This is a genomic window from Pseudomonas sp. NPDC090233, from assembly GCF_044772285.1.
Lineage (GTDB): Bacteria > Pseudomonadota > Gammaproteobacteria > Pseudomonadales > Pseudomonadaceae > Aquipseudomonas.
Map to the genome: position 1 here is coordinate 115,123 of NZ_JBIVYQ010000008.1, position 55,012 is coordinate 170,134.

The following is a 55,012-nucleotide window of genomic DNA, read 5'->3' on the forward strand; positions in this document are numbered from 1 at the left end:
GCACGAGGCGATTCTCAATGCCATCCGCCGGCAAGACCCGGATGCGGCGCGCGCGGCGATCTGCATTCACCTCTCCAATAGCCGCGACCGGTTGTTGCCTGACTAGGCACAAGGCCCCTTGATTACCAGGTCAGGCAGATCTTGCCGAAATGCCGGTTGCTCTCCTGGTAGCGGAACGCTTCGACGATCTGCTCCAGCTCGAAATGTTTGTCCACCACCGGCCGCAGACCGTTGGCGTCAATCGCCCGCACCATTGCCTGTTGCTGCGCGCGGCTGCCCACCAGCACGCCTTGCAGGCGGATTTGCCGTACCAGCGCCTGAACCAGCGGCAGTTGCCCTGCAACACCGGTGAGGATGCCGATCAGCGATACATGCCCACCTATCCTGGCGGCGATCATCGACTGCTCCAGGGTCGCCGGGCCGCCCACTTCGATCACATGATCGACACCACGGTTGCCAGTAAGCTCACGCACCTTCTCACCCCAGGCGGGGGTGCGCTTGTAGTTGATCAGGTGGTCGGCGCCCAGGGCTTTGAGGCGTTCCAGCTTGGCATCGCTGGATGAGGTGGCGATCACGGTGGCGCCTGCCAGCTTGGCGAACTGCAGGGCGAAGATCGACACGCCACCGGTGCCTTGCACCAGCACGGTATCGCCGGGTTTGAGGTGGTCGTCGCTCATCAGCGCGCGCCAGGCGGTAAGGCCAGCGGTGGTCAGGGTTGCGGCTTCGGCATGGCTGTAGCCTTTGGGCGCCAGGGTGAAGGCGGTGGCGCGGGCAGTTACCTGTTCGCGGGCATAGCCGTCGATGCCGTCGCCGGGCACGCTGGCGAAGCCTTCGACCAGCGCCTGACCGTCGAGCCAGCTTGGGAAGAAGGTGCTGACGACGTGATCGCCGACCTTGAATTCACTGACGCCCGCGCCGATCGCAACCACTTCGCCGGCGCCATCGGCCATGGGTATACGCCGCTCACTCGGCCCCCACATGCCGCTGACCACGGCAAAGTCGTGGTAGTTGAGGGAGCTGGCGTGCAGGCGCACGGTGATCTCGCCGGCCTGGGGTGGTGCGGCCTCGCAGGTGCCGACTTCGACCTTGTCGTAGCCGCCACCGGGCTGCACATAGATGGCTTTGCTGGTCATGGCTGATGCTCCATTCGGGAGAAAGATTGGGGTTCAGCATAGACAGTTGCTGCCCTCACAACAGAACAATCAACCCAGCAACACCCGCAATGCCCGGCAATCCGCCGCATGCCAGTCCACCAATTCCGGCCACGGATTATCCGGCAAATTCACCAGCACTGTCCGCGCCCCCGCCGCTCGCCCGCAATCGAGATCGAACCGGTAGTCACCGACCATCACCAACTCACTCGGCGCCACACCCCAGGCGCTGGCGATCTTCAACAGGCCATCGGGGCTGGGCTTGGGCTCCGCCTCGTCACGCCCGAGGATATGCTCGACGGCAAAGCAGTCCGCCAGGCCTATCGCCTCCAGGGTGACATGCGCCAACTCCCGCGCATTGCGGGTCAGGATGCCCAGCCGGCAACCGCGCTCGGCCAGCTCGCGCACCAGCTCAACCGCACCGGTGGCTGCGGTCGAGGCCACTGCCAAATCGCGCTCGTGCTCCAGCAGCCAGGCATGCTTGGCGGCCGCCTGCGCCGCCGGCAGCGCTGCCAAGTGCGTGAGGATGTCGTGTTCCGGCGGAATCTCCAGCGCTTCGCGGATGGCGGCGAAATCATGCACCGCCACGGTCAGGGTGCCGTCCATGTCGAACACCCAGTTGCGAATATCGGCCAGGCTCATGCCCAGTCCTTGCGGTGGCGGATCAAACCTTCCTGAGTGGAGGACGCCACCAGCTGGCCAGCGCGGTTGTAGATGCTGCCGCGGCAGAAGCCACGGGCATTGCCGGCCCAGGGGCTGTCGGTGGCGTACAGCAGCCAGTCGTCGGCGCGCAGGTTGCCGTGGAACCATAGCGAATGGTCGAGGCTGGCAATCTGCATGTCGCGCTGCCACACCGACTTGCCATGGGGCTGCAGCGAAGTGGTCAGCAGGCCGAAGTCGGAGGCGTACGCCAGCAGGTATTTGTGCAGGGCCGGGATATCCGGCAGGTTGCCGTCGGCGCGGAACCAGGCGTACTTCACCGGGTCGCCGGGCTTGGGGTTGAACGGGTCGCGCTCGGTCACCGGGCGGATCTCGATCGGCTTGGCGCACAGCACCTTGTCACGGATACGCTCGGGCAACTGGTCGGCCATGGCGCGAGCCAGCTCGACCTCGGTGGGCAGGTTTTCCGGGCCGACCACGTCAGGCATCTGCGCCTGGTGCTCGAAACCTTCCTCGTCGTACTGGAACGACGCGCTGCAGGTGAAGATGGGCTGGCCCTTCTGGATGGCCGTCACGCGCCGGGTGCTGAAACTGCCGCCATCGCGCACCCGGTCGACGGAGTAGACCACCGGCAGGCTGGCATCGCCCGGGCGCAGGAAGTAGCCGTGCAGCGAATGCACATGCCGCGCGTCTTCGACCGTCTGGCTGGCGGCCGACAACGACTGGCCCAGCACCTGGCCACCGTACAGCTGGCGGAAGCCCAGGTCCTGGCTGCGCCCACGGAACAGGTTCTCCTCGATCGACTCGAGGCTCAACAGGTCGACCAGGTCGTCCAACACATGACTCATCGGGGGTTCTCCTAGCAAGGCATCACAGCTCTACGGCGCTTTCATGAAGGCGAATGATACAGGGTTTGTCATTGGCGCCGCGCATGGCCGCTCATTCAGCGCGCAAGGTCTGCTCCCAGTGGGCGCGGTCGATGCGGTACAGCACGTGGGGGCGCAGCGGGTGGCCGGGGGGTAGGCGCGGGTGTTCGAAGCTGCCTTGCAGGTCCTGGACCATGCCGATGGCCTGCATGACTTTCTGCGACGGCAGGTTACTTTCGCTAGTGAACGACACCACCTCTTCCAGGCGCAATTGGGCGAAAGCACAACGCAGGCAGGTCCACGCCGCCTCGCTGGCAAATCCCAGCCCCCAGTGGCGCCGGGCCAGGCGCCAGCCGATTTCCACGGCAGGGGCGAACGGCGCGTCGAAGTTGACGTTTAGCAGGCCGGTCATGCCGATGAAGGCACCGCTGTCCTTGCGCTCCAGGGCCCATAGGCCATAGCCGTATTCGTTGAAATGCCCGCGGACCCTGCCGATCAGCGCGGCCGCCTCCACGCGCGTCATCGGTGCCGGAAAGTAGCGCATGACATGCGGGTCAGCACACATGGCGGCGAATTCGCGCAAGTCGTCGTCGTGCCATTGGCGCAGCACCAGGCGGGCGCTTTCCAGTTCGCGGATAGGTGTCATGAGGTGTGCTCCGGTTTTACTGTGCTGCAGTTTTAAGCGTAGGCGCGGCGCAAACTTTTACCCACACGCCAACTGCTGGCAAGATCAGCGCTGGCCTTGAATGCGAACTCACCATGCCGTTGCCGCTGATCTACCACGATGACTACAGCCCGGATTTCCCACCCGAGCATCGCTTCCCGATGGACAAGTTCCGCCTGCTGCGCGACCACCTGATCGACATCGGGCTGACCACCGACCAGGCCCTGTTGCGGCCGGACATCTGCCCCAACGACATCCTCGCCCTCGCCCATGACCGGAGCTACATCGAGCGCTACATGAACGGCGACCTGTCACGCGAGGACCAGCGCCGCCTGGGCCTGCCGTGGAGCGAGGCACTGGCCCGGCGCACCGTGCGCGCGGTGGGCGGTTCGTTGCTGACCGCCGAAATGGCCCTGCAGCATGGCCTGGCCTGCCACTTGGCCGGCGGCACCCACCACGCCCACTACGACCACCCGGCCGGCTTCTGCATCTTCAACGATCTGGCAGTGATCAGCCGCTACCTGCTGGAAGCCGGCCGCGTGCACCGGGTGCTGATCTTCGACTGCGACGTGCACCAGGGCGACGGCACTGCGCGCATCCTGCAGGACACCCCGGACGCCATTACCGTGTCGTTGCACTGCGAGCAGAACTTCCCGGCCCGCAAGGCCCACAGTGACTGGGACATTCCCCTGCCGCGCGGCATGGGCGACGCGGCCTACCTGAAGGTGGTGGACGATGCGCTCAATTACCTGCTGCCGCTGTACCAGCCCGATCTCGTGCTGTACGACGCCGGTGTCGATGTGCACAAGGACGATGCCCTGGGCTACTTGCAACTGACCGATGCCGGCCTGGCTGCGCGCGACGAACTTGTCATGCGCCATTGCCTGGGCCGGGATATTCCGGTGGTCGGCGTGATCGGTGGCGGCTATAGCAAGGACCGCGAAGCCCTGGCCCGGCGCCACGGCATCCTCCACCACAGCGCGGCGAAGGTCATCAGTTGTTCACAATGACTGTGGAACCGCTTGTGGATAACCTGAGTGAAAGCTTCTGTAGCCCACAGCATTCGTGGCCTACAGAGTACTGATCATTTTTTGTTCAGTGCTTCAAGAGGCCGGGCTGCGCTAGAATGCGTAACTTTTCCACAGCCTGTCGCCCGCCATGTCCGATCTGCACCCCGCATGCCCTCCCCTCGCCGTCGTCATTGGCGGCGGCCCCGCTGGTTTGATGGCGGCCGAAGCACTGGCCCAGCGAGGCTTGGCCGTTCAAGTGTTCGACGCCATGCCTTCGGTGGGCCGCAAGTTCCTGCTGGCGGGTGTTGGCGGCATGAACATCACCCATTCGGAAGCTTATCCACAGTTCGTTGGACGCTATGCCGAGCGCCAAGGCGAAATCGACGAATTGCTGCGCGACTTCGACGCCGACGCCCTGCGCCAATGGATCCACGGCCTGGGTATCGAAACCTTCATAGGCACCTCAGGCCGTGTATTTCCAACCGACATGAAAGCCGCGCCCTTGCTGCGCGCCTGGCTCAAGCGCCTGCGCGACAACGGCGTAGTTATCCACACCCGGTACCGCTGGCTGGGATGGAATGCCGATAACACCTTGCGGATCGCTTATCCACAGGGTGAGATGCAAGTGAAGGCTGACGTTATCGTGCTTGCCCTGGGCGGTGGAAGCTGGGCAAGGCTCGGCTCCGACGGCGCCTGGCAGCCGCTGCTGGCCGAGCGGGCTGTGGATATCTCACCGCTGCAAGCGAGCAACTGTGGGTTTGAAGTGGCGGGCTGGAGTGCGCTGCTCAAGGACAAGTTCGCCGGTGCACCGCTGAAAAACATTGCCCTGAGCATGCCCGGCAAGGCGCCGCGTAAAGGTGAATTCATTCTCACCGCCCAGGGTGTCGAAGGCAGCCTGGTGTATGCCTGGTCGGCGCAGTTGCGCGAAGCGATAAACCGCGATGGCCAGGCCACGCTGTTGCTCGACCTGTTGCCGGACAAGCCTGTGGACAAGATTGCCCAGGCGCTGGCCAAACCGCGCGGTTCACGGTCGATGGCCAAGCATCTGCACAGCCAATTGGGTATCGATGGGGTGAAGGCGGCGTTGTTGCGTGAGCTGACGGATCAGGCGACCTTTGCCGACGTTGAATCACTGGCGAGGGCTATCAAGGCGTTGCCAATCACGCTGGTGCGCACCCGGCCGCTGGATGAGGCGATCAGCAGTGCGGGGGGCGTGCGATTCGAAGGGCTGGATGAGGGGTTGATGATCAAGGGCATGCCGGGGGTGTTCTGTGCCGGCGAGATGCTGGATTGGGAGGCGCCGACCGGCGGGTATCTGCTGACGGCGTGCTTTGCCAGCGGGCTTCGCGCTGGGCGGGCGGCGGCGGATTGGCTGGCGCGGTCTGCGTGACGGAACGCTGGGGCTGCTTCGCAGCCCCAACAATCTTACGGCTTACGCTTTTTCGGCCCAGTATTGAAACTCGGCACTTTGCGCACCGCCTTGACCGGCGCTTCGTCGCCACTGTCCATCCAGCGCCCCAGCCCTCGCTTGGCGCTGTTCTCTTTCGGCTTCTTGGGCTTTTTCGGCTTCTTGATCACCTGGCCACTGGCATCGGTCATCGGCACCCGGTGATCGGGAATGAAGTCCGGCTCTTCATGGCGCGGCAAGGTCTGGCGGATCAGCGTTTCGATTGCCGAAAGCATCTGCACCTCATCCGCACACACCAGCGAGATCGCCTCACCTTTGTTGCCGGCACGGCCGGTGCGACCGATACGGTGCACATAATCCTCGGCAACGATCGGCAGGTCGAGGTTGACCACCAACGGCAAGTCGTCGATATCCAGGCCGCGAGCGGCTACATCGGTGGCCACCAGCACCTGAATCTCACGGGCCTTGAAGCTGTCCAGCGCCCGCTGGCGCGTGGCCTGCGGACGATCGCCGTGAATGCCATCAGCGTTCACGCCCTCGCCCAGCAGCCGCTCCACCAACTGGTCGACGCCGTTGCGGGTCTTGGCGAACACCAGCACCTGCGACCAGCGTTGTTTGCGCAGCAGGTGGCAGAACAGGTCGGCCTTGCGCTTCTTGTCCACCGGCACCAGCCACTGCTTGACCGTGGTGGCGGCGGCATTGCGCGGGCTGACTTCGATGCTCAGCGGGTCGTTCAGCGCCAGCCCGGCGAGCATGCGGATCTGCTCGGAGAAGGTGGCCGAGAACAGCAGCGTCTGGCGTTTGCGCGGCAGCGCCGCGTACACCGATTGCAGCTCTTCGGCAAAGCCCAGGTCGAGCATGCGGTCGGCTTCGTCGAGCACCAGCGTTTGTACCTGGTTGAACTTCACCGCGTTCTGGCGGAACAGGTCGAGCAGGCGGCCCGGGGTGGCCACCAGCAGGTCGACACCCCGGCGCAGGCGCATCATCTGCGGGTTGATGCTGACGCCGCCGTACACCGCGTAAGTGCTCAGCGGCAAATTCTCAGCGTACTCGCGTACGTTGTTGTGCACCTGCTCGGCCAGTTCGCGGGTAGGCACCAGCACCAGCGCGCGGATCGAGTTGCTGGCCACCTTCTCCCCCTCCAGCGCCAGGCGCTGCAGCACCGGCAGGGCGAAGCCGGCGGTCTTGCCGGTGCCGGTCTGGGCGGCGGCCATCAGGTCGCGGCCGGCGAGCACCGCGGGAATGGCCTGGGCCTGGACCGGAGTCGGGGTGGTGTAATCCAGCTGCTGCAAGGTGCGCAGCAAGGGTTCGATCAGGCCGAGTTTGGCGAAATTCATGGCAATACCGTCAGGGGGTTCAGCGAAGGCGGCAAGTTTACCGCAACACCCCAGCCTACTTGCAGATTTCGCCCTCGAGCGGTTGCGCGGGCGCTGCCGGCCTGCGCCACTGCGGCAGGCCGATCAGCACCACGGCACCGATGATCACCGCCATCGCCAGGCATTCCTCCGCTCCGATCTGCTCACCGGCAAAGACGATGCCCAATAGAACCGCAACAGCCGGGTTGACGTAGGCATAGCTGGTAGCTGCGGCCGGGCGCACATTTTTCAACAGGTACATGTAGGCACTGAAGGCCAGGATCGAGCCGAACAACACCAGATAAGCCAGCGCGCCCCAGCCTGCGGCAGTCGGCATCTGCGTCATGCGCTCGCCCGACAGCGCGCTGCCCAGCAACAATACCGCACCGCCCACCAGCATTTCGGCGGCACTGGCCATGGGGCCTTGCGGTAATGGCAGGCTCTTGCTCCAGACCGAGCCAAAGGCCCAGGACGCAGCCGCAAACAAGATCAGCGCGGCGCCGATTGGGCTGGCTTGCAGGTTCGAGCCGAGGTTGAGCAGGCCGATGCCGACCAGGCCAAGCAGGATGCCCGCCCACTCCAGACGCGAATTGCGATGGCCGAACAACAAGCCAAAGACCAGGGTGAACAGCGGCACCGTGGCCACTGCCAACGCCGCCACCCCGGAGGCCACACCAGCATGCTCGGCCACTGTCACGCCGCCATTGCCGCAGCTGAGCAGCAGAAAGCCGATCGCCCCCGCCGCACGCCATTGCGGCCAGGTCGGCGCTGGCACGCCACGCCAGCGCAGGAATCCGTAGAGCAGCCCGCCGGCAATGACGAAGCGCACCCCGGCCATCAGCATGGGCGGCCAGGATTCGACGCCGATGCGAATGAACAGGTAGGTGGAACCCCAGACCAGGTACAGGGCCAGGAAGGCGCCAATCAGCAACAACGGGAAGCGACGGGGGGCAGGCATGGCAGAACACTCGACATCCATTTACGGTCAACGGATTTTAGAGAGGACGCCATGAAAACATCAGTTACAAAACAGGATTAATTGAGTGGCACAATTTCGGTGCGTCCCGTGCACGAGGTCAGTGCTTGAGCAACAACCGCCCCTCGATCGGCACATACCGGCTCGCCGCGCGGATCAGCGACATCGCCGTCAACCCAGGCACGCCATACACCACCGCCTCGGCGCCATGGCGCTGGATCACCCGCTCCAGCAACAGGTCGAAATCACCATCCCCGGAAGCCAGCACCACCTGGTCGACGCGGCTGGCCGCATCGATCACATCGAGCGTGATACCCACGTCCCAATCACCTTTGGCCGAACCATCGCTGCGCTGGATGAACGGCTTGAGACGCACCTCGAAACCCAGGTTTCGCAAGATCTGCTGAAACTGTTGCTGCTTGCTGTCACCACGGTCGATGGCATAGGCCACCGCCTCGACGATCTCGCCTTCGCGGCTGACCTCGTTCCACAGCGCGGTGTAGTTGAAGTGGCAGCCGTGGGCCTGGCGCACGGTGTAGTAGAGGTTCTGCACATCGGCGAACAGTGCGATTTTCTTCACCACATACCCTCGGCTGAAAAGGGGCGCATGGGCGCCCCTGTAAATGCCAGCAGTATGCCAGAGCGATCAGACGAAGGTGTCGTCGTCGGAGAAGAACCCGCCATCATCGTTGCCATAGTCAGTGTCGGCGAAACCGCCCTGGTTATCGCTCCAGCCACCGTTGTCAGCCACGTGCTCCTGCCCGCCCTGGTCGTTCCAGCCACCCGTATCGCTGGCCGGTGCCGGCTCTTCCTTGGCTACCTCGGCCACCTCTTCTGGCTGCGAATCATGGTTGAACAGGCTACTGATGCCTTGCGCCAGCAACACACCGCCGGCCACACCGGCAGCAGTCTGCATCGCGCCACCGAGGAAGCTGCTGGCGCCGCCACGGGCCGGCGCGGCGCCGAAACCAGGCTGTTGCTGCTGCATCTGCGGACGGGAGAAGCCCGGAGCGCTCGGTTCACGCCAGCCACCGGCAGAGGCCACCGGCGCGTTCGAGCGCTGCGGTTGCGCAGCCGGTTCCGGGTTGCGTGCACTCCCGCCAAAGATGCTCGACAAGAAGCCACCCCCACTGTTGCCACTGCTGGCCGGGGTCGCTTGCGCCTGGGCGCGGGCCTGCTTGAGTTCGGCTTCGAGCTGTTTGTTTTGCTCGTCCAATTGTTTGATCGCGGCTTCCTGCACCAGAATGGCCTGGGCCATGTAGTAAGGCGCGGCCGGCTGCTGGCGCAAATGTTCCTCGATGCGAGCCTGCGCCTGCGCATCGCGCGGCTGGCTTGGGTCTTCAGCTTGCTTGATGCGGCCGAACAGGCCATCGATCAAGGTTTGTTCATCGGTGTTCATTGGGCTACCTCATGGGCTAGCGGGACATCGGACGTGCCAAAGATGGGGCGCGCGGGCGGCAGATTCAATCACCGCCGTGGTGAAACTTTTTTCAGCAAGTTACCGCTCTGGGCTAAAGTTAGGCCCCTGCTTTTACTGCCATGCGATGTTGACTGATGAATCCGCTGAGCGTTCTGCGCGACTCCCTGTACTTCTTCCGCCGCCACCTGGCGAGCATCATCCCGCTGTGCCTGCCGTTGGTAGTGCTCGAAGCCTTGCTGACGCAACTGCTGTATCGGCAGATGGGCGAGCAGGCATCACCTGCCTACGGCATGCTGGTGAGCCTGCTGTTCTACCCGCTGTACAGCGCGGCACTGATTCTCTACCTCGATACCCGCAGCAAGGGCCAGGACATCCCCAGGCGCGACCTGTTCGCCCGCGCCCTGCAACTTTGGCCGCAGCTGGCCCTGCTGATTCTGATCAGCTCGTTGCTGATCATGTTCGGCCTGGCGCTGTTCGTGTTCCCCGGCGTGTGGATCATGATCAACCTGGTGTTCGCCGAGTATCTGCTGGTGCTGCGCGGCTTGCCGGTGGTGCAGTCGATGCGTGAAAGCGCGCGCATGACTACCGGGCATTTCATGCGCATCATGCTCTGCGTGCTCGCGGTGCTGGCCCCCCTCTGGCTGATCGACGGTTTGCTGCTGATGGCCTTCCCCGAGCCCGCGCCCGCCGTGGAGCTGGCCATGGACAGCCTGAGCGGGTTCCTGCAGCTATTCAGCACGGTGGTGCTGTATCGCCTGTTCATGCTGCTGGAAGGCGAAGCTGGCAACGCCACGCAGGCTGATTGAAATTTCAGGTGCCGCGCGGCTTGGCCCGTGCGGTAGCTTCGGCGACGAGCGGGTCTTCTGGCCAGTAGTGTTTCGGATAGCGCCCCTTCAAGTCTTTCTTCACTTCGGCATAGGTCGTGCGCCAGAAGTTGGCCAGGTCCTGGGTCACTTGCACCGGCCGGCGCGCCGGTGACAACAGGTGCAACTTGACCTGCTGACGGCCCTGGGCGATACGCGGCGTGTCGGCCAGGCCGAACAGTTCCTGCAAACGCACGGCAAGAATCGGCGGTGTTTCGCTGTAGTCCAGGCGGATATTCGAGCCGGACGGTACGGCCAGGTGCGCAGGCGCCCATTCGTCCAGGCGCTGGGGCAGCGGCCAGGGCAGCAGGTTGCGCAGGATCGAGGACAGGTCCAGGGCGGCGAAATGGCTCAGGCGCGAGACCTTGCCAAGGTACGGTTGCAACCAGTCTTCGAGGCTGGCCAACAGGGCCTCGTCCCCCAGATCAGGCCATTCGCTCTGGCCATCTTTAACCAGATCCAAGTGACGCAACAGCGCCACCCTCGCCTGCCATTGCCGCAGTTCCGGCGTCCAGGTCAGCAGGTTCAGGCCTTTGCGCCGCACCAGGCCGATCAGCGCCTTGGCGCGAGCCTCATCATCCAGGCCCGGCAGCGGTTCGCGGCTGAGCACCAGTTCGCCGACCTTGATCTGCCGCTCGGCCCGCAACACCTGCTCACGCTCGTCCCAATCGAGAATGTCGACCCGCTCGACTTGCTCGGCCAGTACATCGTCTAGCAACGCTGGATCAAACTCGGCCGCCAGGTAGATACGCTCTTCGCGCTGGCCCTGGCGGCTGCCCAGGTCGGCGATGACCAACCATGGGCATTTCATCAGCGCATCGACCTCGGCGAACAAGGCGGCGCGCCCATTGGCCAGGCGGTACTCGGCGCCGCCCTCGCGACGCTGCTGGGCAACCCGGTCGGGGTAGGCCAGCGCCAGCAATGCACCGAGCCAGCGCGGGTGATCGGGGTCGGCCACCGCTGCCTTCGCCTTACCACGCAACAGGCCACGGTATTGGCGGGCCAATTGCCGGGCGCGCTGCACACCGCCCTGTCCGCCACGGCTGGCTTTGCTCTCGCCACTGAGCAACGCCAGCCGGCTGTGCAGGTCGGCGCCGCCACCGCGCTGAATATCACGCTCGCCGAGCAAGGCGGCGAGATCACAGGCCATCGCGGCCAGGCCCAGGTCCTGGCCGCGCAGCAGCAGATGGGCGATGCGAGGATGTGCGGGCAGCTCTGCCATCGCGTGGCCGTGCTCGCTGAGGTTGTCGCGGCTGGCCGGTTTGAAGGCACCGAGCCGCGCCAGCAGGTCCTGGGCCTGGGAAAACGCGGCGGCGGGCGGCTGGTCCAGCCAGCGCAGCTGATCCGGCGTCACGCCCCAACGGCCCAGCTGCAGGGCCAGGCCGGCCAGGTCGGCTTGAAGGATTTCGGCGCTGCCATGTGCGGCCAGCTGGTCGTGCTGGGCCTCGGACCATAGGCGGTAGCACACGCCAGGTTCCAGGCGGCCGGCACGGCCTGCACGCTGGGTGGCGCTGGCGCGGGAGATACGCTGGGTGTCCAGGCGCGTCATGCCACTGCCGGGGTCGAAGCGCGGCACCCGGGCAAGGCCGGCATCGATCACCACGCGCACGCCGTCGATGGTCAGGCTGGTTTCGGCGATGTTGGTGGCCAGCACCACTTTGCGCAGGCCCTTGGGCGCCGGGTCGATGGCGGCGCGCTGGGCATTCAGGTCGAGTTCGCCATGCAGTGGGCACAGCAGGATGTCGGGGCGGTCACCCAGCGCCTCTTGCAAGCTCTGGTTGACCCTGCGGATCTCGGCCTGGCCTGGCAGAAACACCAATACGCTGCCGGGCTGATCGGCCAAGGCCTGGAGTACGCTGTCCACGACCCGCGGCTCGATGAACTCGCCGGGCTGGAATGGCCGGCCCCACTGGATATCCACCGGATGCATGCGGCCTTCACTGCTGACCACCGGGGCGTCGTCGAGCAGGCGTGACAGACGCTCGCCTTCAAGGGTGGCGGACATCAACAGAATCTTCAGAGGCGGGTCGTCGCGCAGCAGTTCACGGCCATTCAGGCTCAGCGCCAGGGCCAGGTCGGCGTCGAGGCTGCGCTCGTGATACTCATCGAAGATCAGCAAGCCCACGCCTTCGAGCGCGGGGTCAGCTTGCAGGCGGCGAGTGAGAATGCCTTCGGTGACCACCTCAATGCGGGTCTTGGGCCCCACCTTGCTTTCCAGGCGAATGCGATAGCCCACCGTTTCGCCGACCTTTTCACCCAGTTCGCTGGCCAACCGTTCAGCTGCCGCCCGCGCCGCCAGCCGGCGCGGTTCGAGCATCAGGATGGTCTGCCCGGCGAGCCACGGTTCATTCAGCAGCGCCAGCGGCACGCGGGTGGTCTTGCCGGCGCCGGGCGGTGCTTCGAGCACGGCCTCGTCACGGTTTTCCAGGGCCTGGCGCAAGGCCGGCAAAACGGCATCGATTGGTAAAGAAATCATGGTGGTCCTCGAACAGTGAGGCGAGTATAACGGCGAACCCAGCCTGCTCTATCATGGTCTTAGCATCAGGTGCTGGCGTTTCGCCCACCCTGCGGTACACCTTTTTCGGAGATTCACATGCGCATCCCCTCCCGCGTCATTGGTGGCGCCCTCATCGCTACCCTGCTGACCCAGCTGACGGCCTGTGGCACGCTGTTCTACCCTGACCGCCGTGGGCAGATCGAAGGCAAGGTCGACCCGGTCATCGTCGCCCTGGATGCCATCGGTATTCTGTTCTACGTGATCCCCGGCCTGATCGCCTTTGGCGTCGACTTTGCCACCGGTGCCATCTACTACCCAGGCGGCACCACCGCGCAGGTAGCGCCGGAAAAACTGCGCGAAGCCGTCACGCCCGATGGCAAGGTCGACAACCTCAAGCTGCAGGCTATCCTCGAAAGCGAACTGGGCCAACGCCTGCCGCTGGACGATCCGCGCCTGATTCAGCATCGCGGCAGCGTCGAGCAGTTGGCTTCGTTCGGTAGGGTGCCGGCGGCCTGATCGTCTTAAGGAAGCCTGTACAGGGATGACCACCTCAGCTGAGCACCAACGCCTATTACGGCTGGCCACTCGCGCGTCATTGGCGGTCGCCAGTATTCTGGTGCTCAGCAAAGCCGTGGGCTGGTGGCTCAGCGGCTCGGTCAGCCTGCTGGCCGGGCTCACCGACTCGGCACTGGATGCGGTCGCCTCGTTCCTCAACCTGCTCGCCGTGCACTATGCGCTGCGCCCCGCCGATGACGACCATCGCTTCGGCCACGGCAAGGCCGAGGCATTGGCGGGCATGGCGCAGGCGCTGTTCATCGGGGTGAGCGCTGTACTGATCGGCGTGCAGGCAGCCGAGCGTCTGCAATCGCCACAGCCGCTGGGTGATACCGCCATCGGCATCGGCGTGATGCTACTGTCGCTGGTGCTGACCCTCGCCCTGCTGGCGCTGCAACGCAAGGTCATTCGTGCGACCGGCTCAACCGCAGTACGCGCCGACTCGCTGCACTACCGCTCCGACCTGCTGCTCAATGCCAGTATCTTGCTGGCCCTGCTGCTGGCCCGTTTCGGCTGGCCGCAGCTGGATGCGTTGTTCGGCCTGGGCATTGCCCTGTACATCCTCTGGAGCGCATTGCAGATCGCCCGGGAAAGCACGGCCATCTTGATGGACAAGGAACTGCCTGGCGAGATTGGCGAGAGCATGGCCGAGCTGGTGCTCGGCATTCCCGGGGTCAAGGGCGTGCATGACTTACGCACGCGGGTGTCGGGCAACCAATGGTTCGTTCAGCTGCACCTGGAACTGCCTGGGCAGTTGCCACTGCATGATGCACACGCCTTGTGCGTACAGGCTTCCCAGGTGATCCGCCAGCGGTATCCGCAGGCGGATGTAATGGTGCATGCCGATCCGGTGTGAGGCTCAGTTGATGCTGTAACCGCGGCCACTGAAACAGGCCCCCAGGGCTCGTCGGTAAGTATCTGCCACGTTGCCAGGCGGGGCATAGGGCGCGGTTGCCGGGTCGAATCCAGATTGGCTGACCGCCCAGCGGTGGCACTGATACCTGTCTTGATCCTGCTGTTGCTGCCCTTGCCCATTCATTGGGTAGGCCACCACGTCATAAGCATTGCCTGTCGGTGCGGGTGCCACCGGAGCGGGTGCGACCGGGGGCGGGCTGACCACCACGTATTGCCGACTGTCAGCCAGGTACTGGTAATACGTGTCGGCCACCAGGAAGAACAACGCGCCACCTACCCACATCTCACGTGCGTAAGACGGCAGATAGTCGACCCGCACGCCATAGGGCGGGGTCACGACGATATAGCTGCCGCCATGCGGGCGGTACCAGTAACCCCCGGAATAAAAGTAGTCTTCACCCCGGTACGGCACTTTCCAATAGCGGTCCGGGAAATGGTCGACGCTGTGCCCCGGCCGGTATTGCGGCCCCGGCCCCCAACCATTGCCATGGCCATCCGGGCGCCCCTGCCAATCACCGTTGCGCCGGGGGATGTCCTGGTAATAACCCTGGCGCGCGGGCTCGGTCTGGCGCACCTCATCGCGCGAATTGAGCGGGCGGCCGTTACCGCCATGCCCTTCGTCCGGGCCCTGGGCCAGGGCGCTCAGGCTGACGCCCAGCAAACAGACACCTGCCAACTGCCAGATGCGCGACTTCATGGTGTTCCTCACGATAAAGAAAATGGCACGCTGCCAGTCTACCGCGCCTGCTGTGGCTAGCCAGATGAAATCGCGGACATGAAAAAAGGGAGGCCGTCGGGCCTCCCTTTAAGAATTGTCGTCCGTGCTCGGCACTTGTGGCGCCGGCTCACCTCACACCGTCTTCTGGAAGGTGTGTAGCCCGGGGGCCTGGCGCATCCCTGTTGGATGGTTGGCCGCGACCGCCCGCCTAGGGCGCGTCGCCGTGGACTGATGTCCGGGCAGTGATTCTGTGGGTAACGATACCGGTCCGGCGCCGGCAGAGGATTGCGAAGATTGCTCAGATAAATAGCACTTGCGCAATTTTTAACCCTGGATTGATAATTCACCGCAATCTGAACAGAAAAGGCCTTTTCCATGAGCAAGCTTGACCGCTACGACCTGAGCATCCTCGCCGAATTGCAGCGCGACGCGCGCATCTCCAACCAGGAGCTGGCCGAACGCATCGGCCTGTCGCCGTCGCCGTGCTCGCGCCGGGTCAAGCAGTTGGAAGACGACGGCTACATCTCGCGCCAGGTCGCCCTGCTCGATCGCAAAAAATTGGGCCTGAGCCTGACCGCCTACGTGCTGATCGGCATGGACCGGCACACCCCCGAGCGCTTCGAGACCTTCGAGGCGGCCATCCGCAACCTGCCACAGGTGCTCGAATGCAGCCTGGTCACGGGCATGGATGCCGACTACCAGTTGAAAGTGGTGGTGCCGGACATGGACCACTACCAGAAACTACTGCTAGGCAGCCTGACCCGTATTGACGGCGTCACCAGCGTGCGTTCGAGCTTCGTGCTCAACCAGGTGCTGGCGAGTACCGAGCTGCCGTTGACCCACCTTCGCTGAGCCAGCCTGGAGAACACCGATGGATCCTGCCGTATTCGAAGAATGGATGATGATCGTCCTGGTCACCGTGTTGATCGGTTTCATGGGTTTTATCGTCTGGGACCTGGCGAAAAAGTCCAAGGCGGGGCGCTTCGGCACGATGATCCTGTTCTTCGTGCTGGGGCTGGGGGTGCTGGCCTTCATCATCAAGAGCGTGGTGGTGGGTTTTCTGGAAGGGGTTTGATCCTTCAGAGTTTCGCCGCCACCTCGCGCCAGCACCCCTGCTCCAGGCCATCCAGTGCCCAATCGCCGATCTTCACCCGCACCAGGCGCAAGGTCGGCAGCCCCACTGCCGCCGTCATGCGCCGCACCTGGCGGTTACGCCCTTCGCGAATCACCAGTTCGAGCCAGCTGGTCGGCACGCTCTTGCGAAAGCGTACCGGTGGGTTGCGTGGCCATAGCGCCGGCTCGTCGAGACGCCGCGCTTCGGCCGGCAACGTCGGGCCGTCATTGAGTTCGACCCCCTCACGCAGCCGCTGCAACTGCTCATCGCTCGGTTCGCCCTCCACCTGTACCCAGTAGGTTTTCGCCAGCTTGTGCTTGGGGTCGGCAATACGCGCCTGCAAGCCGCCGTCATTGGTCAACAACAGCAAACCTTCACTGTCACGGTCCAGCCGCCCGGCCGGGTAGATCCCGGGGATGTCGATGTAGTCCTTGAGCGTCGCGCGCCCTTCGCCGTCGCTGAACTGGGTCAGCACATCGAAGGGTTTGTTGAACAGGATCAGGCGCGGCTCGGCCGGCGGCGCCTTGGGCTGGCGACGGGGGCCGGAGGCAGGCCGCGCCTGGGGGCGGCGCGGCTTTGAACGGGGGGGCAGTGGCATGGATCCTCAGCGGAACGGCGGCTCATCGAAGCTGCGCAGTTTACGCGAGTGCAACGAATTGAGCTCGGTGCGCAGCAGGTCGAGGGCGGCGATGCCGATCTTCAGGTGCTGGCTGACCGCACGGTTGTAGAAGGCGTTGGCCGAGCCCGGCAGCTTGATCTCGCTGTGCAGCGGCTTGTCGGAGACGCATAGCAAGGTGCCATACGGCACCCGCAGGCGATAGCCCTGGGCGGCGATGGTACCGCTTTCCATGTCCACCGCCACGGCGCGCGACAGGTTGATCAACGGACGCTCCTGTGCCCAGCGCAGCTCCCAGTTGCGGTCGTCGTAGGTCAGCACGGTGCCGGTGCGCAGGCGCTTTTTCAGCTCCTCGCCGCGCTCGCCGGTAACCTGCGCTGCTGCCTCTTGCAGCGCCAGCTGCACTTCGGCCAGCGCCGGGATGGGGATGTTCGGTGGCACCACGCGGTCGAGGATGCCGTCACGGCGCATGTAGGCGTGGGCCAGCACGTAGTCACCGATGGTCTGCGACTGACGCAGGCCGCCACAGTGGCCGATCATCAGCCAGCAGTGCGGGCGCAGCACGGCCAGGTGGTCGGTGATGTTCTTGGCGTTGGACGGGCCGACACCGATGTTGACCAGGGTAACCCCGTCGCCATCGGCGGCAATCAGGTGATAGGCCGGCATCTGGTAGCGGTGCCAGACCACGCTGGCCACCAAAGCCTGCGCTTCTCCGTGGTCCATGCCCTTTTCGATCGACACGTTGCCCGGCAGCACCATGCGCACGAAGCGCGGGTCTTCACGCAGCATCTCCAGGCCGTGGCTGATGAACTGGTCGACGTACCGGTGGTAGTTGGTCAGCAGGATCCACGGCTGAACATGGCGCCAGTCGCTGCCGGTGTAGTGCACCAGGCGGCGCAGCGAGAAGTCCACGCGGGCGGCATCGAACAGCGCCAGCGGCAGGGTTTCGGCGCTGCCCCAGTCGCACAGGCCGTCGGCGATGTTGTCGGTGGCGGCCGACAGGTCGGTGCTGGGGAACACCCGCGCCAGCTCAGCGGCGGTGATGCCACTGCCGGCCAGCTCATCGCCCTGGTCAACGACGTAGGGGTACGGAATGTTCTGTTCGCTGACACCGACTTCGACGGTCACCGTGTAGTCGTGCATCAACGGGCGCAACTGCTCAAGCAGGTAGCCACGAAATGCCGCCGGCTGAGTGACGGTGACGCTGTAGGTGCCGGCCACCTGCACCTTGGCGTAGGCGCGGGTAGTGGCGGCGACTTCGCCGTGGCTGTAGTAGGTCAGGCGCAATGCCGGGTAGCGGTACACGGCGCGCTCGTCGGCGTCGGGTTCGGTACGGTCTTTCAGGTACCGTTTGAGGGCCTGACTGAGGGCGCCAGTGGCCTGTTCATGCAGGGCCGCCAGACGGTCGACGGCCTGTTCGGGAGTATCAACGACTACAAAGGCGTGGCTCACACTGTGCTTCCTGTCTGGACATGCATGTCAGCCATCTTGCCTGCCTTCGCCGCTAAAAACACCCCCTGTCAGCCTGGCCAGACCGGCGTGGCCCGTGCGACCAGCGCCGCAACATCGGCGCCACGTGGCAACGCCCCGTAAACTCGCCCGCCGCCTGCCAGGCGGCTGCCGATAAAGGCATCACTGACCGCAGCGTTACCCGCTTCGAGCAACAGCTTGGCCTGCAAGGCCAGGGCGATGTCTTCGGTCAGCTGACGGGCGCGGTACTGGATGTCGCTGGTGTCGGCAAACGCCCCCTTGAGATTGCCGATGTGCGCGGCCAGGCGCGGGTCGCCGTGGCCATCGCCCAGCTCGGTGAACAGCGCATCGAGCACGCCCGGCTCCTTGGACAGGGCTCGTAGCACGTCCAGGCACTGCACGTTGCCAGAGCCTTCCCAGGTGGAGTTGACCGGCGCCTCGCGGTACAGGCGCGGGAGGATGCTGTCTTCGACATACCCGGCGCCGCCCAGGCACTCGGCGGCCTCGTTGATCATGGCCGGGGCACGCTTGCAGATCCAGTACTTGCCCACCGCCGTGACCAGCCGGGCGAAGTGCGCCTGTTGCGGGTCGTCGAGCTGTTCCAGGGCCTGGCCCATGCGCAGGCTCAAGGCCAGCGCCGCCTCGCTTTCCAGGGCCAGGTCGGCCAGCACGTTCTGCATCAGCGGCTGTTCGTTCAGCACCCGGCCACCGACCTTGCGGTGCGCGCAGTGATGGGTGGCTTGGGTCAAGGCCTGGCGCATCAGGGCGCTGGAGCCGACCATGCAGTCGAAACGGGTCATCGCCACCATCTCGATGATGGTCGGCACGCCCCGGCCCTCCTCACCGACCATCCAGGCCAGGGCACCGCGGAACTCTACTTCGCTGGAAGCGTTGGAGCTGTTGCCGAGCTTGTTTTTCAGGCGCTGGATATAGAACTGGTTGCGGTTGTCGTCCGGGCGATGGCGCGGCAGCAGGAAGCAACTCAGGCCCTTTTCGGTCTGCGCCAGGGTGAGGAAGGCATCGCACATCGGCGCCGAGCAGAACCACTTGTGCCCGACCAGCTCGTAAGCCTGGCCAGGCCCGGGGCTGCCAACCGGATAGGCGCGGGTGGTATTGGCGCGCACGTCGGTGCCGCCCTGCTTTTCGGTCATGGCCATGCCGATGGTGACCCCTGCCTTGTGCCGGTCGCCGACATTGCGCGGATCGTACTCGCGGGCGAGGATCTTCGGCAGCCAGTACTCGGCCAATTCGGGCTGGAGCCTGAGCGCAGGGACTGCGGCAAAGGTCATGGTCAGTGGGCAGCCGCTGCCGGCTTCGGCCTGGCTGTGCAGGTAGGTCATCGACGCCCGGGCCACGTGTGCGCCAGGGCGTGGCTCGGCCCAGGGCAACGAGGGCAAGCCGTGTTCGACGGCCGTGCGCATCAGTTCGTGGTAAGCGGGATGGAATTCAACCAGGTCGATGCGGTGACCGTAACGGTCGTGGCTGCTGAATTCGGGCTTGTGTGCGTTGGCCAGAAAACCCGCGGCCATCAGTGGCCCACCGGCCAGGGCACCATAAGCGTCGATCCGCGACTCCGCCCAACCGGCCCCGAAACGCCGTGACCATTCCTGTAAAGGCAGATCGAGGCGGTACAGGTTGGCGCCGTCGAGGGACGGCGGCTGGTTGGTGACTTCGTGGGTTTCAGCGTACTGGTGCAGGTTCATCGGGAGCTCCTGGGGGCCGGGTCAGGCTGAGAGTTCCAGTGAAGCACCATCTTGAGATGAGGCAAAGTGACGAAAGTGACTAAAGGTGTGGGTGGTATTGGGGGCGCATGTCTTGAGTTTGATGGTGGTGCGCATATCGAGCGCCGCCCGCGCGGCGCTCGATCTCTATGCCACCACATCCCTCAAGCCTGGCACCCTGGGTTCACCTCAAAACCGCACATCCCCCGACACCACCCTCCCCGCCGGCATCTGCACCTGCGCTATCGCCACGTCGAGGCTCAACTCGAACCGGCTACCCAACCCCCGCGTAGACTCATGCACCAGCTGGCCACCCAGCACCTCGCCCATCTGCCGGCAGATCGACAGGCCGATACCCAACCCGCCATAACGCCGGGTCATCGAGCCATCGACCTGGAAGAAGCGCTGGTACAGGATCGCCTGATCCAGGTCATCGAAACCAATACCGCTGTCACTGACGGTGAAGGTCAGCGCCAGGCTGTCCGGCCCCAGACGGCGACCGCGTACCTGCACCATCACGCCGCCCTGGTGGGTGAACTTGAGGCCGTTGTCCACCAGGCATCCCAGGCAGCGCGCCAGCTTGTGCGCATCGCCCAGCAATTCGTCCGGCAGCTCGGCGGGAATGTCCAGGCTCAGGTACAGCCCCTTGCCCAGCGCCGTTCCGGCATAGCTGGCACGCAGGTCCTGGAGCATGCGCCGCAAACTGAACGGCGCGGGTTGCAGGCGCATGCGGCCGGCCTGCAGTTCGGTGAGGGTGAGGATATCGTCGACCATGTCCATCATGTTCTGCGCCGAGCCGACCGCGGTGCGCTGGTACTGGGCCATCTCGGCGCTCATCGGCAAGGTCTGCATCAGCTCCAGTGAACCGATCACGCCATTCATCGGCGTGCGCAGCTCGTGGGTGACGGTGGCGAGGAATTCGTCCTTGAGGTGGTTGCTGCGGGCCAGCTGCTGGTTCAGGTGCTCCAAGGTCCGGCCGGTCTCGCGCAGGGTCTGCGCCTGCTGTTCGCGCATGCTGTTGATACGGTCGGCCAGGGCCAGTGACAACAGCGCGACCTCCAGCGCCGAACCGAGCTGGCTGGCATACATGGTCAAGAACACGTTCGGCAGGTAACCGAGCACCATCAAGGTATTGACCAGCCCTCCGAGCAGGAACGCCGTCCAGGCGATGATGAACCAGCGGGCCACGCGCAAACCCCGCACCCAGGCATACAACCCCGCAGCGAAAATGCTCACGGTGAATAACAGCGCCAGCCCCGTGGCCATGCGCAGGGCGATGCCGTAGGGCATGCTCACCGCCAGCAGCATCACCAGCGCGCCACCCAGCATCAACAGCTGCAGCAAGCGGTCGAGGCCCCGGCTGATCTTGCCCAGGCGCAGGAAATGGCGGGCGAACTGGCAGCCGAACAAACCCGCCGCGCCAATGAACAGTGGCGTTGCGGCATTCGCCCACCACGGGCTGTCCGGCCAGAAATACGCTACCCCGGCGCCATTGACCGAAACCTGATAGAGGCCGAACGAAGCAATGTAGAGGATGTAGTAGAGGTAGCTGACATCGCGCACGCTGAGGTAAATGAACAGGTTGTACACCAGCATCACCAGCAAGACGCCGTAGATCATCCCCAGTACATAGTGGCGGGTTGGCTGCTCCTCCATATAGGCTTCGGCGGACCACAGCGCCAGCGGCGCCTGCACCGAGCCCTCGCTATGCAGCCGCAGGTAGACGGTGGTGGCCTGGCCGGGTTGCAGGGGCAATTCGAACAGGTAGTTGTTCTGGCGAATCTGGCGGCTGTCGTAGGGTAAGGCGTCGCCGGTGCGCTGAGCCAGACGGTAGCGACCATCAGCCCCAGGCAGGTACAGTTCGAGGTGATCCAACGGGGGGTAGGCCAGTTCCAGCAACCACTGGCGCGGTACCGCGTCTACCGAGGCCTGGTAGCGCAGATCGACCTTCAACCAGAACACCGAAGTCGAATAGCCGGCGTTCAGCACGTCCTCACGGTGCGCACGGAAGCGGCTGGCGAACGCGGGTGCGGTGACCTGGGCAATGCTGGCGCTGCCATCGCGGTCTTCATAGACCTGCATGACCTTGCCCAGCGCAAGGTGCCGGGTGCTGGCGTCGAAATCGACCGCAGCGGCCAGCGCGGGCAAGCAGCCCAGTAGCAAAATCAGAAGATAGCGCATACAGCCCCAGCATGGCCTGCCCGGTCGCGTCGCGATGGCCCCCTATCCCTATGAGACGACGAAATCCGGCACTGCCCGTTTATCGAGTTATCCGAGCACTCTAGCATAGCTTTCCACGCTGGCCACCGGCCATCTAAATTTTGAGAGAAAAGGCTCTATCTCAATGCTTTCGAGCCAGCAAAGCACCTGAATTTGACCTATCGGTCAGCAAAAGCCGTTTGTAGGACGATCCGTACAAATGGGTTTGGTGGTAAGCTCGCCGACCATGAATACCTACAGCTCCCGCCCCATTGTCCTCTGTCTCTCCGGCCACGACCCAAGTGGCGGCGCCGGCTTGCAGGCAGACATTGAAGCCCTGATCGCCCAAGGCTGTCACGCCGCACCCGCGGTGACCGCCCTGACCGTGCAGGATACCGTCAACGTTTCCGACTTCCGCGTGCTCGACCGCGAGTGGGTGCTGGCCCAGGCCAACGCCGTGCTGGCCGACTCCACGGTGGCCGCGGTCAAGCTGGGCATGCTCGGTTCAATCGAAATGGTCGACACCGTCGCCGAACTGCTCAGCGCCCACCCGCACCTGCCAGTGGTCTGCGACCCGGTGCTGCGCGCGGGCGGCGGTGGCCGCCTGGGCAAGGACGAAGTCGGCTATGCCGTGCGCGAGCGCCTGTTGCCATTGGCCGCCATCGCCACGCCGAACCTGCCCGAGGCGCGCATCCTTGCCGAACTGCCCGAGGGCAGCGCCGACGAGTGTGCCGACAAATTGTTGCCGTTCTGCAAGCACCTGTTGATTACCGGTGGCCACGGCGACGAAGACGAAATCCACAACCGCCTGTACAGCCGCGACGGCCAGCGCCACACCTGGACCTGCCAGCGCCTGCCGGGCAGCTATCACGGCTCGGGCTGCACCCTGGCCAGCACTCTGGCCGGCCGCCTGGCCCTGGGCGAGAATCTGCAAAGCGCCGTGCGCAGTGCTCTCGATTACACCTGGCGCACCCTGCGTGACGCCGAGCAGCTGGGCAAGGGCCAGTTCGTGCCACGCCGCCTGCCCCTGGATTTCTGCTCCTGATACGAGGCTTTCCGATGTCGCTACGCGGTCTGTACGCAATCACCGACAGCCAGCTGCTCGCCGGCCGTTTCCTGTCCCATGTCGAAGCGGCGCTGGAAGGCGGCGTATGCCTGCTGCAGTACCGCGACAAAAGCGATGACGCCGCCCGCCGACTGCGCGAAGCCGAAGGGCTGATGAAGCTCTGCGAGCGCTACGGCACCCAACTGCTGATCAACGACGACGCCGAACTGGCCGCGCGCCTGGGCGTCGGCGTGCACCTGGGCCAGACCGACGGCCCGCTGACCCCGGCCCGCGCCCTGCTGGGCCGTCAGGCGATCATCGGCTCGACCTGCCACGCCAGCCTCGAACTGGCTGCGCAGGCTGCCAGCGAAGGGGCCAGCTATGTCGCCTTTGGCCGCTTCTTCAATTCCGTGACCAAGCCCGGTGCACCTGCTGCCAATGTCGAGCTGCTGGAACAGGCCCGTGCCCAGGTCAAGCTGCCGATCGCGGTGATCGGCGGCATCACCCTCGACAACGCCGCCCCGCTGGTCGCCCACGGTGCCGACCTGCTGGCGGTGATCCATGGCCTGTTCGGTGCCGACAGCGCGCAGGAAGTCACCCGCCGCGCCCGCGCCTTCAACGCCCTGTTCGCTTCCTGATTTCGAGAGAAGATCCCATGTCCCGTTCCGAATCCCTGTTCGCCCAAGCCCAGAAGCACATCCCCGGTGGCGTCAACTCGCCGGTCCGTGCCTTCAAGAGCGTCGGCGGCACCCCGCTGTTCTTCAAGCATGCCGAAGGCGCCTATGTGGTCGACGAAGACGACAAGCGCTACGTCGACTACGTGGGTTCCTGGGGCCCGATGATCCTCGGCCACGGTCACCCTGAGGTGCTCGACGCGGTGCGCAACCAGTTGCAGCACGGCCTGTCCTACGGCGCCCCGACCGCGATGGAAACCGAGATGGCCGACCTGGTCTGCTCGCTGGTGCCGTCGATGGAGATGGTGCGCATGGTCAGCTCCGGCACCGAAGCCACCATGAGCGCGATCCGCCTGGCCCGTGGCTACACCGGCCGCGACGCCATCATCAAGTTCGAAGGCTGCTACCACGGCCACTCCGACAGCCTGCTGGTCAAGGCCGGCTCCGGCCTGCTGACCCAGGGTGTACCGAGCTCGGCAGGCGTGCCGGCGGACTTCGCCAAGCACACCCTGACCCTGCCATTCAACGACATCGCCGCGGTCGAGAAGACCCTGGCCGACGTCGGCCAGACCGTGGCCTGCATCATCGTCGAGCCGGTAGCCGGCAACATGAACTGCGTACCCCCTGCGCCAGGCTTCCTCGAAGGCCTGCGCGAGCAGTGCGACAAGCACGGCGTGGTGCTGATCTTCGACGAAGTGATGACCGGTTTCCGCGTTTCGCTCGGCGGCGCCCAAGGCCACTATGGCATTACCCCGGACCTGTCGACCTTCGGCAAGATCGTCGGCGGTGGCATGCCGGTCGGCTGCTTCGGCGGCAAGCGCGAGATCATGGGCTGCATCGCCCCATTGGGCCCGGTGTACCAGGCCGGCACCCTGTCGGGTAACCCGCTGGCCATGGCCGCAGGCCTGACCACCCTGAAACTGATCAGCCGCCCAGGCTTCCACGCCGAGCTGACCGATTTCACCAGCCGCATGCTCGACGGCCTGCAGCAGCGTGCCGATGCCGCTGGCGTGCCGTTCGTCACCACGCAGGCCGGTGCCATGTTCGGCCTCTACTTCAGCGGCGCCGACGACATCGTCACCTTCGAAGACGTGATGGCCAGCGATGCCGACCGCTTCAAGCGCTTCTTCCACCTGATGCTCGAAGGTGGCGTGTACCTGGCCCCGAGCGCGTTCGAGGCGGGCTTTACCTCCATCGCCCATGGTGAAAAAGAGCTGCAGATCACCCTGGACGCGGCTGAGCGGGCGTTTGCCAAGCTGAAGTAAGCGATAAACTGTGCTGGCCTCATCGCGGATGAATCCGCTCCTACAAATTCGTAGGAGCGGATTCATCCGCGATGGGGCCGGTGCAGACAATTAAAGTCAGTAACTTTCCCCTCCGACACAGAAATTCGAGTAAAACTTTGTAAGGTTGGCGCTGCTTATCCCATAATGTGCCACCAGAGACATTGGCCGTAGTTCCGCAGAGGTAAGTCGATCCCCATGAACCGCACCGGCCGCGCCCTGACCCTGGGCTGCCTGTTGCTTCTTCAGCCCCTGCTGGCACTGGCAGAGGGCGGTAACTCGTTGCTGATTCCGGCAACGGGGCGCTGCACGCTCGATGTCCAGCCGCAGGACCTGGAAAACGCGCTGAATGCTTGCGAGCAGACGGCGACGAGCGGGGACGCCCAGGCGCAGTATGAACTGGGTGAGTACTACTACACGCAAACGCCGAAAGACCTGAAAAAGGCCCTGGACTGGTTCGGCAAAGCCTCGCTGCAAGGCCATGCCGACGCCCAGTACCGCCTTGGCGCGATGTTCTTCCACGGCGAAGGGGTCAAGGCCAACAATGTGCAAGCCTATATTCTGCTGAAGATGGCCGCCGTCAACGGCGCCGAAGACGCACTGGACATGGCCGACGAAGTGACCGAGCAGATGCCACGCGATGAACTGGAGCACGCCACCCAGGTGCTGGGCCAGATCTTCCGCAAGTACCTGCTGGAACTACAGAACGCCGAAGGGCGCTCGCCCTTCTCGCCACTCCCCTGATTCGCCTTACTTCTCCGGCATCGGCATGGGGAACGGCATTACATTGCCGGTCACCTTCGCCTCGCTGATCTTGGCCGTGCCCAGGCGCTCCACCTCGTCGATACGCACGATCGAGTGCATCGGCACGAAGCTGCGGATCACACCCTCGAACTGGTTCTTGAGCTTCTCTTCGCTCGGGTCGACGACGATCTGCGCGCGCTCACCGAAGACAAATTCCTCGATTTCCAGAAAACCCCACAGGTCGCTCTGGAAGATCTGCTTGGCATACATCTCGAAGACCTGCCCCTGGTTGAGGAAGATCACTTTGTAGATGGCGGGTTCGCGTTTGCTCATGTTTGGCGGGTTAACACATGCGTAAGAAAAGGCGCGCATCATAACAGTGCCCGCAGGCGCTCCATACCCTTGATCGTTTCAGTGCTTTCGCCCCTGCCCTTCAAGGGTTATTCTTGAGTTCACCCTTATTGCCGTCGAGCGGCTAAAAACGACCTTGAACGCACCCATACAACCTCATCGTTTCATCCTCGAACCCTTCGAGGCCCACCGTTTCGCCAACCTGTGCGGCCAGTTCGACGAGCATCTGCGCCTGATCGAGCAACGCCTGGCCATCGAGATCCGCAACCGCGGCAATCAATTCGAGCTGATCGGCGAACCCAAGACCACCTCCGCTGCCGAGCAACTGCTGCGCCGCCTCTACCGCGAGACCAAGGCCACCGAGCTGTCGCCGGAGACCGTGCACCTGTACCTGCAGGAGTCGACCGTCGAGACCCTCGACAACCCGGCGGTCAACGAGGTCAGCGTCTCGTTGCGCACGCGCAAGGGCAACATTCGCCCGCGCGGCGTCAACCAGCAGCGCTACGTAAAAGAAATCCTGGCCAACGATATCAACTTCGGCGTCGGCCCGGCCGGTACCGGCAAGACCTACCTGGCCGTGGCCTGCGCCGTGGATGCCCTGGAGCGCGAACAGGTGCGCCGCATCCTGCTGGTGCGCCCGGCGGTCGAGGCGGGCGAAAAGCTCGGCTTCCTGCCCGGCGACCTGGCCCAGAAAATCGACCCGTACCTGCGCCCGCTGTACGACGCCCTGTACGAAATGCTCGGCTTCGAGCACGTGGCCAAGCTGATCGAGCGCCAGGTGATCGAGATCGCCCCGCTGGCCTACATGCGTGGGCGCACCCTGAACAACAGCTTCATCATCCTCGACGAGAGCCAGAACACCACGCTCGAACAGATGAAGATGTTCCTCACCCGCATCGGCTTCGGCTCCACTGCGGTGATCACCGGTGACATCACCCAGGTCGACCTGCCACGCGGCACCAAGTCGGGCCTGACCCACGTGATCGAGGTGCTCAAGGACGTTCCGGGGATCAGCTTTACCCACTTCCAACCCAAAGATGTGGTTCGTCACCCACTGGTGCAGCGTATCGTCGAAGCCTACGACCGCTTCGAAGCTCGCCAGGCCAAGCCCGAGGCAGCTAGCAAAGATGCTTGAACTTGACCTGCAACGGGCCACGGACGCCGCCGCCCCTGACGATGCCGCCTTCCGCCGCTGGTGCGAGCTGGCCTTGCGCCAGCGCACGGCCGACTCGGAAATGACCATCCGCCTGGTGGACGAAGCCGAAGGCCGCGAGCTGAACCACACCTACCGGCACAAGGACTACGCGACCAATGTGCTGTCGTTCCCGGCCGACGTGCCTGACGAACTGCTCGATATCCCGCTGCTTGGCGACCTGGTGATCTGCGTGCCGGTGGTCGAGCGCGAAGCGGCCGAACAGGGCAAGGCGCTAGAGGCGCACTGGGCGCACCTGGTCATCCACGGCTGCCTGCACCTGCTCGGCTACGACCACATCGAAGACGATGAGGCCGAGGAGATGGAAGCTTTGGAACGAGACTTGCTGGCAGAACTGGGTCACCCCGACCCGTATGCCGATGATGAAAACGAACCTCTCACACACTGATACACGAAGGATCACGAGAACCGCCATGAGCGAAGATCGATCGAGCAACGGGCAAAAGTCCTGGCTGGGTAAACTGACCCAGGCTTTTGCCCATGAGCCGAAAAACCGCCAGGAGCTCCTTGAGCTGCTGCGCGAAGCCCATCAGAACAAGCTGCTCGACAGCGAAGCGCTGACCATCGTCGAAGGCGCCATTCAGGTCGCCGACCTGCAGGTGCGTGACATCATGGTCCCGCGCTCGCAGATGATCAGCATCAAGGCGACCCAGTCACCCCGCGAATTCCTGCCGGCCATCATCGAAGCCGCGCACTCGCGCTACCCGGTGGTCGGCGAAAGCCATGACGATGTGCTCGGGATCCTGCTGGCCAAGGACCTGCTGCCGCTGATCCTCAAGGAGAACGGCGACAGCTTCAACATCAAGGACCTGCTGCGCCCGGCCACCTTCGTGCCGGAATCCAAGCGCCTGAACGTGCTGCTGCGCGAGTTCCGCGCCAACCACAACCACATGGCCATCGTCATCGACGAGTACGGCGGCGTGGCGGGCCTGGTGACCATCGAGGACGTGCTCGAACAGATCGTCGGCGACATCGAAGACGAGCATGACGTCGAGGAAGACAGCTACATCAAGCCACTGCCCAGCGGCGATTTCCTGGTCAAGGCACTGACCCCGATCGACAATTTCAACGAGTTCTTCGACAGCGAGTTCTCGGACGATGAGTTCGACACGGTGGGTGGCCTGGTGATGAGCGCCTTCGGCCACCTGCCCAAGCGCAATGAGACCACGGAGATCGGTGCCTACAAGTTCCGTATTCTCAACGCCGACAGCCGGCGCATCCACTTGCTGCGCCTGACCCCGATCACCCGTTAAGGACGAACATGCGTTGGATCACCCGCCCCGGCTGGCCCGGTAACCTGCTGGCCCTGGCGGCCGGCGCCTCGACCCTTCTGGCCCTGGCGCCATTCGACATCTGGCCATTGGCCTTGCAGTCGATCGCCGTGCTCTACCTCGGCCTGCGCGAGCTCACCCCGCGCCAGGCCATGTGGCGCGGCTGGTGCTTCGGTTTCGGCCTGTACGGCGCCGGCACCTGGTGGATCTACGTCAGCATGAACACCTACGGTGGCGCTTCGCCGCTGCTGGCGATCGTGCTGCTGCTGGCGTTCTTCGCCGCCCTAGCCTGGTTCTTCGCCCTACCCACCTGGCTGTGGGCGCGGTGGCTGCGGCGCAATGAAGCGCCACTGGCCGACGCGCTGTGCTTTGCCGCGCTGTGGCTGCTACAGGAAGCCTTCCGCGGCTGGTTCCTGACCGGTTTCCCCTGGTTGTACGCCGGTTACAGTCAGTTGGACGGCCCCCTTTCCGGCTTGGCCCCCCTGGGCGGCGTTTGGCTGATTTCCTTTGCCCTGGCGCTGAGCGCCGCGTTGCTGTGCAACCTTCACCGGCTGCGCACGCGTCCGTCGTTCCTCGCCATTGGCGCCCTGCTGCTGGCGGCCCCATGGGTGGTCGGTATGGCCCTCAAGGACCACGCCTGGACCAAGCCGGCTGGCGACCCGCTCAAGGTCGCGGCACTGCAGGGCAACGTCGAGCAGGAGCTGAAATGGGACCCGGCGCACATCGATGCGCAACTGGCGCTGTACCGCGACATGAGTTTCAGCTCCAAGCCGGTGGATCTGCTGGTCTGGCCAGAAACAGCGGTGCCGATCCTCAAGGATCAGGCGCAGGGCTACATTGACGTGATGGGCCGTTTTGCCGCAGACCGGCATTCGGCGCTGATTACCGGCGTGCCGGTGCGCGAAGTGGTGCATCACCAACGCCGTTACTACAACGGCGTGACGGTCACCGGCGAAGGCGATGGTACCTACCTCAAGCAGAAGCTGGTGCCTTTCGGCGAGTACGTGCCTTTGCAGGACATGCTGCGTGGCCTGATCGAGTTCTTCAACCTGCCGATGTCGGACTTCGCCCGCGGCCCTGAAGACCAGCCACTGCTGCAGGCCAAGGGTTACCAGATTGCTCCATACATCTGCTACGAAGTGGTCTACCCCGAGTTCGCCGCTGGCCTCGCGGCACGCAGCGACCTGTTGCTGACGATCAGCAACGACACCTGGTTCGGCACTTCGATCGGGCCACTTCAGCACTTGCAGATGGCACAGATGCGCGCCCTGGAGGCTGGCCGCTGGATGATCCGCGCCACCAACAACGGCGTGACCGCGCTGATCGACCCGTTTGGCCGGATTACCGCCGAGGTGCCGCAGTTCCAGCGTGCGGTGCTGTATGGCGAGGTGGTGCCGATGCAGCAGTTGACGCCGTATTTGCAGTGGCGGTCGTGGCCGCTGGCGATTGTCTGTGTGCTGTTGTTTGGCTGGGCGCTGGCGGCTGGGCGGATTGCCAAGACTGTTTGATGTTGGCCTACCGGCCCCTTCGCGGGGCCGGTAGGCCAACAATTCAGTAGAACACCCGATACCCCAACAACCCCACCGCTTCATTCAGCAACTGCCCGCTCTGCCACATCGCCCGGCTTTCCGGCAGCAACCCGGCAAACGGCCGGGCATGGTCTCGCCCGAGGAACCCCACCGGCGCCGGCACCACCTCGAACCCCGCCTGCTCGAAACTCCAGCGCGAGCGCTGCATGTGCCAGGCCTGAGTCACCACCACCACCCGGCGAATCCCCAACGGCTGCAGCACCTGGGCAGTGAACTGAGCATTTTCCCAGGTAGTGCGGCTGGCGCCTTCCTGCCACTTCACCTCGACAGCAAAGTCCTCGCGAAGGCGATCGGCCATCAACCGCGCCTCGCTCGGCGGCGTGCCGTAGTGCAAGCCACCGCTGGTCAGCACCGGCAAGCCCGACGCCTTGGCCAACCGTGCGGCAAAGCGCATGCGCTCCAGGGCGGTTGCGGCAGGCTGATCCTCACCACCCCAGGACGGGTCACCGCGCTCGCGCCCCGCGCCCAACACGACGATGGCATCCGCCTTGCCGGCCAGGCCCGCCCATTCACTGACGGCCAGAGGTGGCTCGGTTTCCAGCAACCGCGCGCCCTGCTGCACCACCAGCGGCAGGCTCATCAGCCACAAGCCGCCCAACCCCAGCACAAAACACAGCGCCGCCAGCCGCGGGCGCCGGCTGCGCAGCCACCAGGCCGCGAGCAACAGCAGAAACAGGACGCCAGGCGGCATCAACCATTGTTTGATAAAGAATCGAAGCGGCATCGGCCACACCTCCTTGGCAGGCGTGCAGCCTAAGTGGATCGGCGCCGGTCAACAAGTGTGCAGCCGGCGTCGATCTTGAGAAGTGAGAATATGTGTGTGAAGAACCGGCGCGCGATGGCCTGCGCCCGGCGGCCTGAACGGCTAGCGATGTGGCAGCGTCCTGGATCTCGCCGTCGTGGCGGGGCGTTTCTTGTCCTTGAGCCAGATGATCTTGGCCGATGTCGGTTCCGCTTGTGGGTATGTACCGGCACAGGCATTGCGGCGTTCCGGGAGGGTATCCAGGTAGGCCTTTATCACTTCGAACTCTGCGTGGCTCAAGCCGCGCAACTCCAGTTCGGCTGGCATCTCGTCGCGCAATCGCACCGAGGTTCTGGCGACTTCCAGTGCCAGGCCAAGACGGTCGATCAGGCGTTCGTAAAGCTCCGGTTTGCTTGCGGGTAGCTGCGTCTCTCCCATCCGTTCACCTCATTGAAGATAAAGATTATCTCCCCCCACACCTGAGCTTAGCGGCGCTATGAAAAGCAGCCGGATGCAGCGACCAGCGGGCATTAGCAATCAGGGTTTCCCACGATGCGCAGCGCTGCTGTATGCTACGGCGTTCACTCTCACGACACCGGAGTGCCGGACGCAGCGAGGTTCCGCTGCCTGGAACAAGGTCTCTTCTCTCTCAGCCAAAAGTAGCCATGCACGAACAATACACGCCCCGTGATATCGAAGCCGCCGCCCAGAACTTCTGGGACGAGCAACAATCGTTCGCTGTTACCGAACAGCCAGGCAAAGACACCTACTATTGCCTATCGATGTTCCCGTACCCGAGCGGCAAGCTACACATGGGCCACGTGCGCAACTACACCATCGGTGACGTGATTGCCCGCTACCAGCGCATGCTGGGCAAGAACGTCTTGCAGCCGATGGGCTGGGACGCTTTCGGCATGCCCGCGGAAAACGCGGCGATGAAAAACAACGTCGCCCCGGCCAAGTGGACCTACGAAAACATCGACTACATGAAGACCCAGCTCAAGAGCCTGGGCCTGGCCATCGACTGGGCACGTGAAGTCACCACCTGCAAGCCCGACTACTACCGTTGGGAGCAGTGGCTGTTCACCCGCCTGTTCGAGAAAGGCATCATCTACCGCAAGAACGGGACCGTGAACTGGGACCCAGCCGACCAGACCGTGCTCGCCAACGAGCAGGTCATCGACGGCCGCGGCTGGCGTTCGGGCGCGCTGATCGAGAAGCGCGAAATCCCGATGTACTACTTCCGCATCACCGATTACGCCGACGAGCTGCTGGAAAGCCTCGACGAGCTGCCGGGCTGGCCTGAGCAGGTCAAGACCATGCAGCGCAACTGGATCGGCAAGTCGCGCGGCATGGAAGTGCAGTTCCCGTTCGATCAGGCGAGCATCGGCCACGAAGGCACCCTGAAGGTCTTCACCACCCGTCCGGACACCCTGATGGGCGCGACCTACGTCGCCGTCGCCGCCGAGCATCCGCTGGCCACTCAGGCAGCCCAGGGCAACCCGGCGCTGCAGGCGTTCATCGACGAATGCAAGAGCGGCAGCGTCGCCGAAGCCGACATGGCCACCCAGGAGAAGAAGGGCATGGCCACTTCCCTGCAGGTGCTGCACCCACTGACCGGCGAAAAGCTGCCGGTGTGGGTCGCCAACTACGTGCTGATGCACTACGGCGACGGCGCCGTGATGGCCGTGCCGGCCCACGACGAGCGCGACTTCGAGTTCGCCCACAAGTACAACCTGCCGGTCAAGGCCGTGGTGCGCACCAGCGCTGGCGATGAAGTCGGCAACGAGTGGCAGGCTGCCTACGGCGAGCACGGCCAGCTGATCAACTCCGGCGAATTCGATGGCCTGGACTTCGCCGGTGCCTTCGACGCCATCGAAGCTGCACTGATCCGCAAGGAGCTGGGCAAATCGCGCACCCAGTTCCGCCTGCGCGACTGGGGCATCAGCCGCCAGCGCTACTGGGGCTGCCCGATCCCGATCATCCACTGCCCGTCCTGCGGCGACGTACCGGTGCCGGAAGACCAACTGCCGGTCACCCTGCCCGAAAACGTGGTGCCGGACGGCGCTGGCTCGCCACTGGCGCGCATGCCCGAGTTCTATGAGTGCACCTGCCCGAAATGCGGCACTGCGGCCAAGCGTGAAACCGACACCATGGACACCTTCGTCGAGTCGTCCTGGTACTTCGCCCGTTACGCCTCGCCGAACTACGACAAAGGCCTGGTAGACCCGAAAGCGGCCAACCACTGGCTGCCGGTCGATCAGTACATCGGCGGTATCGAACACGCGATCCTGCACCTGCTGTACGCGCGCTTCTTCCACAAGCTGATGCGCGACGAAGGCCTGGTCACCTCCAACGAGCCGTTCAAGAACCTGCTGACCCAGGGCATGGTGGTCGCCGAGACCTACTACCGCGTTGCCAGCAATGGCGGCAAGGACTGGTTCAACCCCGCCGACGTCGAAATCGAGCGTGATGCCAAGGCCAAGATCATCGGCGCACGCCTGAAGACCGACGGCCTGCCGGTGGAAATCGGCGGCACCGAGAAGATGTCGAAGTCGAAGAACAACGGCGTCGACCCGCAATCGATGATCGAAGCCTACGGCGCCGACACCTGCCGCCTGTTCATGATGTTCGCCTCGCCGCCTGACGCGAGCCTGGAGTGGTCCGATTCCGGCGTCGAAGGCGCAAGCCGCTTCCTGCGCCGGGTCTGGCGCCTGGCCCAGGCTCACGTCGCCCAGGGCCTGCCGGGCAAGCTGGATGTTGCCGCACTGGACGACGCGCAGAAGGTCATCCGTCGCGCCATCCACGCTGCGATCAAGCAAGCCAGCACTGACGTGGGCCAGTTCCACAAGTTCAACACCGCCATCGCTCAGGTGATGACGGTCATGAACGTGCTGGAAAAGGCCCCGCAGGCCACCGAACAGGACCGCGCCTTGCTGCAGGAAGGCTTGGAAGCCGTAACCCTGCTGCTGGCACCGATCACCCCACACATCTCCCACGAGCTGTGGAAGCAACTGGGCCACGATCAGGCTGTCATCGATGCTGGTTGGCCGACGGTAGACGAGAGCGCCCTGGTGCAGGACAGCATTACCCTGGTGGTGCAGGTCAACGGCAAACTGCGCGGCCAGGTCGAGATGCCTGCCGCTGCCAGCCGCGAGGAAGTCGAAGCCGCCGCCCGCAGCAACGAGAATGTCCTGCGCTTCATCGATGGCCTGACTATCCGCAAGGTCATCGTGGTACCGGGCAAGCTGGTCAACATCGTAGCCAACTGATGGCAAACGCCCACCCGCATCCAGTGCGGGTGGGCGGTATCGGCCCACAAGGGAGCAACAACATGATCAAACGCAATCTGCTGGTAATGGGCCTGGCCGTCCTGCTCAGCGCCTGCGGTTTCCAGCTGCGCGGCACCGGCACCAACGAATTGAGCGTCAAAGAGATGGACGTCGGCGCACGCAACGCCTACGGCCAGACCGTGGTCCAGCTGCGTGCTGCACTCGAGCGCAGCGGCGTCAACGTACACACCGGCGCACCTTACCGCCTGGAGCTGACCAACGAGCAGGAAAACCAGCGCTCGGCCAGCTACAGCGGCGGCAGCCGTACCGCCGAATATGAACTCACCACCACTCTCAACTACAGCATCCTGGGCCTGAACAACCTGGAACTGCTGAGCGACAAGGTTGAAGTGCGCAAGATCTACGTGCGCGACGGTGGCAACATCACCGGCTCCGACCAGGAAGCCTCCCAGGCCCGCGTAGAAATGCGCCGCGAACTGGTGCAGTCGATGATGGCCCGCCTGCAGAACCTGACCCCGTCGCAGCTCGACGAGCTGCAGCGTAAAGCCGACGAACGCGCCAAGGCCGAAGCCGACGCGCTGGAAGCCGCGCGCCGTCAGCAGGCGGAAACGCCGCAGCAGTCGCCGCTGGAAATCCCGGGCAACTGAGCCCGCGCGGGGCACTTCGGTGCCCCGCCCGTTTCCCATGAAACTCGCCCCTGCCCAACTCAACAAGCACCTGCAAGGCGCCTTGGCCCCGGTCTACGTGGTCAGCGGCGACGACCCATTGCTGTGCCAGGAAGCCGCCGACGCCATCCGCAACATGGCGCGTCAGCAAGGTTTCGACGAACGCCAGGTGTTCAGCGCCGACGCCAACTTCGACTGGGGCACCCTGCTCCAGGCCGGTGCCAGCCTGTCGTTGTTCGCCCAGCGCCGCCTGCTGGAATTGCGCCTGCCGTCTGGCAAACCCGGTGACAGAGGTGCTGCGGCGCTGATCGAGTATTGCGCCAGGCCCGCTGAAGACACCCTGCTGCTGATCAGCCTGCCCAAGCTCGATGGCAGCGCGCAGAAGACCAAGTGGGGCAAGGCCTTGATCGAAGGCGCCCATTGCCAGTTCATCCAGATCTGGCCGGTGGATGCCCAACAGCTGCCGCAATGGATCAACCAGCGTTTGTCCCAGGCAGGGTTATCGGCCCAGCGCGACGCGGTCGACCTGATCGCGGCAAGGGTGGAAGGCAACCTGCTGGCCGCCGCGCAGGAAATCGAAAAGCTCAAGCTGCTCGCCGAGGGTAACCAGATAACCGTCGAAACCGTGCAGTCAGCCGTCGCCGACAGCGCGCGCTTCGATGTGTTCGGTCTGGTCGATGCCATCCTCAACGGCGAAGCCGCGCATGCCCTGCGCATGCTTGAAGGCTTGCGCGGTGAAGGCGTCGAACCACCGGTGATTCTCTGGGCGCTGGCCCGTGAACTGCGCCTGCTGGCGGGCCTTGCCCAGCAGTTCAGCCAAGGTGTGCCGCTGGACAAGGCTTTCAGCCAGGCGCGCCCACCGGTGTGGGACAAGCGCCGGCCTCTGGTCAGCAAAGCCCTGCAGCGCCTGTCGGCGCAGCGCTGGGCGCAACTGCTGCAGGATGCTCAGCGTATCGATGCACAGATCAAGGGGCAGGCTGAAGGATCGCCGTGGACCGGGCTTTCGCGCTTGTCGCTGCTGATGGCCGGGCAGAGATTGAGTCTTCCTCCAGAATAAACTCCGCTCTCGAGGGCTCGCGCGATCCCTGTAGGAGCGGATATCCGCGAAGCAGGCGCTGCGGTGCATGGCACCGGCTTCGCCGGTGTTCGCGGGACAAGCCCGCTCCCACAGGGACCCTGGTTGCACTCAAGCCAGGGGCAATACACACAATCAATTGGCCCTGCTCTCCCAGCAGGCCTACAGTCCGCTCCGCACTCCATCCCAACGGGAACCTCGCCATGAGCAAAAAGCCGAAGAAGCACGGCCCGAACAAGGCCAAATCCATCGTCGCCCAACCTCTGTTCCGCTGCCGCCAGGAACAACCGGAGAAGGGCAAAGGCAGCTACCGCCGCGAAGCCTTCCAATCGAGAGATTGGGAGGCTTCTTACTTTAGAGCGGTCGCTTGATGCACACGCGTTCACATCATTAATTTTGGTCAACCGCCAGGTAAGTAAACGTCGTCGGCCGCTGAACCGTCCACTATCTTAATAACTTTGATCTTCGCGTCGGTAGGTAAACCCTGGGGCTACCGCGCCAAGTTCCACGCGCACAATGGGTTTAACTAGATCAGCCGAGTGCTTGAACAAATCCTGTTGTATCAATTTTGCCTGACCTAATGCAGCTGCCCCCCCTGCTGCAGCGTAGAAAATCGCGTCCAGCGGCAAGCGGTCTGGAATATCTTGCGGCCATGACTTCAACATAATTTCATTGTAGCCATGGTAGCTGCTCTCATTGCCTTTAATGAGCGTAGCGCGCCCTTGGATCGAAAGCATGAAACTGGTCGGTTCAATGGCCAGGCTGCATTGATGATTTATGCGCTTCCATGTGGGGTCGGCAGGCTCTTTAAGGTAATGCTCGGTCAGCGCAGTCAAATCATTGATACCCATGGACGCACACGGGCCACTGTCAACCGGATAATATCCGTTGTTAGGGCCACACCCCAGGTCAGGTCGTTGCCATGTGTTGGAATCCGCCATGTAGATGCATGTGGGCGTGATGGCTTCAATGCCTGAGTCGCTCGGGTAGCCCAAACTCCCGAAAAGCAGTCCCTGGGGAGTGAACAGATTCGGGGTATGAATGTCCGCCCTCAGGTAAGAGAATGAAACAGCGCCCACTGCATCGGGTTTCGGAGTAGCGCTTGGTTTCGGAGCAACGCCAGATTTCGTATCCGGCTTAGGGTTCCAAACATGGTAAGGCGGATTCGGTTCAGTTGCGCGAGCCAATACACCACTGCAATAAACTGGAGCACGGCCATCCGCACACTGCCCGTCCCTATTCTGGAAGCGGGCATTCAGCCTTTCTGCGACCTCCCAGCCCCCTTCCTGATCTTGCGGACGTAGAGAAAAACGATTACTGGTGGCGGCCTTGAAGTCGAGCCGGACGATGGGCAGAGTTTGTCCCGTCTTGATTTTGTAGGTATGGCGCAGGGCCTGAGCGTTGATCAAGCTGCCTGGAAAGGCCGCGTTGTAGAAAAAGGCTTCGACAGGCAGTTTTTCCGGCGCTTCTTCATTCCATGTCGCAAGCAGCACTTCGTTGAGCAGCTTGCCCGACTGATCCGGTAGATACTCCCTTACTCTCAGGCTGGTAATGAATTGCTCTGGGTTCTCTGTGCTCAGGGAGCATTGGTTCCGCGGGTTCGAGCCAAAACGAACGAAGTTTGCTATCCATTTTTCCGGCGTCACCGCCGGGTCTACCAAGCCAGCACAGGTACTCTGATCATTTGCTGTAGGAATAAACCCACAACCATTCAATGGTCTACCAACGTTCTGCGTGGTGGCAATGAATGGATAGATACAGCGAAATGCAGGCCAGGTTTTGATTGCCTGGTCTGAAGTGAGCTTATCCATTAGAACATAGCCACTGGCATCCGAAAACGTTGTATTGGCATCGGTACGCAAGAAAGAAAATGTGACAGAGCCCAACGCTTTCGCCGCCTCGCTGTGCTTCCAGAACTCAACATTTGGGTTGTAGGTAGATCGCCGGATTAATACACCAGAACATTCATACGCCGGCTGGTTAACGCCACAATCTTGTACGGCATTGTTGAACCGCTCATTCAATCGACTGGCAACGTCTGCTGCCTGGGATGGCACATTGGGCTGCGGTGGCTTAGCCGTCGTACACCCGCCCATTAGCAATACGGCATATAGCGCAGCGAATAGTCCGAACGCCCTCATGATTCATACCCCATATAAAAATGAAGATGGCTCAGGAAGAATAAAGTTTTTTCAGAATTGGCCAACTGGCAGTTCTAACAGTTGACAGACATGCTTTGAATCTTTCATTCATCCTTTTCTACGGCTAATCCTCACGACCGGAGGAGCAGACATGGTATGGTTCCACCTGACCTGTAAGCCTTGGACCAGTGCATGCTTTTCAGCCAAACCCACCGCTGGCACCCACGCCAGCTGATCGCGGCCTCCAGCTTCATCCTGCTCGTCGCCTGCGCGGAAAAACCCACCGCCGCCGACGCCCTGCCGCTGGCCCCTGCCCAGCCCGCGCCTGTAGTCACCCTGCCCAGCGCCACGCCTGACGTCAGTACTGAAATCCAACCGCTGCAGACCTTTGCCCAGTGGCAAGCCGGTTTCCGCGAACAAGCGCTGCAAGCCGGTATTTCGGCCAGCACCTTCGACCGCGCGTTCCTTGGCGTCACGCCGGACCTGGACGTGATCAAGGCCGACCGCAGCCAGCCTGAATTCACCCGCCCGGTATGGGAATACCTCGAAGGCGCGTTGTCGCCACTGCGTGTGCGCAACGGCAAGAAACTGCTTGAACAGAATGCCGAGTTGTTGACCCGCCTGGAGCAGCGCTATGGCGTTGATCGCCAGGTACTGGTGTCGGTGTGGGGCATGGAGAGCAATTTCGGCCAGTTCCAGGGCAGCAAGTCAGTGATCCGCTCGCTGGCCACCCTGGCCTACGAAGGCCGGCGCCCGCAGTTCGCCCAGGATCAGCTGATTGCCGCTCTGCAAATCATCCAGCACGGCGACATCCAGCCTGAAGCGATGCGTGGCTCGTGGGCCGGCGCCATGGGCCAGACCCAGTTCATCCCCACCACCTACAACACCCATGCAGTGGACTTCGATGGCGACGGCCGCCGGGATATCTGGAACAGCACACCGGATGCCCTGGCCTCGACGGCGCACTACCTGCAGAGCTCCGGCTGGAAGCGTGGCCAGCCGTGGGGCTTCGAGGTGCAGGTGCCGGCAGGCTTCGACTTCTGGCTGGCTGATGGCGCACTGCGCAAGCCGGTCAGCGAATGGCTGCAGATGGGCGTGAAGCTGCCGGCAGGCACCCAGTTGCCAGCCAACAGCAACCAGCTGTCCGCCGCCCTGCTGCTGCCGGCCGGCGCTCGTGGGCCGGCGTTCCTGGTGCTGGACAACTTCCGTGCGATTCTCAAGTACAACAACTCGTCTTCGTATGCGCTGGCGGTGAGTTTGCTGGGCGATCGCTTCTCGGGTTGGGGCTTCATTGCTGGCAGCTGGCCGAAGGAAGACCTGCCTCTGAGCCGCAGCGAGCGCATGGAACTGCAGAACTTGCTCAATGCCAGCGGGCATGAAGCGGGTAATCCGGATGGCATCATTGGGGCCAATACCCGCAAAGCTATTCGTAACGCCCAGCAGGCGCTGGGGTGGCCGGCGGATGGCTACCCGACGCATAAGCTGCTCGATAGCCTGCGTCAACGTTGAAGCCATTGGGGCCGCTTTGCAGCCCCAACTACTTCAAGCCTTGAACAAATCCTGCGCCAACACCAGGTGTTGCTGCTCGCTGTCCAACACTACCTCAGCCCCCAGCGGCAAGCACACGTTCGGATCGCAATGCCCACTGCGCCATCCGGCCAGCACCGGCACGCGCAACGGCGAGAAGATATCCTGCAGCAATGGCGTCAGCGCCGCCAGGGTGATCCCGGCAAAGTCCCCCACCAGCACCCCCTTCACGCCCTCCAGCTTGCCCGCCAGGCGCAACTGGGTCAGCAACCGGTCAACCCGATACAACGGCTCGTTGACGTCCTCGATGAACAGGATGCTGCCCTTCGTTTCGATCTCTGCCAGCGTGCCCAGTGTCGCGCCAAGCATCGACAGATTGCCACCCAGCAAACGGCCGCTGGCAACGCCAGGCAGCACGCTGCTCAAGGCGAATTCAGCCGGATGAACGATCGCATCACCCTCGCCCACCGTGCCACTCAATTGTGCCAGCAACGACGATTCGGTCGGTGCTCGCTTGGCGCCGAGCAGATCGGCGTTAAGCATCGCCCCATGGAAGGTAATCAAGCCGGTATGGCGGTAAATCGCTGTGTGCAGCGCGGTAATGTCGCTATAGCCGATCAGCGGCTTGGGATTACGCCGAATCAGCTCGAAATCGAGTTGGTCGAGCAGGCGCATGCTGCCGTAGCCTCCGCGCATGCACAGGATTGCGTCGATGGCCGGGTCAGCGAAGGCATCGTGCAGGTCTTGCAAGCGCTGCTGATCGGAGCCTGCGAGGTAACCCTGGGCCTGCTCAGCACCCGGGTAGATCTGGCAGCGGTAACCCCGCTCGGCGAACCACTGAATAGCCTTCTGCGTATCCAGCCGCGCCGGGCCTGCCGGCGCGACAATGGCGAAGCAGGCATTGCGCGACAGCGCCTTTGGCAAACGGGATTCGAAGGTCTCAGCACAATTCATTGCAGCTCCTTTAAAACAAAAATGCCGATGCCGCCCTTCGGCGCGCATCGGCATTGATGGCTCACACCAGGATCAGAGCTTGATCTTGGCTTCGTGCGCTTGCTGGTCGGCATGGTAGGACGAACGCACCAGCGGGCCGGATGCGACGTTCTTGAAGCCCATCTTGTAGCCTTCCTCGGCGAACCAGGCGAAGGTGTCCGGGTGCACGAAACGCTGCACCGGCAAGTGGCTGCGCGAAGGCTGCAGGTACTGGCCGAGGGTCAGCATGTCGATGTCATGCTCGCGCATGCGGTGCATCACTTCGATCACTTCTTCGTCGGTTTCGCCCAGGCCGAGCATCAGGCCCGACTTGGTCGGCACGTGCGGGACCATCTGCTTGAACTTCTGCAGCAAGTCCAGCGACCAGTCGTAGTCCGAACCCGGACGCGCAGCCTTGTACAGGCGCGGTACGGTTTCGAGGTTGTGGTTGAACACATCCGGCGGCTCTTGCGCGGTGATTTCCAGCGCCACGTCCATCCGGCCGCGGTAATCCGGTACCAGGGTCTCCAGCTGCACGCCCGGCGACAGCTTGCGAATCTCGCGGATGCAGTCGGCGAAGTGCTGGGCACCGCCGTCACGCAGGTCGTCGCGGTCCACCGAGGTGATCACCACGTACTTCAGGCGCAGGTCGGCGATGGCCACCGCCAGGTTCATCGGCTCGTCGACATCCAGCGGCTTCGGCCGGCCGTGGCCGACGTCGCAGAACGGGCAGCGACGGGTGCAGATGTCGCCCATGATCATGAAGGTCGCGGTGCCGCCGGAGAAGCACTCACCCAGGTTCGGGCAGGACGCTTCTTCGCACACGCTGTGCAGCTTGTGCTTGCGCAACAGCTGCTTGATGCGGTCTACCTCGGGGGAAACCGGGATACGCACGCGGATCCAGTCAGGCTTCTTCGGCAGCTCGTCGGTGGGGATGATCTTCACCGGGATGCGCGCGACCTTGTCGGCGCCACGCAGTTTAACGCCAGCTTCCACCTTCTTCGGCGCGGGGCGCGGGGTGACATCCTGGGTTGCTATCAGGTTCGGCACGGCTTCTTGCACAGTTGTCATATTCAGTCGATTCCGCCCGTCAGGGTCGTCTGCTCAGCATAGTCGAGGTGCTTGACCAGCTGTCCGCGCAGCCTTGTCCTGACCTCAATGAGTTCGATCGGGCCTGCCAGGTCACGCAGCTGGGTCATGGCCAGCCCCGCATACCCGCAGGGGTTGATTCGGCGGAATGGCGCAAGGTCCATGTCCACGTTCAGAGCAAGGCCGTGAAAGGAACGGCCGTTGCGGATTCGCAGGCCGAGGGAGGCGATTTTCGCTCCATCGACGTAGACACCCGGCGCATCGGGTTTGGCTGCGGCGGAGACGCCGTAGCTGGCGAGCAGCTCGATCAGCGTCTGCTCGATGCGGCTGACCAGTTCGCGCACGCCAAAGCCCAGGCGGCGCACGTCCAGCAGCAGGTAGGCCACCAGCTGCCCGGGGCCGTGATAGGTCACCTGGCCGCCACGGTCGGTCTGCACCACCGGGATGTCGCCCGGCACCAGCAGGTGCTCGGCCTTGCCGGCCTGGCCCTGGGTGAAGACCGCGGGGTGCTCGACCAGCCAGATTTCGTCCTGGCTGTCAGGGCTACGCTGCTCGGTGAAGCGACGCATGGCTTCCAGCACCGGTTCATAGGGCTGCAGGCCAAGATCGCGAAAACCGAGACACAGGGACATCACAGCACCATTTTCACGATGCCGGTGGCACGCAGGGCACTGTTGATGTCGTGCAGCTGATTCTCGCTTTCGGCAACGATGTGCAATTGCACCGTGGTGTACTTGCCTTCCTTGCTCTGGCGCTCGGCCAGGGTGGAAAGGTCGACCTTGGCGTGCTTGCTCAGGACTTCGATCACCATGTCCTTGAAGCCGACAACGGTATCGCCGATGACCTTGATCGGGTAATCGGCGCAGGGGAATTCGATTTTGTGCGACTTGACGTCAGGTTCGCTCATGGCGGAAACGGCCTCGTAAGCCGTGGCAACAACAACGCCCCCGCAAGATTGGCGGGGGCGTGGCAGGTCACGTTATCAGTTGAACAACCCGTAGAAGAATAGACGGATGCTATCCCACATACGACGGATGAAACCACCTTCCTCGACGCCGTCGAGGGCGATCAGGTCGGCGCTGTGAACCACGTTCTCGTCCAGTTTGACTTCCACTTTACCGATCACGTCACCTTTGGCGATCGGCGCGGTGATCTGCGGGTTCATGGTCATCGAAGCCTGAAGGCGCTTCAATTGGCCTTTAGGCATAGTCATGGTCAGGTCGTCGGCCAGGCCAGCCTTGACGATGCCGGTGGCGCCTTTCCAGACTGGCGCCTGGGCCAGCTCGGTGCCCTTCTGGTAGAAGGTCTGGGTTTCGAAGAAGCGGAAACCGTAGGTCAGCAGTTTCTGGGTTTCGGCGGCACGCGATTGCTCGCTGTTGGTGCCGAACACCACGGCGATCAGGCGCTGGCCGTCACGAACGGCCGAGGCCACCATGCAATAGCCGGCTTCTTCGGTGTGGCCGGTTTTCAGGCCATCGACCGTCTTGTCACGCCACAGCAGCAGGTTGCGGTTCGGCTGCTTGATGTTGTTCCAGAAGAACTCTTTCTGCGAATAGATCGCGTAGTGGGCCGGGTCGACGGTGATGATCGCACGGGCCAATGTGGCCATGTCGTGGGCCGAGGAGTAATGCTCCGGGTTCGGCAGGCCAGTCGGGTTCATGAAGTGGCTGTTGGTCATGCCCAGGTCGGCGGCGGTCTTGTTCATCATGTCGGCAAAGGCGTCTTCGCTGCCGGCGATGTGCTCGGACAGGGCGACCGAGGCATCGTTGCCCGACTGGATGATGATGCCGTGCAGCAGGTCGCTGACGGTGACCTGGCTGCCGACCTTGATGAACATGCGCGAACCGCCGGTACGCCAGGCGTTTTCGCTGACGGTGACCGGGTCGTTTTCGCCGATCTGGCCACGGCGGATGTCCAGGGTGGCGATGTAGGCGGTCATCAGCTTGGTCAGGCTGGCTGGCGGCAGGCGCTCGTCACCGTTGTTCTCGACCAGCACGTTGCCGCTGGACGCGTCCATGAGTACGTAGGACTTGGCTGCCAGTTGTGGGGGTGCCGGCATCATCTGCTCTGCCGCGAAGGCGACAGGCGTGATCAGCAGCAGTACGGGCAGGCAAAGTCGTTTGGCAAGGTTGGTGATGTTCATCCGTCTCTCGAAAATCGCTAATGGTCTGAGATGTTCCCTGGGCCACATCGTGTGCCCAGCGCCAGTCAGTCTAGTTTTGTGGCCATAGGCCTGGCCCACTGAAGTGCGGCGTTATGTCGCTGCGGGCAAAAGCGGACATTGTACATGCCCGCGCCCGGCAATTCATGACAAAACCGACAGGTCAGTCCGCTGTGACCAGCTTGGCCTGCCCAAGGTTCGCCAGGCGAATGCTGTCCTGCGCCTGCTGGATCTCGCCCTGGTTGTTGAACGGCCCCAGGCGTACGCGGTGCAGGGTCTGCTGGTTACGCACGATGGAGCTGATGAACACCGGCGCGCTGACCATGGTGCTCAACTTCGACCGCAGCAGCTCGGCGGCGTCCGGGTTGGCGAAGGCGCCCACCTGAAGCACGTTGCCGCCGTTACCGGTCGGCACACTGTTACCCCCCACTTGCACCGGTACTACCGGTGCCGCGTGTTGCTGCGGCGGCGGGGTCCATTGCTCGACCCGCCCGGTAGTGGCGGCGATCGCCTGGGGCTGCGCGGACTGCGGCTCCTTGAGCATCAAGGGCGGCTGCTGGCCCTTCTGCGCCCACCACTGCTGCGGGTCGATACCTTCGACACGCACGTGCGCGGTGCCGCTCTCGGCGTAGCCGAGTTTTTTCGCCGCCGCGTAGGACAAGTCGATGATGCGGTCGGAATAGAACGGACCACGGTCATTGACCCGCAGGATCACGCTGCGCCCGTTGGCCAGATTGGTCACCCGCACGTAGGCCGGCAGCGGCAGGGTCTTGTGCGCAGCGCTCATGCCGTACAGGTCGTACAGCTCGCCGTTGGCGGTGTTCTGACCGTGGAACTTGGTGCCGTACCATGACGCAGTGCCTTCGGCGCGGTAATTGCGCGAGTCCTGCATCGGGTAGTAGGTCTTGCCCAACACCGTGTATGGGTTGGCCTTGTAGTTGCCGGTGTGCACGGTCGGCGTGGCATCGGGGATCTTGTTGACGTCCACGTCCCACCACGGCGCACCGTCCTTGTGGGCCCGGTTGATGTCCAGGCCCGGTTGCGCGCGAACGGTGTTGCCGCTGCTTTGCGTGGGGGTCGGGCGGCTGGAAGAGCAGCTGACCAGCAACATGCCGACGGTCATGCAGGTCAGCAGCTTGAAGGTATTGGCAGAGAAGATTGCGCGCATTACTTGACGCCCCGTGCTTGGACCAGCTGTTCGGCGAGCTGATGCACCGCCATGGCATACATCACGCTGCGGTTGTAGCGAGTGATCGCATAGAAGTTCTTCAGGCCCATCCAGTACTCGGGGCCGTTGTCGCCCTCAAGGCGGAAGGCGGTAACCGGCAGATCATCGCGCAGCGAATCATGGACCGACCAGCCGAGCCCACGCAACTCTCCCACCGTTTTCACCGGCTCGATGCCGGTCGTCAGCCCTGTCTCGGCGCGATCACCCTGCACCCAGGCACGGCTGACCACACCCTGCCCCGCCACCCAGCCATGGCGCTTGAAGTAGCTGGCCACGCTGCCGATGGCATCGTCGGGGTTGTTCCAGATATTGATGTGGCCGTCACCGTCGAAGTCCACCGCGTAGTTGCGGAAGCTGCTCGGCATGAACTGCGGCAGGCCCATGGCACCGGCGTAGGAACCCTTGAGGGTCAGCGGGTCGAGTTGTTCGTCACGCGCCAGCAACAGGTATTCGCGCAGCTCCTTGCGGAAGAATTCGGCGCGCGGGGGGTAGTCGAAACCCAGGGTGGACAGCGCATCGATCACCCGATAGTTGCCGGTGTTGCGGCCAAAGAAGGTCTCCACGCCAATGATCGAGACGATGTATTGCGCCGGCACGCCGTATTGCTGCTCGGCACGCGCCAGTACCGCTTCGTGCTGGCGCCAGAAGTCCACACCCCGGGCGATCCGCGCGTCAGTGATGAACATCGGCCGGTAATCCTTCCACGGTTTGACCCGCTCGGCCGGACGCGAGATGGCGTCGAGGATCGATTGCTTGCGCTGCACCTCACGGAATATGCCCATCAGCTGTTCGCTGGCAAAGCCATAGTCGCGGCTCATCTGGCCAACGAACTCGGCCACCTGGGGCGAGGCCTCGTAATCACCGGCGTGAGCCTGCGAGGCAGCGCCGAACAGGCCCACCGCGCCGATCCACGGCGCACAATGGGCAGCCCAGTTACGCACTGCTTGCATGAAATTCTTCACCTTATTCAAACCTGTGCGATCCACTTGCGGTGCGTGTGGATCGACATCAAAACGCCAAACGCTGACAGCAGCGTCACCAACGAAGTTCCGCCATAACTAATGAAGGGCAGCGGCACGCCCACCACGGGCAAAAGGCCGCTGACCATACCGATATTGACGAACACATATACAAAGAATGTCATGGTCAGGCTGCCCGCCAGCAGCTTGCCGAACAGGGTCTGCGCCTGCGCTGTGATCATCAGGCCACGGCCGATCAGCAGCAGGTAGACGATCAGCAGCAGGCAGATGCCGACCAGGCCGAATTCCTCGCCAAGCACGGCGATGATGAAGTCGGTATGGCTTTCCGGGAGGAAGTCCAGGTGCGACTGAGTACCCAGCAGCCAGCCCTTGCCGAACACCCCGCCGGAGCCGATCGCGGCCTTGGACTGGATGATGTTCCAGCCAGTGCCCAGCGGGTCGCTTTCCGGGTCGAGGAAGGTCAGCACGCGCTGCTTCTGGTAGTCGTGCATAACGAAAAACCACATCGCCACCGCAACCGGCACCGCCGCCGTCAACACGCTCAAGATCCAGCGCCAGCGCAGCCCGCCCATGAACAGTACGAACGCGCCGGAGGCCAGAATCAGCAACGCCGTCCCCAGATCCGGCTGGCGGACGATGAGGATGAACGGCACACCGATCAGCACCAGGCTGATCGCCACGTGCTTGAGCTGGGGCGGCAACGTGCGCTTGGACAGGTACCAGGCGATGGTCGCCGGCATGATGATCTTCATGAATTCCGAGGGCTGGAAGCGGATTACCCCTGGAATGTTGATCCAGCGCGTGGCACCCATGGCGTTGTGGCCCATGACGTCCACCACCACCAGCAGCAATACGCCGGTCAGGTACGCCAGCGGCACCCAGCGGGCCATGAAGCGCGGTTCGAGCTGGGCGATGACGAACATCGACACCAGGCCGATGCCAAACGAGGTGGCCTGCTTGAGCAGCAAGTCCCAGTTCTTGCCGCTGGCCGAATACAGTACGAACAGGCTGCCGGCCGCGAGGGTCAACAGGATGACCAGCAAGGGGCCGTCGATGTGGATGCGCTGCAGGAAGCTGGCGCGTCGACGCATCACGTCCTCGCTGGAAAGCATGCGATCGAAATTGTTCATCACGGGGCCGTTTCCTGGGCGACGGTGGCAGGAGCGAACTCAGGCTTGAGCCGGCCGCTCTCGTCGAGCAGCCAGGCGTCCATGATCTGCCGCACCACGGGCGCGGCGACGCCGGAGCCGGATTCGCCGTTCTCGACCATCACCGAGACGACGATCTTGGGATCGTCAGCCGGGGCGAAGGCGACGAACAGCGCGTGGTCGCGGTGGCGCTCCTGGAGTTTGTTGCGGTCGTATTTTTCGCCTTGCTTGATCGCTACGACCTGGGCGGTACCGCTCTTGCCGGCGATACGGTATTGCGCGCCAAGCGCAGCCTTGCGCGCCGTTCCGCGCGCGCCGTGCATGACCTGCTCCATGCCGTGGGTGACCTTGGCCCAGTCGGACTTGTCGCGCAGGACGATGTTTTCCATGGGGTTGGGGTCCACTGGCGGCTGACCTTCGATGGTCTTGGCCAGGTGCGGGCGGTTCCACACGCCCTTGTTGGCGATCAGCGCGGTGGCCTGGGCCAGTTGCAGCGGCGTGGCCTGCATGTAGCCCTGGCCGATGCCGAGGATCAGCGTTTCACCGGGGAACCAGGCCTGGCGGCGGGTGGCGCGCTTCCATTCGCGCGACGGCATCAGCCCGGCCGACTCCTCGAACATGTCGAGGGCAACCTTCTGGCCGATGCCGAACTTGTTCATGTAGCTGGACAAGCGATCGATGCCCATCTTGTGGGCAAGATCGTAGAAATAGGTGTCATTGGAACGCATGATCGCGGTATCCAGGTCGACCCAGCCATCACCGCTGCGGTTCCAGTTACGGTACTTATGATCGTAATTGGGCAGCTGGTAGTAGCCCGGGTCGAACACCCGGCTGCCGGCATTGACCACGCCGCTGTCCAGGCCGGCAATGGCCACGGCAGGCTTGATGGTCGAACCTGGCGGGTACAGGCCGCGCAGCACCCGGTTGAACAGCGGACGGTCGATCGAGTCGCGCAATTCGGCGTACGCCTTGAAGCTGATGCCGGTGACGAACAGGTTGGGGTCGAAGCTCGGCTGGCTGACCATCGCCAGCACTTCGCCGGTACGCGGATCGAGCGCCACCACAGCCCCTCGCCGCCCGGCCAGGGCGGCCTCGGCGGCTTCCTGAAGCTTGATATCGAGGCTCAGCACGATGTCCTTGCCAGGCTTCGGATCGGTGCGTTTGAGCACACGCAGCACGCGGCCGCGGGCGTTGGTCTCGACTTCCTCGTAACCGACCTGGCCGTGCAGTTCGTCTTCGTAGAAGCGCTCGATGCCGGTCTTGCCGATGTGGTGGGTGCCGCTGTAGTTCACCGGGTCGAGGACTTTCAGCTCTTTCTCGTTGATCCGCCCGACGTAGCCGACCGAGTGAGCGAAATGCGCACCCTGCGGGTAATGCCGGACCAACTGGGCGACCACTTCCACGCCGGGCAGGCGGAACTGGTTGACCGCCACGCGGGCGATCTGTTCTTCGTTGAGCTCGAACAGGATCGGCACTGGCTCGAACGGCCGGCGCCCCTGGCGCATGCGCTTTTCGAAGATCGCGCGATCATCCGGTGTCAGGTCCAGCACTTCGACGATGGTGTCCAGCACTTCCTGCCAGTTACCCGCACGTTCGCGGGTCATGGACAGGCTGAAGCTGGGCCGGTTATCGGCGATGATCACCCCATTGCGGTCGAAGATCAGCCCGCGCGTTGGCGGAATCGGCTGCACATGCACCCGGTTGTTCTCCGACAGCGTCGAGTGGTAGTCGTACTGGATGATCTGCAGGTAATACAGCCGCGCGATCAGCACGCAAATAAGCAGCATGATCGCCACCGCGCCGACCACGACGCGGTTACGCACCAGGCGGGCGTCTTTCTCGTGGTCCTTGAGACGTATCGGCTGCGACATCGGACTGCTTACAGGCTCATTTGTGGTAAGGGTGCCCGGACAACACGGTCCAGGCGCGGTAGATCTGCTCGCCGATGAGTATCCTTACCAACGGGTGCGGCAAGGTCAGCGGCGACAGCGACCAGCGTTGCTCGGCGCGCGCGCAGACCTCAGGCGCCAGCCCTTCCGGGCCGCCCACCATCAAATTCACCGTGCGCGAATCCAGGCGCCAGCGGTCCAGCTCGGTCGCCAGCTGCTCGGTACTCCAGGGCTTGCCATGGACCTCGAGGGTGACGATGCGTTCCCCGGGCTGCACCTTGCTCAGCATGGCCTCGCCCTCCTGACGGATCAGGCGAGCGACGTCGGCATTCTTGCCACGGGTATTCAGCGGGATTTCCACCAGCTCAAGCGACAGCTCCTGGGGCAGGCGCTTGGCATATTCATGCCAGCCTTCCTCGACCCACTTGGGCATGCGCGAGCCGACCGCGATCAGGCGCAGACGCACGACGCTTCCTTATTCCCGGTCTTTGAGCTTGTCGGTGAAGTAGTCGCTGGCGTTTTCCGGGCTGTGGTGCTTGGCATCAGCGGCGCGGCTTTGCTCGGCACCCAGCCACAGGCGCTCCAGGTCGTAGAACTGACGGGCTGCGGCGGTCATCATGTGCACGATGACGTCGTTCAGGTCCAGCAGCACCCAGTCGCTGTCGCCCTTGCCTTCTTCGCCCAGCGGCTGTGCGCCTTCTTTCTTGACCGCTTCACGGACCTTTTCCAGCATCGCGTTGATCTGGCGGTTGGAGGTACCGGTGGCAATGATCATGTAGTCGGTCAGGCTGTGCTTTTCGCGCACGTCGATGATCTGGATGTCCTGGGCCTTGACGTCTTCCAGCGCGCTGACGGTCAGTTTGACCAGGTCTTCGCCTTTGATATCTTTGATTTGCTTGCTCATATGAAAACTCGTTCAACTCGTTGGATGAGGCGCCCTCGGGGCACCTTCAGTTAGGCACACGATACAGCTCGTGCGCCTCGATGTAGGCCAGTACGGCGTCCGGCACCAGGAACCTCACCGACTTGCCGCTGGCCAGCAGCTGTCGGATCTGTGTAGCCGACACCGCAAGCGGCGTCTGCCAGACGAACGAAATGTTTCCCGCCGGGCCGGACATGGCGGTGGGATCGCTCTCGGAGCGCGCAGCCAGCAGGTTGCGCAGCTCGTCAGGGGGTTCAACGTCGGCATCCGGGCGTTGCAGCACCAGGATGTGACAGTGTTGCAGCAGTTCTTCCCAGCGGTGCCAGCTGGGCAGGCCGCAGAAGGCATCCCAGCCCAGCACCAGGAACAGCTGGTCGTTGGCAGCCAGTTCGGCGCGGATCGACTCCAGCGTGTCGAGGGTGTACGACGGTTTGTCGCGTTCCAGCTCGCGGGCATCCACGCTCAGGCGTTCGACGCCTTGCACGGCCTCGCGCACCATCGCCAGGCGATCTTCTGCCGCCACCTGCGGGGTATCGCGGTGCGGCGGCCGGGCATTGGGCAACAGGCGCAGCTCATCGAGCGCCATGAACTCGGCCACCTCCAGCGCGCTGCGCAGGTGGCCGATGTGCACGGGGTCGAAGGTACCGCCTAGAATGCCGATGCGCCGGACTGCCTGGGCCTTGCTCAACTCAGCAGGACTCCTGGCCGCGCAGTTGGCCGTCGCCGATCACCACGTATTTTTCGCAGGTCAGGCCTTCCAGGCCAACCGGGCCACGGGCATGCAGTTTGTCGGTGGAAATACCGATTTCCGCACCCAGGCCATATTCGAAACCGTCGGCGAAACAGGTCGGGGTGTTGAGCATTACCGACGCCGAGTCGACTTCAGCCATGAACTGGCGAGCCTGGCCCTGGTGTTCGGTGATGATCGAATCGGTATGGTGCGAGCCGTAGTGGTTGATGTGCTCGATGGCCTGGTCCAGGCCGTCGACCACACGAATCGACAGGATGGCGTCGAGGTACTCGGTGTGCCAGTCGTCTTCGCTGGCCGGCTTGGCATCGATCAGCGCAAGGGTGCGTTCGCAACCGCGCAGCTCGACGCCCTTCTCCTGGAAGCGGCGGGCCATTTCCGGCAGGAAGCCTTCGGCCACGCGCTGGTCGACCAGCAGGGTTTCCATGGCACCGCAGATGCCGTAACGGTAGGTCTTGGCGTTGAAGGCAACGCGCCAGGCCTTGTCCAGGTCGGCATGTTCAGCGACATAGACGTGACAGATGCCGTCCAGGTGCTTGATCACCGGCACGCGGGCATCACGGCTGATGCGTTCGATCAGGCCACGGCCACCACGCGGGACGATGACATCGACGAACTCGGGCATGCTGATCAACGCGCCGACCGCTTCACGGTCGGTGGTCTCGACCACTTGCACCACGGCTGCCGGCAGGCCGGCTTCAGCCAGGCCACGCTGGATGCAGGCGGCAATCGCGCGGTTGGAGTGAATGGCCTCGGAACCGCCGCGCAGAATCGTGGCGTTGCCCGATTTCAGGCACAGGCTGGCGGCATCGATGGTCACGTTCGGGCGCGACTCGTAGATGATCCCGATCACCCCCAGCGGCACGCGCATCTTGCCGACCTGAATGCCCGACGGACGATAGCTCATGTCGCGGATGGCGCCGACAGGGTCCGGCAGGCTGGCTACCTGGCGCAGGCCGGTGATCATGCCATCGATGCGCGCCGGGGTCAGCGCCAGGCGGTCGAGCAATGCTGGCTCCAGGCCATTGGCGCGGCCGGCGGCCAGGTCCAGTTCGTTGGCTGCGGTAAGCTCGGCGCGCGCAGCGTCCAGGGCATTGGCGGCAGCCTGCAAGGCGCGGTTCTTCTGCGCGGTGCTGGCACGGGCGATCACCCGGGCAGCCTGGCGAGCGGCACGACCCAAACGGGTCATGTAGTCAAGAACGGACTCAGTCATGGGTTCGGTGTCTTGGCAAAGGGGAAATCGGCTGATTATAACTGTCGCGCAGGTATACGCCCAGCGGTGGCTGGCGGATGGTTGAAATTGGTCGACTGGATCTGTAGGAAAGATGTAACCGCGCTTATCGAAATAGCTTGGTTCAGCCTCGATTAAGCCATTCATTGCTATCATCCGCGCCTCGACCACGACGAACCTTCAGCATGCCAGACACCGCCCCTTGCCCGGCCCGCGCCCTGCCCGACAGTTTCTTCGACCGTGATGCCCAGACGCTGGCCAAGGCGTTGCTGGGCAAAGTCATCCGCCATCGTCATGGCGACCTGTGGCTGGCCGCACGCATCATCGAGACCGAGGCCTACTACCTGACCGACAAGGGTAGCCATGCGTCGCTCGGCTACACGGAGAAACGCAAGGCGCTGTTTCTCGATGGCGGGCACATCTACATGTACTACGCCCGCGGTGGCGACTCGCTGAACTTCAGCGCCCACGGGGCAGGTAATGCGGTGCTGATAAAATCCGCCTACCCCTGGGTGGATGCGCTTTCCGATGCCAACAGCCTGGCGCAGATGCAACTGAACAACCCCGACGCCAGCGGCAACCTGCGCCCTGCCGAACGCCTGTGTGCCGGCCAGACTCTGCTCTGCCGGGCCTTGGGCCTTAAGGTGCCGCAGTGGGACGCACAGCGCTTCGACCCCGACCGCCTGTATGTCGAGGATTGCGGCATCGCCGTGCCACGGGTCATCCAGGCCGCTCGCCTGGGCATCCCACATGGCCGCGACGAGCACCTGCCCTACCGCTTCGTCGACGCCGAATACGCCCGTTTCTGCACCCGGAACCCGCTGCGTCGGGGGCAAGTCGAAGGGCAAGACTTTTCAATCATCGAACAAGGAAGCTGAAACATGGGCCAATGGCTCGACAGCCTGACCGGCTGGCTCAGCGCCAACCCGCAGTGGCTTGGCGTGGCAATTTTCCTGGTGGCCTGCATCGAGTGCCTGGCCATCGCCGGCATCATCGTGCCGGGTACCGTGTTGCTGTTCGCGGTGGCGGTGCTGGCTGGCAGCGGCGCCTTCACGCTGGGCGAAACCTTGCTGCTGGGCTTCCTCGGCGGCCTGCTCGGCGATGCCCTGTCGTACACGATAGGCAAGTACTTCCACCAGAACATTCGCCGGTTGCCGCTGTTGCGCCACCACCCGGAATGGATCGGCAGCGCCGAGACCTACTTCCAGCGTTATGGCATCGCCAGCTTGCTGGTGGGCCGTTTCATCGGCCCGTTGCGGCCGATGCTGCCGATGGTCGCGGGCATGTTCGACATGCCGCTGCCGCGCTTCATCGCTGTCAGCCTGGTGGCCGGTGCCGGCTGGTCGGTCGCTTACCTGCTGCCGGGCTGGGCCACCGGTGCAGCCATGCGCCTGCCGCTGCCGGAAGGGTTCTGGCTGGACGCTGGCATCATCGCCGGTACCCTGGCGGTGCTGATCGGCTTGAGCCTGAACAGCAGCATCCGTGACCAGCGCCACGGTACGCGCTTGATCGCCGGCTTGAGTTTCCTGGCTTTAGCCGGGGTGTTTCTGGGATGGCCCTATCTGCACGAGTTCGATCAGGGCGTGATGACCCTGGTGCAGGAGCATCGCAGCCAGGCCATCGACGGCATCGTTGTAGTGGTGACGCGCCTGGGCGACTTCCGCACTCAGTTCTTCCTGGGCGGTTTGCTCACCGGCCTGCTGCTGCTTGCGCGCCAATGGCGGCATGCACTGTTTGCAGGGGGCGCGCTTATAGGCACGGCGATCGCCAATGGTTCGCTGAAGTGGCTGTTTGCGCGCGCAAGGCCAGAAGTGCTGACTGACCCGCTGACCAGTTACAGCATGCCCAGCGGACACAGCTCGGCGTCGTTTGCGTTCTTTCTGGTGATGGCGGTGCTGGCGGGGCGCGGCATGCCACCGCGCATGCGCCTGACCTGGATTCTGTTGGGCTGCATTCCGGCGTTGTCGATTGCCTTGTCGCGGGTTTACCTGGGGGCGCACTGGCCGACTGATATTCTCGCGGGCGCCTTGCTGGCCTGCTGCGTGTGTGCGCTCAGCTTGACCCTGGTACAGCATCGCCAGCCGCTCAATGCATTGCCGCAGCGGGTGTGGTGGTTGGTATTGCCGGCGTGTGTCGCGTTGTTGGCGTTTTTTGCCATGCATGCGTTGCCGCAGGCTTTGTTGCGTTATCAGTACTGACCCTGAACATCAATCAGGCAAACAGCTCGCCCTGAATCCGCTCAAGCAGCTTCTGGATCTCTGCCAACCGCTCCGAAGGCGAGTCGATTGCCAGCAGATCCAGCTTGTCCTCTTCCATGAACGGCAGCAGATAAGCCAGCTGATTGGCCAGCGCCTGACGCCCATCGACGTCGCGCGGCATGTCCAGCGCCTCGACCATCGGGTGCTCCCCCAAGGCCACCAACAGCGCCAGCAGGTCGTCATCCTGCTCAGTTAGCGGGCTGTCCGCGTGCTCCGCCAGCCAGTGCACCTCGCCCAGCAACAACTGGTCCTTCTGCACTTCGGTCTGGCTCAGCTCAAAGCGCCGCACGCCTTCCACGCGGATCCCCAGCAGACCGTTGTCCTGCTGGACGAAATCGCGGATCAGCGCCTCGCAGCCGATCGAGGCGACCACCGGAGGCGCCTTGCCCACCTGCTCGCCTTCGACGATGCACACCACGCCAAAGCCGGCGCCCTGCTTCATGCAGCGGCCGATCATGTCCAGGTAGCGCGCCTCGAAGATCTGCAAATCCAGCAGGCAACCGGGAAACAGCACGGTATTGAGCGGAAACAACGGTAGCGTCATCACAATTCCTCAAGCCACCAGGCTGACCGCCAACGGCAGGAACACCGCCGT

At 63.5% G+C, this 55,012-nt stretch carries 56 protein-coding genes (2 of these 56 running past the window's edge); 23 read left to right on the forward strand and 33 right to left on the reverse strand.

Annotated features, from left to right (window positions below; translation table 11 throughout):
• Positions 1-106 carry the end of a FadR/GntR family transcriptional regulator gene (locus ACIQUF_RS22275; RefSeq protein WP_403135511.1) on the forward strand. Its footprint begins 593 nt before the window's first position, so the window shows 106 of its 699 coding nt (coding positions 594-699); the start codon falls outside the window, past its left edge; it ends in the stop codon at positions 104-106.
• Positions 107-122: 16 nt separating this feature from the next.
• Here ACIQUF_RS22275 and ACIQUF_RS22280 read toward each other — a convergent pair whose 3' ends face one another.
• The 4 genes from ACIQUF_RS22280 to ACIQUF_RS22295 all read right to left on the reverse strand — a co-directional run bounded on the left by ACIQUF_RS22280 (position 123) and on the right by ACIQUF_RS22295 (position 3,323).
• Positions 123-1,133, reverse strand: coding sequence for an NAD(P)-dependent alcohol dehydrogenase (locus tag ACIQUF_RS22280; protein WP_403135513.1), 1,011 nt, complete (start codon positions 1,131-1,133; stop codon positions 123-125).
• 69 nt (positions 1,134-1,202) lie between these two features.
• The gene (locus ACIQUF_RS22285; protein ID WP_403135516.1) at positions 1,203-1,793 is read right to left on the reverse strand and encodes an HAD family hydrolase; all 591 of its coding nucleotides are present in this window, start codon (positions 1,791-1,793) and stop codon (positions 1,203-1,205) included.
• Positions 1,790-2,659, reverse strand: a complete 870-nt coding sequence (gene tesB / locus ACIQUF_RS22290; RefSeq protein WP_403135518.1) for an acyl-CoA thioesterase II — start codon at positions 2,657-2,659, stop codon at positions 1,790-1,792. Before tesB ends, ACIQUF_RS22285 begins: the two co-directional genes overlap by 4 nt.
• Before the next feature lie 91 nt (positions 2,660-2,750).
• Positions 2,751-3,323 carry a GNAT family N-acetyltransferase gene (locus ACIQUF_RS22295; protein WP_403135521.1) on the reverse strand — a complete coding sequence of 191 codons (573 nt, stop codon included), beginning with the start codon at positions 3,321-3,323 and terminating at the stop codon, positions 2,751-2,753.
• A gap of 113 nt (positions 3,324-3,436) precedes the next feature.
• On the opposite strand from ACIQUF_RS22295, the gene ACIQUF_RS22300 reads away from it, so the two are divergent.
• Complete coding sequence (locus tag ACIQUF_RS22300) at positions 3,437-4,351, forward strand: histone deacetylase (protein ID WP_403135524.1); 915 nt, start codon at positions 3,437-3,439, stop codon at positions 4,349-4,351.
• Positions 4,352-4,499: 148 nt separating this feature from the next.
• On the forward strand, positions 4,500-5,741 hold the full coding sequence (locus tag ACIQUF_RS22305) for a TIGR03862 family flavoprotein (RefSeq protein WP_403135525.1): 1,242 nt from the start codon (positions 4,500-4,502) through the stop codon (positions 5,739-5,741).
• Between the two features lie 35 nt (positions 5,742-5,776).
• Here ACIQUF_RS22305 and ACIQUF_RS22310 read toward each other — a convergent pair whose 3' ends face one another.
• The 4 genes from ACIQUF_RS22310 to ACIQUF_RS22325 form a co-directional block, all read right to left on the reverse strand.
• Complete coding sequence (locus ACIQUF_RS22310; protein WP_400798598.1) at positions 5,777-7,096, reverse strand: DEAD/DEAH box helicase; 1,320 nt, start codon at positions 7,094-7,096, stop codon at positions 5,777-5,779.
• 55 nt (positions 7,097-7,151) lie between these two features.
• The gene (gene yedA, locus ACIQUF_RS22315; protein ID WP_403135528.1) at positions 7,152-8,072 is read right to left on the reverse strand and encodes a drug/metabolite exporter YedA; all 921 of its coding nucleotides are present in this window, start codon (positions 8,070-8,072) and stop codon (positions 7,152-7,154) included.
• 118 nt (positions 8,073-8,190) lie between these two features.
• Complete coding sequence (locus ACIQUF_RS22320; protein ID WP_403135531.1) at positions 8,191-8,670, reverse strand: NYN domain-containing protein; 480 nt, start codon at positions 8,668-8,670, stop codon at positions 8,191-8,193.
• Positions 8,671-8,736: 66 nt separating this feature from the next.
• Positions 8,737-9,489 carry a DUF2076 domain-containing protein gene (locus ACIQUF_RS22325; RefSeq protein ID WP_403135533.1) on the reverse strand — a complete coding sequence of 251 codons (753 nt, stop codon included), beginning with the start codon at positions 9,487-9,489 and terminating at the stop codon, positions 8,737-8,739.
• Positions 9,490-9,644: 155 nt separating this feature from the next.
• Here ACIQUF_RS22325 and ACIQUF_RS22330 point away from each other — a divergent pair, with 155 nt between their 5' ends.
• Positions 9,645-10,316 carry a YciC family protein gene (locus ACIQUF_RS22330; RefSeq protein WP_403135535.1) on the forward strand — a complete coding sequence of 224 codons (672 nt, stop codon included), beginning with the start codon at positions 9,645-9,647 and terminating at the stop codon, positions 10,314-10,316.
• Between the two features lie 4 nt (positions 10,317-10,320).
• Here the strand turns inward: ACIQUF_RS22330 and hrpB are convergent, their stop codons facing one another.
• Positions 10,321-12,849 carry an ATP-dependent helicase HrpB gene (gene hrpB / locus ACIQUF_RS22335; protein ID WP_403135537.1) on the reverse strand — a complete coding sequence of 843 codons (2,529 nt, stop codon included), beginning with the start codon at positions 12,847-12,849 and terminating at the stop codon, positions 10,321-10,323.
• 117 nt (positions 12,850-12,966) lie between these two features.
• Between hrpB and ACIQUF_RS22340 the strand changes: the two genes are divergently transcribed.
• Together ACIQUF_RS22340 and ACIQUF_RS22345 are read left to right on the forward strand one after the other, a co-directional pair.
• Positions 12,967-13,386 carry a polyribonucleotide nucleotidyltransferase gene (locus ACIQUF_RS22340; RefSeq protein ID WP_403135540.1) on the forward strand — a complete coding sequence of 140 codons (420 nt, stop codon included), beginning with the start codon at positions 12,967-12,969 and terminating at the stop codon, positions 13,384-13,386.
• A gap of 25 nt (positions 13,387-13,411) precedes the next feature.
• Complete coding sequence (locus ACIQUF_RS22345; protein ID WP_403135542.1) at positions 13,412-14,281, forward strand: cation diffusion facilitator family transporter; 870 nt, start codon at positions 13,412-13,414, stop codon at positions 14,279-14,281.
• 3 nt (positions 14,282-14,284) lie between these two features.
• On the opposite strand, the gene ACIQUF_RS22350 is transcribed toward ACIQUF_RS22345, so the two are convergent.
• Positions 14,285-15,037, reverse strand: coding sequence for a DUF6515 family protein (locus ACIQUF_RS22350; protein ID WP_403135545.1), 753 nt, complete (start codon positions 15,035-15,037; stop codon positions 14,285-14,287).
• A gap of 396 nt (positions 15,038-15,433) precedes the next feature.
• Here ACIQUF_RS22350 and ACIQUF_RS22355 point away from each other — a divergent pair, with 396 nt between their 5' ends.
• Together ACIQUF_RS22355 and ACIQUF_RS22360 are read left to right on the forward strand one after the other, a co-directional pair.
• The gene (locus ACIQUF_RS22355) at positions 15,434-15,910 is read left to right on the forward strand and encodes an Lrp/AsnC family transcriptional regulator (RefSeq protein ID WP_125462492.1); all 477 of its coding nucleotides are present in this window, start codon (positions 15,434-15,436) and stop codon (positions 15,908-15,910) included.
• A gap of 19 nt (positions 15,911-15,929) precedes the next feature.
• The gene (locus ACIQUF_RS22360; protein WP_400798618.1) at positions 15,930-16,133 is read left to right on the forward strand and encodes a DUF2788 domain-containing protein; all 204 of its coding nucleotides are present in this window, start codon (positions 15,930-15,932) and stop codon (positions 16,131-16,133) included.
• A 4-nt stretch (positions 16,134-16,137) separates the two neighbouring features.
• Here ACIQUF_RS22360 and ACIQUF_RS22365 read toward each other — a convergent pair whose 3' ends face one another.
• From ACIQUF_RS22365 to ACIQUF_RS22380, 4 genes are all read right to left on the reverse strand, one after another.
• Positions 16,138-16,770 (reverse strand): pseudouridine synthase, encoded by a 633-nt coding sequence (locus ACIQUF_RS22365; protein WP_403135549.1) that lies wholly within the window; start codon positions 16,768-16,770, stop codon positions 16,138-16,140.
• 6 nt (positions 16,771-16,776) lie between these two features.
• On the reverse strand, positions 16,777-18,240 hold the full coding sequence (amn, locus tag ACIQUF_RS22370) for an AMP nucleosidase (RefSeq protein ID WP_403135552.1): 1,464 nt from the start codon (positions 18,238-18,240) through the stop codon (positions 16,777-16,779).
• Between the two features lie 68 nt (positions 18,241-18,308).
• Positions 18,309-19,961 (reverse strand): acyl-CoA dehydrogenase family protein, encoded by a 1,653-nt coding sequence (locus ACIQUF_RS22375; RefSeq protein WP_403135555.1) that lies wholly within the window; start codon positions 19,959-19,961, stop codon positions 18,309-18,311.
• Between the two features lie 207 nt (positions 19,962-20,168).
• Positions 20,169-22,160, reverse strand: coding sequence for a sensor histidine kinase (locus ACIQUF_RS22380; protein WP_403135557.1), 1,992 nt, complete (start codon positions 22,158-22,160; stop codon positions 20,169-20,171).
• Between the two features lie 265 nt (positions 22,161-22,425).
• Here ACIQUF_RS22380 and ACIQUF_RS22385 point away from each other — a divergent pair, with 265 nt between their 5' ends.
• The 4 genes from ACIQUF_RS22385 to ACIQUF_RS22400 all read left to right on the forward strand — a co-directional run bounded on the left by ACIQUF_RS22385 (position 22,426) and on the right by ACIQUF_RS22400 (position 25,924).
• Positions 22,426-23,223, forward strand: coding sequence for a hydroxymethylpyrimidine/phosphomethylpyrimidine kinase (locus ACIQUF_RS22385; protein ID WP_403135792.1), 798 nt, complete (start codon positions 22,426-22,428; stop codon positions 23,221-23,223).
• 14 nt (positions 23,224-23,237) lie between these two features.
• A complete protein-coding gene (gene thiE / locus ACIQUF_RS22390) occupies positions 23,238-23,861 on the forward strand; it encodes a thiamine phosphate synthase (RefSeq protein WP_403135560.1) in 624 nt (207 codons plus the stop codon).
• Between the two features lie 17 nt (positions 23,862-23,878).
• The gene (gene hemL, locus ACIQUF_RS22395; RefSeq protein ID WP_403135562.1) at positions 23,879-25,162 is read left to right on the forward strand and encodes a glutamate-1-semialdehyde 2,1-aminomutase; all 1,284 of its coding nucleotides are present in this window, start codon (positions 23,879-23,881) and stop codon (positions 25,160-25,162) included.
• A gap of 216 nt (positions 25,163-25,378) precedes the next feature.
• Positions 25,379-25,924, forward strand: a complete 546-nt coding sequence (locus ACIQUF_RS22400) for a tetratricopeptide repeat protein (protein WP_403135565.1) — start codon at positions 25,379-25,381, stop codon at positions 25,922-25,924.
• A 6-nt stretch (positions 25,925-25,930) separates the two neighbouring features.
• Here the strand turns inward: ACIQUF_RS22400 and ACIQUF_RS22405 are convergent, their stop codons facing one another.
• On the reverse strand, positions 25,931-26,257 hold the full coding sequence (locus tag ACIQUF_RS22405) for a DUF1820 family protein (RefSeq protein ID WP_403135567.1): 327 nt from the start codon (positions 26,255-26,257) through the stop codon (positions 25,931-25,933).
• Between the two features lie 154 nt (positions 26,258-26,411).
• Here ACIQUF_RS22405 and ACIQUF_RS22410 point away from each other — a divergent pair, with 154 nt between their 5' ends.
• Genes ACIQUF_RS22410 through lnt form a run of 4 tightly spaced genes read left to right on the forward strand, consistent with a single transcriptional unit; the run spans position 26,412 to position 30,267 of the window.
• Positions 26,412-27,410: a PhoH family protein gene (locus ACIQUF_RS22410; protein ID WP_403135569.1), complete on the forward strand. Its 999-nt coding sequence runs from the start codon at positions 26,412-26,414 to the stop codon at positions 27,408-27,410.
• Positions 27,403-27,876: an rRNA maturation RNase YbeY gene (gene ybeY, locus ACIQUF_RS22415; protein ID WP_403135571.1), complete on the forward strand. Its 474-nt coding sequence runs from the start codon at positions 27,403-27,405 to the stop codon at positions 27,874-27,876. Before ACIQUF_RS22410 ends, ybeY begins: the two co-directional genes overlap by 8 nt.
• 25 nt (positions 27,877-27,901) lie before the next feature.
• Positions 27,902-28,741 carry an HlyC/CorC family transporter gene (locus tag ACIQUF_RS22420; RefSeq protein WP_403135573.1) on the forward strand — a complete coding sequence of 280 codons (840 nt, stop codon included), beginning with the start codon at positions 27,902-27,904 and terminating at the stop codon, positions 28,739-28,741.
• Between the two features lie 8 nt (positions 28,742-28,749).
• Positions 28,750-30,267 (forward strand): apolipoprotein N-acyltransferase, encoded by a 1,518-nt coding sequence (gene lnt, locus ACIQUF_RS22425; protein WP_403135575.1) that lies wholly within the window; start codon positions 28,750-28,752, stop codon positions 30,265-30,267.
• Positions 30,268-30,310: 43 nt separating this feature from the next.
• Here lnt and ACIQUF_RS22430 read toward each other — a convergent pair whose 3' ends face one another.
• A complete protein-coding gene (locus ACIQUF_RS22430; protein WP_403135578.1) occupies positions 30,311-31,072 on the reverse strand; it encodes a YdcF family protein in 762 nt (253 codons plus the stop codon).
• Positions 31,073-31,213: 141 nt separating this feature from the next.
• Complete coding sequence (locus ACIQUF_RS22435; protein ID WP_403135581.1) at positions 31,214-31,528, reverse strand: hypothetical protein; 315 nt, start codon at positions 31,526-31,528, stop codon at positions 31,214-31,216.
• Between the two features lie 227 nt (positions 31,529-31,755).
• Here ACIQUF_RS22435 and leuS point away from each other — a divergent pair, with 227 nt between their 5' ends.
• The 4 genes from leuS to arfA all read left to right on the forward strand — a co-directional run bounded on the left by leuS (position 31,756) and on the right by arfA (position 36,494).
• The gene (leuS, locus tag ACIQUF_RS22440) at positions 31,756-34,362 is read left to right on the forward strand and encodes a leucine--tRNA ligase (protein WP_403135583.1); all 2,607 of its coding nucleotides are present in this window, start codon (positions 31,756-31,758) and stop codon (positions 34,360-34,362) included.
• 62 nt (positions 34,363-34,424) lie between these two features.
• A complete protein-coding gene (gene lptE, locus ACIQUF_RS22445; protein WP_403135586.1) occupies positions 34,425-35,030 on the forward strand; it encodes an LPS assembly lipoprotein LptE in 606 nt (201 codons plus the stop codon).
• 37 nt (positions 35,031-35,067) lie between these two features.
• The gene (gene holA, locus ACIQUF_RS22450; protein ID WP_403135589.1) at positions 35,068-36,105 is read left to right on the forward strand and encodes a DNA polymerase III subunit delta; all 1,038 of its coding nucleotides are present in this window, start codon (positions 35,068-35,070) and stop codon (positions 36,103-36,105) included.
• Positions 36,106-36,326: 221 nt separating this feature from the next.
• Complete coding sequence (gene arfA, locus ACIQUF_RS22455) at positions 36,327-36,494, forward strand: alternative ribosome rescue factor ArfA (protein WP_403135592.1); 168 nt, start codon at positions 36,327-36,329, stop codon at positions 36,492-36,494.
• Between the two features lie 78 nt (positions 36,495-36,572).
• Here the strand turns inward: arfA and ACIQUF_RS22460 are convergent, their stop codons facing one another.
• Positions 36,573-38,264 (reverse strand): hypothetical protein, encoded by a 1,692-nt coding sequence (locus tag ACIQUF_RS22460; RefSeq protein WP_403135595.1) that lies wholly within the window; start codon positions 38,262-38,264, stop codon positions 36,573-36,575.
• Positions 38,265-38,456: 192 nt separating this feature from the next.
• On the opposite strand from ACIQUF_RS22460, the gene ACIQUF_RS22465 reads away from it, so the two are divergent.
• A complete protein-coding gene (locus ACIQUF_RS22465) occupies positions 38,457-39,773 on the forward strand; it encodes a lytic murein transglycosylase (protein ID WP_403135598.1) in 1,317 nt (438 codons plus the stop codon).
• A gap of 33 nt (positions 39,774-39,806) precedes the next feature.
• Here the strand turns inward: ACIQUF_RS22465 and ACIQUF_RS22470 are convergent, their stop codons facing one another.
• The 13 genes from ACIQUF_RS22470 to ACIQUF_RS22530 form a co-directional block, all read right to left on the reverse strand.
• Positions 39,807-40,745 carry an LD-carboxypeptidase gene (locus ACIQUF_RS22470; RefSeq protein WP_403135601.1) on the reverse strand — a complete coding sequence of 313 codons (939 nt, stop codon included), beginning with the start codon at positions 40,743-40,745 and terminating at the stop codon, positions 39,807-39,809.
• A 72-nt stretch (positions 40,746-40,817) separates the two neighbouring features.
• Positions 40,818-41,834: a lipoyl synthase gene (gene lipA / locus ACIQUF_RS22475; RefSeq protein WP_400798678.1), complete on the reverse strand. Its 1,017-nt coding sequence runs from the start codon at positions 41,832-41,834 to the stop codon at positions 40,818-40,820.
• A 2-nt stretch (positions 41,835-41,836) separates the two neighbouring features.
• Complete coding sequence (gene lipB, locus ACIQUF_RS22480) at positions 41,837-42,484, reverse strand: lipoyl(octanoyl) transferase LipB (protein WP_403135604.1); 648 nt, start codon at positions 42,482-42,484, stop codon at positions 41,837-41,839.
• On the reverse strand, positions 42,484-42,759 hold the full coding sequence (locus tag ACIQUF_RS22485) for a DUF493 domain-containing protein (RefSeq protein WP_008100495.1): 276 nt from the start codon (positions 42,757-42,759) through the stop codon (positions 42,484-42,486). The genes lipB and ACIQUF_RS22485 overlap by 1 nt, the downstream gene beginning before the upstream one ends.
• Before the next feature lie 75 nt (positions 42,760-42,834).
• A complete protein-coding gene (locus ACIQUF_RS22490; RefSeq protein WP_403135606.1) occupies positions 42,835-43,995 on the reverse strand; it encodes a D-alanyl-D-alanine carboxypeptidase family protein in 1,161 nt (386 codons plus the stop codon).
• Between the two features lie 181 nt (positions 43,996-44,176).
• Entirely contained in the window at positions 44,177-45,181 is a 1,005-nt protein-coding gene (locus ACIQUF_RS22495; protein ID WP_403135608.1) for a septal ring lytic transglycosylase RlpA family protein, read from the reverse strand.
• Complete coding sequence (mltB, locus tag ACIQUF_RS22500) at positions 45,181-46,191, reverse strand: lytic murein transglycosylase B (RefSeq protein WP_403135610.1); 1,011 nt, start codon at positions 46,189-46,191, stop codon at positions 45,181-45,183. The genes ACIQUF_RS22495 and mltB overlap by 1 nt, the downstream gene beginning before the upstream one ends.
• A 17-nt stretch (positions 46,192-46,208) precedes the next feature.
• Positions 46,209-47,312, reverse strand: coding sequence for a rod shape-determining protein RodA (rodA, locus tag ACIQUF_RS22505; RefSeq protein WP_400798923.1), 1,104 nt, complete (start codon positions 47,310-47,312; stop codon positions 46,209-46,211).
• Positions 47,313-47,350: 38 nt separating this feature from the next.
• Positions 47,351-49,240, reverse strand: coding sequence for a penicillin-binding protein 2 (gene mrdA, locus ACIQUF_RS22510; RefSeq protein ID WP_403135612.1), 1,890 nt, complete (start codon positions 49,238-49,240; stop codon positions 47,351-47,353).
• Between the two features lie 16 nt (positions 49,241-49,256).
• Positions 49,257-49,724 carry a 23S rRNA (pseudouridine(1915)-N(3))-methyltransferase RlmH gene (rlmH, locus tag ACIQUF_RS22515; protein ID WP_008090421.1) on the reverse strand — a complete coding sequence of 156 codons (468 nt, stop codon included), beginning with the start codon at positions 49,722-49,724 and terminating at the stop codon, positions 49,257-49,259.
• A gap of 9 nt (positions 49,725-49,733) precedes the next feature.
• Positions 49,734-50,162: a ribosome silencing factor gene (rsfS, locus tag ACIQUF_RS22520; RefSeq protein WP_400798693.1), complete on the reverse strand. Its 429-nt coding sequence runs from the start codon at positions 50,160-50,162 to the stop codon at positions 49,734-49,736.
• A gap of 46 nt (positions 50,163-50,208) precedes the next feature.
• A complete protein-coding gene (nadD, locus tag ACIQUF_RS22525) occupies positions 50,209-50,868 on the reverse strand; it encodes a nicotinate-nucleotide adenylyltransferase (protein ID WP_403135615.1) in 660 nt (219 codons plus the stop codon).
• 1 nt (position 50,869) lies between these two features.
• On the reverse strand, positions 50,870-52,141 hold the full coding sequence (locus ACIQUF_RS22530) for a glutamate-5-semialdehyde dehydrogenase (RefSeq protein WP_403135617.1): 1,272 nt from the start codon (positions 52,139-52,141) through the stop codon (positions 50,870-50,872).
• Between the two features lie 203 nt (positions 52,142-52,344).
• Here ACIQUF_RS22530 and ACIQUF_RS22535 point away from each other — a divergent pair, with 203 nt between their 5' ends.
• Together ACIQUF_RS22535 and ACIQUF_RS22540 are read left to right on the forward strand one after the other, a co-directional pair.
• Positions 52,345-53,037, forward strand: a complete 693-nt coding sequence (locus tag ACIQUF_RS22535; RefSeq protein ID WP_403135619.1) for a DNA-3-methyladenine glycosylase — start codon at positions 52,345-52,347, stop codon at positions 53,035-53,037.
• Positions 53,038-53,040: 3 nt separating this feature from the next.
• On the forward strand, positions 53,041-54,357 hold the full coding sequence (locus ACIQUF_RS22540) for a bifunctional DedA family/phosphatase PAP2 family protein (protein ID WP_403135621.1): 1,317 nt from the start codon (positions 53,041-53,043) through the stop codon (positions 54,355-54,357).
• Positions 54,358-54,370: 13 nt separating this feature from the next.
• Here the strand turns inward: ACIQUF_RS22540 and ACIQUF_RS22545 are convergent, their stop codons facing one another.
• Together ACIQUF_RS22545 and ACIQUF_RS22550 are read right to left on the reverse strand one after the other, a co-directional pair.
• Positions 54,371-54,961 carry an LON peptidase substrate-binding domain-containing protein gene (locus ACIQUF_RS22545; RefSeq protein WP_403135624.1) on the reverse strand — a complete coding sequence of 197 codons (591 nt, stop codon included), beginning with the start codon at positions 54,959-54,961 and terminating at the stop codon, positions 54,371-54,373.
• A 9-nt stretch (positions 54,962-54,970) separates the two neighbouring features.
• On the reverse strand, positions 54,971-55,012 hold the final stretch of the coding sequence (locus ACIQUF_RS22550) for an LrgB family protein (protein ID WP_403135627.1). The gene runs 675 nt beyond the window's last position; only the last 42 of its 717 coding nucleotides appear in the window; its start codon lies beyond the right edge, outside the window; it ends in the stop codon at positions 54,971-54,973.

What these genes read in the sequence shown, in the direction of transcription:
- mltB (WP_403135610.1), bottom strand. Translation starts at nt 46,191, where the DNA reads ATGCAAGCAGTGCGTAACTGGGCTGCCCATTGTGCGCCGTGGATCGGC.
- ACIQUF_RS22365 (WP_403135549.1), bottom strand. Translation starts at nt 16,770, where the DNA reads ATGCCACTGCCCCCCCGTTCAAAGCCGCGCCGCCCCCAGGCGCGGCCT.
- ACIQUF_RS22300 (WP_403135524.1), top strand. Translation starts at nt 3,437, where the DNA reads ATGCCGTTGCCGCTGATCTACCACGATGACTACAGCCCGGATTTCCCA.
- ACIQUF_RS22285 (WP_403135516.1), bottom strand. Translation starts at nt 1,793, where the DNA reads ATGAGCCTGGCCGATATTCGCAACTGGGTGTTCGACATGGACGGCACC.
- lptE (WP_403135586.1), top strand. Translation starts at nt 34,425, where the DNA reads ATGATCAAACGCAATCTGCTGGTAATGGGCCTGGCCGTCCTGCTCAGC.
- arfA (WP_403135592.1), top strand. Translation starts at nt 36,327, where the DNA reads ATGAGCAAAAAGCCGAAGAAGCACGGCCCGAACAAGGCCAAATCCATC.
- ACIQUF_RS22325 (WP_403135533.1), bottom strand. Translation starts at nt 9,489, where the DNA reads ATGAACACCGATGAACAAACCTTGATCGATGGCCTGTTCGGCCGCATC.
- leuS (WP_403135583.1), top strand. Translation starts at nt 31,756, where the DNA reads ATGCACGAACAATACACGCCCCGTGATATCGAAGCCGCCGCCCAGAAC.
- ACIQUF_RS22345 (WP_403135542.1), top strand. Translation starts at nt 13,412, where the DNA reads ATGACCACCTCAGCTGAGCACCAACGCCTATTACGGCTGGCCACTCGC.
- ACIQUF_RS22460 (WP_403135595.1), bottom strand. Translation starts at nt 38,264, where the DNA reads ATGAGGGCGTTCGGACTATTCGCTGCGCTATATGCCGTATTGCTAATG.
- holA (WP_403135589.1), top strand. Translation starts at nt 35,068, where the DNA reads ATGAAACTCGCCCCTGCCCAACTCAACAAGCACCTGCAAGGCGCCTTG.
- ACIQUF_RS22545 (WP_403135624.1), bottom strand. Translation starts at nt 54,961, where the DNA reads ATGACGCTACCGTTGTTTCCGCTCAATACCGTGCTGTTTCCCGGTTGC.
- mrdA (WP_403135612.1), bottom strand. Translation starts at nt 49,240, where the DNA reads ATGTCGCAGCCGATACGTCTCAAGGACCACGAGAAAGACGCCCGCCTG.
- rodA (WP_400798923.1), bottom strand. Translation starts at nt 47,312, where the DNA reads ATGCGTCGACGCGCCAGCTTCCTGCAGCGCATCCACATCGACGGCCCC.
- ACIQUF_RS22420 (WP_403135573.1), top strand. Translation starts at nt 27,902, where the DNA reads ATGAGCGAAGATCGATCGAGCAACGGGCAAAAGTCCTGGCTGGGTAAA.
- ACIQUF_RS22375 (WP_403135555.1), bottom strand. Translation starts at nt 19,961, where the DNA reads ATGAACCTGCACCAGTACGCTGAAACCCACGAAGTCACCAACCAGCCG.
- ACIQUF_RS22330 (WP_403135535.1), top strand. Translation starts at nt 9,645, where the DNA reads ATGAATCCGCTGAGCGTTCTGCGCGACTCCCTGTACTTCTTCCGCCGC.
- ACIQUF_RS22540 (WP_403135621.1), top strand. Translation starts at nt 53,041, where the DNA reads ATGGGCCAATGGCTCGACAGCCTGACCGGCTGGCTCAGCGCCAACCCG.
- ACIQUF_RS22355 (WP_125462492.1), top strand. Translation starts at nt 15,434, where the DNA reads ATGAGCAAGCTTGACCGCTACGACCTGAGCATCCTCGCCGAATTGCAG.
- yedA (WP_403135528.1), bottom strand. Translation starts at nt 8,072, where the DNA reads ATGCCTGCCCCCCGTCGCTTCCCGTTGTTGCTGATTGGCGCCTTCCTG.
- ACIQUF_RS22385 (WP_403135792.1), top strand. Translation starts at nt 22,426, where the DNA reads ATGAATACCTACAGCTCCCGCCCCATTGTCCTCTGTCTCTCCGGCCAC.
- ACIQUF_RS22380 (WP_403135557.1), bottom strand. Translation starts at nt 22,160, where the DNA reads ATGCGCTATCTTCTGATTTTGCTACTGGGCTGCTTGCCCGCGCTGGCC.
- ACIQUF_RS22470 (WP_403135601.1), bottom strand. Translation starts at nt 40,745, where the DNA reads ATGAATTGTGCTGAGACCTTCGAATCCCGTTTGCCAAAGGCGCTGTCG.
- ACIQUF_RS22310 (WP_400798598.1), bottom strand. Translation starts at nt 7,096, where the DNA reads ATGAATTTCGCCAAACTCGGCCTGATCGAACCCTTGCTGCGCACCTTG.
- ACIQUF_RS22535 (WP_403135619.1), top strand. Translation starts at nt 52,345, where the DNA reads ATGCCAGACACCGCCCCTTGCCCGGCCCGCGCCCTGCCCGACAGTTTC.
- ACIQUF_RS22490 (WP_403135606.1), bottom strand. Translation starts at nt 43,995, where the DNA reads ATGAACATCACCAACCTTGCCAAACGACTTTGCCTGCCCGTACTGCTG.
- ACIQUF_RS22495 (WP_403135608.1), bottom strand. Translation starts at nt 45,181, where the DNA reads ATGCGCGCAATCTTCTCTGCCAATACCTTCAAGCTGCTGACCTGCATG.
- ACIQUF_RS22350 (WP_403135545.1), bottom strand. Translation starts at nt 15,037, where the DNA reads ATGAAGTCGCGCATCTGGCAGTTGGCAGGTGTCTGTTTGCTGGGCGTC.
- ACIQUF_RS22360 (WP_400798618.1), top strand. Translation starts at nt 15,930, where the DNA reads ATGGATCCTGCCGTATTCGAAGAATGGATGATGATCGTCCTGGTCACC.
- ACIQUF_RS22430 (WP_403135578.1), bottom strand. Translation starts at nt 31,072, where the DNA reads ATGCCGCTTCGATTCTTTATCAAACAATGGTTGATGCCGCCTGGCGTC.
- lipB (WP_403135604.1), bottom strand. Translation starts at nt 42,484, where the DNA reads ATGTCCCTGTGTCTCGGTTTTCGCGATCTTGGCCTGCAGCCCTATGAA.
- rsfS (WP_400798693.1), bottom strand. Translation starts at nt 50,162, where the DNA reads ATGAGCAAGCAAATCAAAGATATCAAAGGCGAAGACCTGGTCAAACTG.
- ACIQUF_RS22435 (WP_403135581.1), bottom strand. Translation starts at nt 31,528, where the DNA reads ATGGGAGAGACGCAGCTACCCGCAAGCAAACCGGAGCTTTACGAACGC.
- hrpB (WP_403135537.1), bottom strand. Translation starts at nt 12,849, where the DNA reads ATGATTTCTTTACCAATCGATGCCGTTTTGCCGGCCTTGCGCCAGGCC.
- ybeY (WP_403135571.1), top strand. Translation starts at nt 27,403, where the DNA reads ATGCTTGAACTTGACCTGCAACGGGCCACGGACGCCGCCGCCCCTGAC.
- ACIQUF_RS22340 (WP_403135540.1), top strand. Translation starts at nt 12,967, where the DNA reads ATGCGCATCCCCTCCCGCGTCATTGGTGGCGCCCTCATCGCTACCCTG.
- ACIQUF_RS22530 (WP_403135617.1), bottom strand. Translation starts at nt 52,141, where the DNA reads ATGACTGAGTCCGTTCTTGACTACATGACCCGTTTGGGTCGTGCCGCT.
- ACIQUF_RS22465 (WP_403135598.1), top strand. Translation starts at nt 38,457, where the DNA reads ATGCTTTTCAGCCAAACCCACCGCTGGCACCCACGCCAGCTGATCGCG.
- ACIQUF_RS22485 (WP_008100495.1), bottom strand. Translation starts at nt 42,759, where the DNA reads ATGAGCGAACCTGACGTCAAGTCGCACAAAATCGAATTCCCCTGCGCC.
- ACIQUF_RS22280 (WP_403135513.1), bottom strand. Translation starts at nt 1,133, where the DNA reads ATGACCAGCAAAGCCATCTATGTGCAGCCCGGTGGCGGCTACGACAAG.
- tesB (WP_403135518.1), bottom strand. Translation starts at nt 2,659, where the DNA reads ATGAGTCATGTGTTGGACGACCTGGTCGACCTGTTGAGCCTCGAGTCG.
- lnt (WP_403135575.1), top strand. Translation starts at nt 28,750, where the DNA reads ATGCGTTGGATCACCCGCCCCGGCTGGCCCGGTAACCTGCTGGCCCTG.
- ACIQUF_RS22400 (WP_403135565.1), top strand. Translation starts at nt 25,379, where the DNA reads ATGAACCGCACCGGCCGCGCCCTGACCCTGGGCTGCCTGTTGCTTCTT.
- thiE (WP_403135560.1), top strand. Translation starts at nt 23,238, where the DNA reads ATGTCGCTACGCGGTCTGTACGCAATCACCGACAGCCAGCTGCTCGCC.
- ACIQUF_RS22405 (WP_403135567.1), bottom strand. Translation starts at nt 26,257, where the DNA reads ATGAGCAAACGCGAACCCGCCATCTACAAAGTGATCTTCCTCAACCAG.
- hemL (WP_403135562.1), top strand. Translation starts at nt 23,879, where the DNA reads ATGTCCCGTTCCGAATCCCTGTTCGCCCAAGCCCAGAAGCACATCCCC.
- ACIQUF_RS22295 (WP_403135521.1), bottom strand. Translation starts at nt 3,323, where the DNA reads ATGACACCTATCCGCGAACTGGAAAGCGCCCGCCTGGTGCTGCGCCAA.
- ACIQUF_RS22305 (WP_403135525.1), top strand. Translation starts at nt 4,500, where the DNA reads ATGTCCGATCTGCACCCCGCATGCCCTCCCCTCGCCGTCGTCATTGGC.
- lipA (WP_400798678.1), bottom strand. Translation starts at nt 41,834, where the DNA reads ATGACAACTGTGCAAGAAGCCGTGCCGAACCTGATAGCAACCCAGGAT.